The following is a 45,144-nucleotide window of genomic DNA, read 5'->3' on the forward strand; positions in this document are numbered from 1 at the left end:
TGCCTTGGTGCAATCGACGAGATCGCGCACCGAAACGCGTTCGTTCGGCTGATGCGCCTGCGCGGGGTCGCCGGGACCGAAATTGACGGTCGGCGTGTTGCCGAGTCCGGTCGGCAGGCCGATGTCGCTGTGCGCGCCAAAGCCACTCAGGACCGGCGAGAGATTGGCTTCTTTGACGGCCTCCTGGAAGACGCCGACAAAGGGATTGTCCGACGGGATTTCGGCGCAGTCGGCGTCGAGGATCCACTCGACGCGGGCGGGGTGCTTTCGCAGATATGGGTCTGCCTGACAGACATTGGCGATGTGCTCTTCGATTTCGCGTTTGACGTTGCCGCCCAGTTTGAACTCGTCATGCTCGCTTGGCAGATACTGGGCGTCGATGATGATCTCGCCGCGCCCTGCCATGGAGGAGGGATGTTCGCCGGCGCTCATCTGGGTGACGATGATCTGGTTGGGCAGGTCCATCAACGGATGGTTCTTTCTGGGATCGAACATCCAGCGCCGGTTGAGGATATCGATGCCGTCGAGGATTTGCCGGCAGAGCTGGACGGCATCGACCGGGCCGCTCGAATACCAGGCATTGGGCGTCAGTTCCGCATGCCCGCCTATGCCGTCAATGATGATCTTTCCCCACAGAATGCCGTGACAGAGCGGTGCGATCCTGTTCGCCGTCGGTTCGGTCATGATGCCGGCGTCGGCGTGAAAGCCGCGATCGACCATGGCCAGCGACCCCATGCCGCCGATTTCCTCATCGACCACGGTGGTGAAGACGACGTCTCCGGACAGGGGAATGTCGAGTCCCCTCAGGATCTCGACGGCCATCAGCATGCAGGCGACGCCGCCTTTCATGTCGACCGTACCACGGCCGTGTAGAAATCCGTCCTTGAGGACGGGCTGGAACGGCTCGGTCGTCCAGTGACCGGCGGCGCCGGGCGGGACGACATCGATATGGCCGGTCAGCATGATGGAGCGACCGCCGCCCGTGCCCTTCAAGACGCCGCCGAGATTGGGCCGGCCTTCGAACGTCCTGCCTTTGTTGGCGCCGGCCCGCCCCTTGTATTTTTCGTAGAGTGCTGGGCCATCCGGGTCCCATAGATCGGTCGAGAAGCCTAGCGCCTCGATCCGCTTTTGCAGATAGAGCTGGCAATCACGCTCGCCGGGGCCGGCCTCCTTTGGATCGGATTTCACGATCGAGGGGAAGGCGACGAGATCGCTCAGCGTGTGGACGATACGGTCAGCGCTTGCCTCGACGCGCGCGGCAATGATCTCTTCCATGGACGGCATCATGATCTCCAACGTTGGGAAAGTCGGTCGGCGAGAAGGACAAAAACCAGAAGGGCGCCGACAATCCCCACCTGCCAAACCGTGTTGATGTTCAATTGCAGAAGGCCGGTCTTCAGTGTGACCAGCAGCAGGACGGCCGCGAACACGCCGCCGACGCCGCCGCGCCCTCCGGTGATGGCGATGCCGCCGAGCATGGCGGCAGTCAGCGATTCAAGTTCGAGGTTCTGGCCGATATTGGGCCTGCCGCTGCCGAGCCAGGCGATCGAGACGAGTCCCGCGGCGCCGGCGAGCGAGCCACTCAAGGCGTAGAGGACCAAGCGAACGCGATCGACCGGAATACCGACCAGCCTGGCCGAGCGTTCGTTGAAGCCCATGGCGTAGATCCAGCGCCCCCACGCTGTCGAGAGCAGCACCAAACCGGCTAGCGCAAAGCAGGGGATGGCAAGGGTGAGAAAGGGCAGGGGAATGCCCATGACGACGCCGCGCCCCCACACAAGCAGCCAGGAGGGCACGCCGGCTTGGGCCGCGCCGCCGGTAATGGCAAGTGCAGCGCCGGAATAGACGAAGAAGGTGCCGAGCGTCGCGATGAAGGGGAGAAGCGCGAGCCCGTTCACCAGCCATCCGTTCAAGGCACCGAGCATCGCGCCGGCCAGGATGCAGACGGCGGGCAGCAGGACCGGCGGCAATCCCAGCTTGAGGCAAAGCATCGCGACGATGGCGGACAGCGAGACCGCACCGCCGACCGAGAGGTCGATGCCGGCGCCACCGGCCATGATGACCAACCCTTGTCCAAGGCCGACCAGGGCAAGGATCGTCGAGAACTGAAGAATGGTGGTGACGGTGCCGGGATTGAAGACAGAAGGCTTGAGCGCCAGCAGGCCGACAATCACGATCAGCCAAAGCATACAGAGCAGAGCCAGGGTAAGGGCCGGGCCCTGCAGGTTGCGGAGCGTTTTCATGCGCGGGCTCGTTGAAATCTGCCGAGCGGCAATCGGTTGCAAACAGCTTCGAAGCCAAGCACGCCGATGATGAGAACGCCGGTGACGACAGGCTGCCAAAGGGAAGGGACACCGATCAGCAGCAGGCCGTTCTGCAGGATCCTCAGAAGCAGCACGCCGAGCACGGTGCCGATCAGGCTGCATCTGCCGCCCAATATGCTGGTCCCGCCAAGAATGACCGCGGCAATGGCATCGAGCGCCAGCGTGCTGCCGATCGTCATCTCCACATTGCGGTAGGTGGCGACATAGAACGTGGTGGCAATGCCAGTCAGCACACCGCTGATGACGAAGGTCGTGAAGCGGATCTTGATCACTGGGATGCCAGAAAGCCGCGCTTTTTCCTCCGAATTGCCGATCGCCAGCAGATGAAGCCCATAAGGGGTTCGCCGCAGCGCCAGCCAGACGGCCAGATAGGCAGCGGCAATCACCAGGGCAGGGACGGGGACGCCGAGCACGCTGGTTGCAAGAAGATCTGTAAGGCTCGAGGGCAGGCCCGAAAGCCATTGCCCTCCGAGAAGTACGAAGACGGCGGTGCGGTAGACACCGAGCAGGCCGAGTGTACCGACAATTGGCGGAACGCGGCCGAGGACAACGACGGCGGCGGTCACGCATCCCAGCAGCGCACCGACCAAAGGGCCTGCAATGAGCGCCAGCAGCGGATTGCCGCCGGCGCCGAGCACGCGCCCGATGGCGATGGCCGCCAGACCCATGACGATGCCGATCGACACATCGATGCCGCCCATGGCGAGCAGCAGGGTCATGCCAAGGCCGATCAGCAGCAGTTCGACGCTGTTGCGCAAGACCGTGGCTGCATTGCCTGATGTCGCGTAGTGCGGCGATGCGACAGAAAAGATGACGATCGCCAGCAAACAGGCGACAAGCAGAGACCACTCCCGCCCGTTCATGGAGAAGACACCGTTTCCAAACTGCCGCACCACGTTCATTTCGGAGCTCAGAAGTTGAACTTGTCGACATTGTCCTTGGTGAAGACAGCCGGTGGCCCGAGAAGCAAAATGCCCTTGGCGGCATCATAGGTGACGGGCTTTTCCAGGCCGGCGACCTTGTTTTCCGCTTCGAAGCTCTTGCCGTCGATCAGCTGTTTGCCGGCCCAGACCGTGAGATAGCCGAGTTGCTCGGGATCCCAGAGCACGGTGAAGCCGAAGGCTCCGCTCTTCAGGTAGGACCGTGCCGTGTTCGGGCTGCAATAGCCGGCACCGATGACCGAGCCGATCTTGCCTGCGGTTTCGATGGCCTGGGCTACGCCCGGGCATGTCGAGGAGGCGACGGCGATGATGGCCTTGATGTCCGGGTTGGCCGCCATCAGATCGCCTGATATTTGCGCGGCGCGTTCGGCGGTGCCGCCGGCGAATTGCGGCGCGAGCAGCTTCAGCTTCGGATATTTGGCGGTGGCTTGCTTCTGCATGAAGCCGATCCAGGCGTTGAGATTGGACGCCGTTGCCTCGCCGGAGACGATGCCGATGGTTGCGTCCTCGCCGACGCGCTTGACGAGTTCGTCGACAATGGTTGTGCCGAGGCCTTCGTCGGTCGCCTGCGCCACATAGACGGCGCGGCCGCTGTCGGGCGCGTCGCTGTCACTGGTGAACAGCTTGATGCCTTTCGTCTTGGCGCTCTCGACCACGGGTGCGATGCTGGAGGCATCGAGGACGCTGACCGAGATCGCCTCGACGCCCTGATCGATCAGGTTCTGGACGATTTGCAACTGGTCGACCGGATTGGTGTCGACGGGACCGGAATAGATGAAATCGACGCCCAGGTCCTTGGCGGCGCGATTACCGCCGGCTTCCATGGCGTTGAAGTAAGGGATGCCGATCAATTGCGGAACGAAGGCGACCTTGTGTTTGTCCGCGGCATGCGCCGCGGTTGCAATGGCGAGTGACAGTGCGGAAGCGGCGAGCACTTTCTTGAGCTGTGAAAGCATTGTGTTTGAACCTCTCTGGAAATGACGTGCGTTTCAGTTTGTTTTTTCATGCGCCCGCACGTCGGGATGAGCGCCTGTTATGAGCGAAACGACTTCCTCGTGATCGGTATCGGCGGCCAGCCGTTCGGCCACCTTGCGGCCGCGCCGGAACACCACGATGCGGTCGGCGACCTCGAAGACCTCGGAAATGTTGTGGCTGATGAGCACAACGGCACAGCCGCGCGCGGCAAGCCGCCGTGTCAGCGCCAGGACCTTGCGCGTTTCGGCAACGGCAAGGGCCGCAGTCGGCTCATCCATGATAACCAGCCTGGCATTCAGATTGAGCGCCCGGCAGATTGCGACGGCCTGGCGTTGGCCGCCTGACAGACTGCCAACAGGCGCTTCTGGATCGGAAATATGAGCATCGAGCTCCTTCAGCAGGCCGTCGACGCGCTGGCGCATTTCTTTGCGCTTCAGGAACGGAATGCCCAAAATGGAGCGTTTCAATTCACGGCCGAGAAAGACGTTTTCTGCGATCGACAGGTTCTCCGAAAGCGCCAGTTCCTGAAAGATCGTCGCGATCCCCGATGCCGCGGCATCCTTGGGCGAGTGAAAGGCGACCGGATTGCCCTCGATCACAAGCTCCCCACCACTGGGCGGATGAGCGCCTGCCAGGATCTTGATGAAGGTCGATTTGCCGGCGCCATTATCGCCGAGAAGCGCCAGCACCTCGCCGGAGCGGATCTCCAGATCGACATTTGCCAGCGCGGTGAGAGCGCCGAAGCGCTTGGCGATGTTTCTGGCGACAAGAAAGGTCTCTGTCATGACGGGTTCCCCGACGATTGCGGATCGGCTAGGCGTTGCTGACCCAGCGCAGCACGTTGGTCCAAAGCCGCGCGTAGCCAGGCCATTCGACAAAACTGTTCGGCAGCCAGTGAGGACCGATGTCCGACGTCCAGACCAGCGTACGCCCTTCGCCATGGCGCCCGGTGACCAGCAGGGGATGACCGCCCTGGTCCTGCGGCAGCCGCGCCAGGACCTCGACATCGTCGCGATCACGGGCGATGACCTCGTTGGCACCGAGCAGCAGCGGCCATTCGCCCTCGATGCCGGCAAAAAGCGGGTGGTCTCTGGAACCAGTGATCTCAGGACGAAAGCCCTCCGGAATTTCGAGCCGGTCATCATTGGGAAGGCAGGTCACCGGCAGCGCCTCCTCGACCGCCGTGCGATGCCAGCGCGCCTTGCCGTCAATGCCCTGGAAGCTGAAATAGCCGCCGATCATGATCAGGCCGCCGCCGGCCAGCGTCCAGTCGCGCAGCAGCTTGAGCCGATTGGGAACCGTTTTGCCGTGGAGCCAGACATCGGGGTGGAGCAGGAGCGAATTCGCGCCAATGTCGGACAGGATGATCGCCCTGTATTGCGACAGCCCTTCCATGGTGAAAGGCAGCTTCTCGACGGCCTCGTGGGCGGGCATGTAGTCGAGATCGAATTCGCTGCCCTTCAAGGCGTCCACCAGGGGTGTTGCGCCCAGGTGAAAGGTGACGCTGCCGAACTGGTCGAACCCCTTGTAGTGGGTCGCCGAACTCACCCAGCTTTCGCCGACAAGAAGGACTTTTGTTTTCGCCATGATCATACTCTCCTGATTTCGTCGGTTGATGCGGTTTTCCGCGCCAGGTCGAAACGTCGATAAGCCATTTGTTTCAACTGGCCATCACGGCATTGTTCGCCAGGGCCGCAGCCTTCAGCGTGGCAAAGTCTGCGATGTAACCCTGCGCGCCTTCGACCGTTGTCGTCAGGCTCGCCCCGATTGCCGCATAGCGCGCGGCGTCGCCCAGCGACGCGCCATGCAGCCAAAGGGCAAGGAAGATGCCGGCAAAGCTGTCGCCGGCGCCCGTCGCGTCGACGCGATTGACCGGCAGCGCCGGCACCTCGATCTGCGGACCGCCATTCGCCGGAAAAACGACGGCGCCGAACTCGCCGAGGGTGAGCACGACCGTTCCCCGTTGTTTGATGCGTGACAGCATCAGCCGCACCTCTTCGATCGTCGTCGCCATGCGGCTGCGAAAGCCGAAGATCTCCCGTATCATCACATCGTTGATGAAGGTCAGATCGATCTGTTTGACCATCTGCGAGAAGGTTTCCGGCGTGCGGGCGCTTTTGGGAAGACCGGCCGAATGCAGGCTCACCTTCCAGCCCGCCTGATGAAAGCGCGCGATGGACGCGGTCATCGTCTCGTAGTGAAAGCCTTCGATATGAAGGCAGGCCGAACGTTGCTCGGGCTGGATATCCAGATTGGCTGTCAGGTCGACCTCGCCAAGCTCGAACGGTTCGCTGATGATCGTCCGGCTGCCGTTGCGCTCGATGATCACGATCGCCTGGGAGAGGCGGTTGTTGGGCGTGTTGCGGATCGGCAAGGCGTGGACACCCAATTTCGAAAGCGCGCCGAGCGCCCAATCGCTCTCTGGATCCTGGCCGACCGCTGTCGCCAGCTCAACGTCCAGCGCGTAGGGAGCTCCGATGCCGGCGGCGGCAACCGCGAGATTGGCCGCGGGGCCACCCAACGCCTTGTCGATGTGGCTGGCGGTGATCCGGTCGTCGCGATGCGGCAGCACGTCGACGCGGCACAGGAAGTCGACACTCACCCTACCGGCGACCAGAAGTCTTGGCAGATGGTCGAGATTCTTTGGCCTGCGTGGTGCGCGGCCCGGCAGTGAGCGCGCAAAGGAGCTCGGCCGATACATCAGCGCGGCAACCGCCTTCTCGATGCGGTCGCGCGTGCCTTCCCTCAGGCTGGCCGTTCCATTGATGAAGTTCGACACCGTGCCGATGGAGACACCGGCGGTTCGTGCGACATCCGCTATGGTCGGGCGCTTGCGTTGCAATGGCGGAGTTCCAATTGAAGCGTTTCAAAACGGTAGCAGCGAAAATGCGATGCCTCAACGGAATTATCTTCTAAAAATCAAAGAGAGGATTCTTCTAGATTGGAAGATTAATCCAGAAATAGAACGGATACTGGGCTCCTCTTTCCAAGATTGAACAATTTTCAAATTTTTTGGCAAAAGATTGTGCAAGCGAATTTCCTGCACTTCATTCGATGGCCCGGCTTGATCGGCCGGGCGTGGCATGCCCCCGGCCCGTCAGATCAGCAACAGGCCCTTCATGCTGGCATATCCCTTCCGCCCGATGATGATGTGGTCGTGCACCGCGATGCCAAGCCGCTTGCCCGCCTCGATGATCTCCTTCGTCATTTCGATATCGGCTCGTGAGGGTGTGGGGTCGCCTGACGGGTGATTGTGGACCATACCTTGCAGCATCCTAAGCCGTTGATTTTTATAATGGAATCCGAAATAAAACGAGGGCTGGTGCTGGAGACTGGGAGCGGTTGATCATGCCCGAACGTGACCATCACGCCTGATCACCCCTGTGCTCGCCGAGTCCCTTGGATGCACGGCACTGCACCTTATTCTTTTCATCCCATGCATCAAGCTCGTCGAGCGGGTAGAGCACGGCCTTCCCAATTTTGACGAAGGACGGGCCAAGACGCATCGCGCGCCAGTTTCGAAGCGTCCCAACCGAAATGCCGCCCCGGTAGCGTTCAGCTACCTCGTCGGGCGTAAGGAATATGCTGTCTGCCACTACCGCCTCCTTCGGCAGCACGGCCAAGGCCGTGTCGCCGTGTCTTGAGTTGATCATCGCGGCAGTCTGTCGAGGCTCGCTTCGGGTCTTTGTTTCGCGCGCCCGGTGCCTCCCGCTTCCGCACGTACATACATGCTGCGCAATTCAACCCGGCGGAAGACGCCAGAAGCGGGTGTCGTAGAAACGGATACCAAAGAGGCCACATAGGCGGGGTTGACTGCGCTGCCTTTCTCGAGAGTGCCAGGTGTCGGATAACCAATCGTCTAATGTCGAGCGACGTCCGTCGGGACCGAGATACTGACTGCGTCGTTCACGGTCATGCCGTTCTGAACAGACTGCTCACCGTGTAGTCAGGCTCCCGTCAGCCGGCGGGTTCAACTGTTAGAACGACGTATCGGTATCCGCGCTTTCGCGAAGCCGCGATCTGAGGCAATGAAACGCTGCACCATGGGCGCGATCAGCTTTGCTGGATCGGTCGCCGGTTGTCTGGTCTCGCGGACCGAGAGCGCCGCCTAGGCGACCAGATCCCGGTGAAGCAGCGCCGGTATCTCGAGAGTCAGCCGGGAGACCGGATGCGAACATCCCCTTGCGCTCTTCATCCGGCGCGATGTTGACCCTGTTCGATCTGATGCGCGGCTCGCATGCGTCGGAATTTCACATCGATCGTCGCGGTGCGGCCGGACGGCTGTATCAAAGCATCGGGGACAAGAGGGCTTTGTACACTATCCCGCCAGATGCTCGACATCACGATCGTCGTGAAAGGAAAGCGCGAATTGTTGAGGCATCGGACTACAGCACGGCGCGGCGGTCAGTAAACGCCGCCCCTCCAAAAAATCTCGCTTAGCAAGGAGTGGCGGTTCGATTCCGATCAAACCGCCTTTCAAGCGTTTAAGCTGGGTCCCGCGCCGGTTAGATTGCCCGGACTTGTCTAAGTTGGTTCTCAATGACGGCTTTGTCGATGACCGACCAAACCTCTTGGATACGGCCCCCTCGGAATTCGTAGAAGACGTTCTCCGCGAAGGCCACCTTTTGACCATTCACAGGCAGCCCAAGAAATTCCCCTTTCGGCGTCACATCGAACCACAGCCTCGCTGCGACGTGTGAAAGTTGGACAACGAGGATATCAATGTCAAAAAAGAGATCCGGTATTTGCTCGAAATTGTCTTCGAGCATTCGTCGGTATCCATTCAGGCCAAGCGTAGCGCTGTTGTGACGAACATCATCTTGGACGAAGCGCCCAAGACTATCCCAGTCTTGCATGTTGAGGCAGGCGATGTAGTCACGGTAAATATTTGAAAGCTCTGTGGTCATGGCGGTCCTCGCATGGGCGTCGCGCGACGTTTTAAATGGCGCGCCCTTCGGGTATTGAAAATACTCTGCCGCAAGGAGCGAGCAGCGAGCCCGGTGGTGAGGTCACCAGTCTCAGCGACGATGCTCCTGGACGCCCGCGATGAAGGCACGCAGTTCCGAGAGCATTAGTTCCGGCTCCTCCATCGCTGCGAAGTGACCACCCTTAGGCATGTCAGTCCAGCGCACGATATTGTACGTCTTCTCGGCGTAGGATCGCGGCGGAGGTATGAACACAGGGTCGGGGAATGCGGCTACGCCTGTGGGCACTTCCACCCGCGTGCCCGCCGGCACCTTGTCCGCGCCGTCCTCGCGTTGGCCTTGGTAGATCCACGTTGCGGTCACGACCGCAGCGGGTGCCACGTAGAGCATAATATTGGTCAGCAATTCTTCTTCTGAGAAGCGCGCCCATAGATCGGGGCTACCATCATCTCGCTTGGGTAGGTCGGACCAGACGCCGAATTTTTCGAGAATCCACGCAGCAGCACCTACTGGGCTGTCAGCCAACGCGACGCCTAGAGTTTGGGGGCGTGTCCCTTGCTCATGGCTGTAGCCTCTCTCGCGATCGGCATTCTCAGCGAAGCGAGCCTGCCAGTCCTTCTCCGCAGATGTCGTCGGACTTACGTCGGCGGCCGCGATTGGGACCATGTTGAGGTGGATGCCGAGCAACGCTTGCGGACGGGCGTAAGCCATTCGAGTCGCAATGCCTGCGCCCCAATCCCCTCCCTGCACAAAGTAGCGGGTCTCTCCGATTAGCTCAGCCATGAGTTGGAGCATTATTTCTGCGATCCGGATCGGACCCAGCACGCCAGTAATTGGGGTGGAGAAGGCGAAGCCCGGCAGCGACGGCACGATTACGTCATGTCCATCTTCCACAAGCGCATCGACCATCTGCTCAAACTCGATGAAGGAGCCGGGCCAACCGTGTAAGAGAAGGAGTGGTGGTTTGGTGCCATCCCCAAGTATATGAATGAAATGAAGGGGTTGACCGTCTATCTCGGTGGTGAAGTTAGGGAGCCGGTTCAACCGACGCTCCACGTTGCGCCAGTCAAAATGGTCGAGCCAGAACCTAACAAGCCGCCGGAGATCCGCCTTGCCTACGCCGGATTTCCAGCCGCCGGCGTCGGGCAGTTGATCCCAATCATAAGCTTCAACCTTGCGCCTGATCTCGGTAAGCCGATCGTCAGGAATATGGATTGTAAAAGGTGTCGCCATTTCAGTCTCCTTTCTGCTTAGACTGTTCCAATTCCATTCATGAATACATCTACCAAACGAGCGATATGCGGTTGCGGTAAGCTCTCATGCTCAGTTGCAAGCGAAACTGCGGTCGCGACGCACACTATATCGTCGAAGCTGATATCAGATCGAACCAGACCGGAATTCTGCGCGTTCTGTAAAAGTCGCGCGCCTTCTTCGCTTGTCGCGAGACATCCAGCCGTCCCAAGTTGTAGAACTGTCCCGAGCACTGTCGCAAAGCCACGATATACATTCGAGTATCGGACGAGCTCTTCAAGATACGCACGCAGGCTGCTTACGGGATCAAGATCAGCATCTCTGGCACGGCTTTGCTGAGCAAAAGCCAAGAATCTGGCGCTATATGCTGCGGCTAAGAGTTCTTCGCGCGTCGGAAAGCGTCGATACAGCGTTCCGATCCCCACCCCAGCACGCCTTGCGACATCGTCTAACGAAACGCCGGCACCCTTCTCGAGAAATACTTCCTCTGCTGCGGCGAGGATTCGCTCCCGGTTTCGCTGCGCATCGGCTCGCAATGGACTCTCGTCAGCCAAAAAAATTTCCTCGTCACGGCTTGTTAAGTGGAGGATATCTCCATATACGAAATGGAGCAATCCTCCACTTAGTAAAAAAGCGAGCGCGTGACATGGCAAAGCGGTTTGATGACAAGGTTGTGGTGATCACGGGCGGAACGGACGGCATCGGGCTGACAACGGCTAGGTCGTTCGCAGCGCAGGGTGCCCGTGTATATATCACGGGACGTCGACAAGAGCGGTTGGACGAGGCGGTCAAGGAAATCGGTAGCGGTGCGGTTGGTGTTCAAGGCGATGTCAGCGATCTTGCCGACCTCGATAGGCTGTATGCACAAATTGCGCGCGACCATGGTCGCGTGGACGTGGTCTTCGCTAATGCTGGCGTGTCTGAATCCGCCCCAATAGGCAGCATTGAGGAAGACCATTTCGACCGCGTATTTTCGATTAATGTGAAAGGCACCGTTTTCACAGTGCAGAAGGCTTTGCCATTAATGTCTGCTGGTGGTGCCGTTGTGCTGACTGGTTCGGGCGCTGGTAGCAAGGGCTTTGCCAATCTATCCATATACAGCGCTACAAAGGCGGCGATCCGCTCACTGGCACGGACGTGGACGACGGATCTGAAAAGCCGGGGTATCCGTGTGAATGTTGTTTCACCGGGCATGGTCCTGACCCCGGCGATGCAGACCTATCTGCAGAACAATGCTGGCGCTGAGGAATGGATGCAGCAGGCTATTCCGTTCGGCAGGCTCGCCCGGACCGAAGAAATTGCCAACGCGGTGCTGTTTCTCGCATCTGAAGAAGGCAGCTTCGTCGGTGGCGAAGAGCTGCTGGTCGATGGTGGATTCGTAGCAGTCTGAAAGCGCCGAACGAGTTCCATTCTCGCGGCTCCTGAAGAACCAGTGACAAAATCGGCCATCCGGCGATCCACGAGATGCCTCTGCTGTATAGAGGTTATGCTTACAGGCCTCGATCCGCTTTTGCGCAGATTAACGAGCGCCGCCGTGAATGCCGGGTTCTCGGGGAGGAGTTGACGGTGCCGGATATCACCTATGACTTGCGCTATCTGCGTTATGCAGTTCTTGTTTCCGAGACCGGCAGTTTTCGGCGCACCGCAGAAATGTTGTCGGTGTCACAGTCTACTGTTAGTCGGCGCATTCAGCTGTTGGAAAGGCGTATCGGTGTGGCGCTGTTTGAGCGGCATAGGTCCGGTGCTCGCGTAACCCTTGCTGGGGAACGTTTTCTCAAGGAAGCCGTGATAGGCGCGAGACATCTTCACCAAGCTGTAGATTCGGTAGTTCAGGCCAAGCGCGGCTCTACAGGGGTTCTTCGCGTCGGGCTAACAGCCTACTTAGCCAACGGCTTTCTGGCCGAGTTGCTTGCAGCTTATCATCACCGCTATCCGGCTATCGATGTGTTTTTCGAAGAGGCAGCCTCGCAAATAAGCGCCCGCGCGTTGCTCAGCAGCAGGCTCGACGCGGCCTTCGTGCCGGGAGATCCACGACTGCCCGGGTGCCGAGCGGAAAGGCTGTGGGGCGAGAAGATCTATGTCGCGGTTCCCGAGCCCCATGTAGTTGCTCTTTCCGATGCAGCCTCGTGGGACGATGTAAAGCGCGAAACATTCCTCGTCACGGCAGACGCAGCAGGACCCGAGATCGAAGATTATTTAATGCGGCATCTGTCTGATCGCGGAATTCGTCCGAGGGTGTCAGTTCAACGCGTCGGCTGCGACAACCTCCTGAACATGGTCGCGCAGGGCTTTGGCATAACTGTGACCACGAATTCGACAGCTCTCATCGGTTACCCGGGTGTTCGCTTTGTTCCCATCATCAGTGACGAAGATACGATTTCCTACAGCGTCGTCTGGTCTGAGACCAACCACAATCCAGCCCTCAAATTACTGATCGAGATGAGTCTCGACCACGCGCGTAGAAGCGGCACGCGTTGAGTAGTCCGCAAAGCCGGACTGCAGAAATGCCTGAAGTCGGGTTTCCGGCTTTACGCAAAGACGGCTTCATTGACCAAGGTGGAGGTGATCTGCTCGATCCAGTATGTAATATGGTGGTCAGCTTGGCCCCAGCAGAAAACATCATCGCCGCCTGGCGAGAAAGCGCCTAAAACGCGGCGTTTCGCTCCTGACACTTTTTGGCACTGCGATCCGTTACCAGATAGTGCCAAAGCCCGGTGCAAGGTCCAAACCAATGCCCCTGTTGCCGCCAAACGCGTTCGCGAGGAATCCTATACATGTCGAGAACGGGCCGCCTGCTCGAACTGATCGGCATCCTGCGCGCACGCAGGATGCCGGTTTCTGCCCTCGATCTGGCACGTGAACTCGGGATCTCGCAGCGAAGCATCTATCGAGATATCGAAACCTTACGATCGCTGGGAGCACCTATAGAAGGGCAGGCGGGCGTCGGTTATGAGTTGCGAGCGGGCTTCTTCCTACCCGAGTTCGCCTTTTCGCCGGACGAGCTTGACGCGCTGATCCTCGGTCTGGGCTGGGTCCAGCAGCGGGCCGATCAGGCCTTGGCACAATCCAGTGAAAGTGCGTTGGCCAAGATATTATCGGCCAAGAATAGCGGCTCGAAGAACAGCGATACGCCGACTCTCGTCGCGCCGGCTTCCGTGTCGGAGCGCGTGGATCCGCCGCAGACCGCTTTACTGCGAGACGCTATCCGCCGGCAACGCAAGGTCGCGATCAGTTACGAAGACGCCCAGGGCGCGCTATCGGACCGCACCATTTGGCCGATCGCCATCGTATATTTCGACGATGTCCGCATCGTCGCAGCCTGGTGCGAAGACCGATCGGCCTTCCGTCACTTCCGTGTCGACCGGGTGCGCGTACGGGCGATCTTGGAGGACCGCTATCCAGGCCGACGTCAATCGATCATCACGCGATGGCGGCAGCAGGACCGCGATTGGCGCGCGATCCTGACAGTTTCTGACACATCGACGGGCTAGTGATGTGCAGTCGCTCTCGTAGCGGGCGTTCCGAGAGGAGTATGAGATGGTTTCGTTTTCACCCGACGTGTTCAATGCCTTCCTGGCCGAACATGATGATACAGCGGTCGTGATGTTGAACCTAATCAAGCTCAAGCCCGACGAGGGACGAGCAAGGTATCTTGAATACCTAGAGATGGCGAAGCCGATACTTGCCCGTTTCGGCGCGAAAATCCTGTTCGGCGGCGATGGCCTGCCGGTGCTCACGACGGGGCAAGAACAAGGTTGGGATGCTGTCGTGCTCGTTCAATACCCGCGCCGGTCCGCGTTCAAGGATATGGTTGGTGACCCGGCATATCAGGAGGCGTTCAAGGTCGGAGTTGCAGCCATCGCCGATATCGTGCTGCAACCTCTGAAGCATTCTGACCAACTGATGTGAAGCGACGTTTCGGAGTGTTGCGCTGATCGAGTGTGCACGGTGGCCCTTCGAACATGGCCTTCGGACTGCATCCCGACGCACACCAATTCATCGCCAGGCAGTGGCGGTAGCACGATCGTTGCTGACACTTTCTGGCAGGGCGAAGAATTATAAACTGACGGACGTGATCTCTCCTAGCTCCATGAGGAAAGATAGATGGTCTTCTTCCGTTCGAACGCGATGGCAGCGCGTCGGCGCGGCAGCGCAATCCTGCCTTACGCGGTTATCTTAACAAGTTTGCTGGCTTTACCGGTCCCGGCTTCTGCGCAAGCAGCGTCGGCGCCGGCTCCGGCGAAAAAAGAAGGGTTAGTTATGACCAATCAAGAAGCCTGGACGCTGTACCAGAAATATATCAGCGCATGGAATACGACCTCGATCGAGGAACGCTTGAAAATCGCCAACGAGGTTTTGAGCGAGACCATTGAATACCAAACTGCCAGACATGACCTGTCCACCGGTCGATCGCTGGTCATCGAAGACATGGCCACGTTCCATGAGAGATTCCCGGGTGGGCATTTTGAAATCGGCGATGTATCCGCGCACCACAATGTCGCTCTATTGACCTGGGTTATCATCCAGGCCGATGGCAAGGAGTTTGCTCGCGGAGGCGACCAAATCACAGTCGATCGCAACGGACAGATCTCCAAAATCATTACCTTTGCGCCGTCTGAAAAAAATCCAAAATAATGTCTATGAAACTGGATTTGGCAGTCGCTCTGTTGACGGTTGAACAGAAGCAGGACTTGCCTGCCGGCTGCTGCTGCGGGCAGGGGAACCCTGCCCCTCGGGAGCAATCGCCGTAACTGGCGATATTCTTGACCCTTCGACGCCTCTCGGAGGCTGTTCGAAGTGTTTCAGCAGCGAAGATGCGTTTTTGTTCAGCGCCGTCTGGCCTAAGACCAATCAGAATCCAGCGCTCAAATTCTTGATCGACATGAGTCTTGAGCGGCGCTTGAAGACGAAGGCAAAGATCCCAGCGACCGCTCTGAAGTTGTAAAATCTAAGGACTCGATGGTCGTCACGAGGATTGCCGTCGCGCCTTCGCAAAGCCGCGATCGGTAGCGATGAAGCGCTGAACCATCGGCGCGATCAGCTTCGCCGGATCAGTAACCGACTGCCCAGTTTCGCGAGCCAGGACCTCGGCGTAGGCGACGAGATCTCGGTGCAGCAGCGCCGGCAATTCGATAGTCAGTTTGATCGGCTTGTCGTCAACGATCGCACCGAGCTTGAGCTTGGTCATGTCACCCTCCGTATGGCTCAAGTATGAGGTCGCGGGTGACGATCACGCGCACCGGGAAGCCGGGCCGGATCGTGAGCGTCGGGGCGATATTGAGCTGGCGCCGGACGATCTGTTGGCCGGCGTCGTTGATCGTGTCCTGGCCGCCGTTGCGAATTGCCTGGATCAACCGGTCATCGTCGTTGGTGGCGAGTTCGGCGCCGACACTGAGCAGGGTCGAGAGTCCGGCCGCCTTAGCAAGATCCCACCAGTGATAATCGACACCATCCTGCAGACCGGCATAACCCTCCGCGTCGGCGCCCGGCTGGCGCTCAAGAACGATCGACCGTCCGTTCGGGAAAATCAGGCGATTCCACACCAGCAGGACGCGGCTTTGCCCGAACTGGACGTTGTTGTCGTACTGCCCGATGACACGCGTGCCCTGCGGGACGAGCAAGATCCGCCCGGTGGGGCTGTCGTAGATGTTCTCGGTCACCTGCGCAGTGATCTGCCCGGGGAGATCAGAGCGGATGCCGGTGATCAGCGCGGCGGAGATTACGGCGCCCGCCTGCAGCACGTTCGGCGAGGCCGGTGCGGCGACGCGATCGGCGGCGACTGTTCGGCGATCTGCGGCAGCATTCAAAAAGGCGTTCTGCCGATCCTGCGCCGTGGGCGTCGCCGGCGGCGGGGCTAGCCCGAGACTGGCAAGATCGGGCGTCGGTTGCGCCGTCGTCGTCGTCGCCTGAGACGGTGATGCGGACGCCGTTCGGGTTTCGGTGGCGGCGAACAGCCGCGCCGTGCGTGCCGATTCAAGCTCCTGAATGCGCCGCTGCTCTTCTGGACTGAGACCAGGATTGGGTGTGGCGACACCCGGCGTCGGTACGGGTTGGCCGCGATTCTGGGCGGCGAGGATGGGGCGGCCCAGGTCCCCCGGAAGAGGGGGGCCCAACTGAGGCACGCCGCTATAGTCGCGTGGCAAACCGGCGATGCCATCGGCTGTCGAGCGGTTGTCAGTCGAGTAGAGCTCCTCGTTCGGCCGACCGCCATCGCGGGTCTGCAGCGCATAGATGAGCGCACCTCCGATCCCGACGCTCGCTACCAGGCCAAGACCGGCCAGCACCTTTCGCGACAGTCGGGTGACCTGCGGCGGTTCGGCGCGCAGCCGCATCGGCGCGGGACCGCCGGGCTCGATCGTCAACGGTCGAGCCTCCTCGTCCGGCCCTTCCTCTTTCCGGGGATCCGTCTCGCTCACGACGCCGGCCTCCCATCGGTACGCACGATGCGGACGCGCTTCTGGTGGTCGCCGGAGCCGTACCGCAACTCGGCGGCGGCGAAGAGCCGATCGACGATCATGTGGTGGCCGCGAACCCGGTAGTTCACGAGTTCCGAGGTAGTGCCCTCGGAACCGACCACGAACAGCGGCGGCATCTCTCCCTGGCCGATGCCGCGTGGAAATTCGATAAAGACCTGCCGGCCGTCGTCGAAGGCGCGCAGTGGCCGCCACGCCGCGCGGTCGCCATCGATCGAGTAGCGGAAGTTGACGTTGGCAAGATCGACGCCGGATGCGACCGGCTGCGCAGCTTCAGCCTGTTGGTTCTGGCGGCGCAGCGCGATGAGCTGGTCCTGCGGATACTGCCACGAGACAGAGGCCATATAGGTCCGCTCGGTCGAGCGCAGCTCCATGTGATAGGTGCGCAGGTTGGTGTTGATGAGGAGGTTGGTCATTAGGTCCGGCCGGGTCGGCTTCACCAGGATATGGACCTGAAGCGTCGGCCCAGCGCCGCTCTGCGTGTCGCCGATGATCCAGCGGACTGTGTCACCAGCGGCGACAGGGCCCGATCCGACCAATTGCTCGCCCGGCTGCAACGCGATGTCCGTGATCTGCCCGACGGCGGTGTAGACTTGATAGAGCGCGCCCTGCGTGAAGGGGTAGACCTGCATCGAGTTAATGAAGCCGTTGCGCACGGGCTGTATGCGCGCAGCGGCGTTGGCCTGGTTCACGCGCGCCGTGGGGTCGGTCGGCTCCGGCGTTGATCGAGACGGCTCGACTCGCTGCATCTGCCCGGGCAGCGGAAGCGGCCGTGGGATCTCGACGACGGTGACCGGCGCCGGCGGATCGACGGTCTGCACCGCTGGCGCAGCAGCGTCGTAGGAGATTTCGGGCGGCGGCGTGCTGGTGGCGCAGCCGGCAAGCGCGGAAGTCGCCAGCAGCAGAAACGGCAATGCGCCTCGGCGCAAAGCCGGGAGTGCGGAAATGTGTGAAGCCGGCTTTCCGGCTTTACGGAAATACGGCTTCATTGCCCAAGCTCCCGTGACCAGTTGATGGCGTTGACATAGATGCCGAGCGGGTTCGCCCTGAGCCGATCGGCGTTGCGCGGGACCTGCACGACGATCGTCAGGATCGCGGTCCAGCGCTCGGTGGTGGCCAGCTGGCCGTTCTCGTAACGGCGCTCGATCCACGCGACGCGGAAGCTTTCCGGAGACGCGCGGATGACGCTCGAGACTTCGACGGCGATTTGCTGTCGGCCGACCTTGGTGAACGGGTCGTTGGCCCGCGCGTAGTCGTTGAGCGCCGCTGCGCCGCGGTCGGTCGTGAAGTCATAGGCGCGCAGCCAGTTCTGCCGCACGATAATGGCGTCGGCCGGGATTGAGCGGACTTGCTCGATGAAGCGCGCCAGGTGGAAGGCGATCTGGGGGTCGGTCGGACGATAGTCGGCGACGGCAGGCGCGACGGCCTGCGCCTGGCCGAGTCGGTCGACCTGAACCACCCAGGGCACGATCGTGCCGCGCGCCGATTGCCACACCAGCGCGGCTGCGAAGCCGGCGGAAAGGATCAGCGAGCCGAAGGCCATCAGCCGCCAATTCTTCGCCTGGACGCGCGAGGAGCCGATCCGCTCGTCCCAAACCTGTGCGGCGCGCTGATAGGGCGTCTCGGGTTCGGGGGCTTTGCCGTAGTGGGTGGAGGGTCGTTTGAACATCAGCGGTCGCCTTCGGAGAGATTGACGGAAGAGCCGCCGCCATGGGCATCACCGGAGCGCACGGCGTGGGCGGTCGCCTGGACGGCGTGGGTCATGCGTTGGGAGCGGCGCATGCGTTGCGCCCATGCGGGCGGTCCGCCGGCGGTTGCCGGTGCGGCTGAACCGCTGCCGTCGCCGGCTGGGTCGCCACCGACCGATCCCATGGTCGAGGAGCCGCCAGTGGCTTCGAACGCTGCCTTGCCGCCGGCATTGAAGCTCGAACGCATGCTTTCGGCGGCGCGTGAGGCGGCGCGGCGCAGCGGTGAGACAGCCACGTTGCCCCCGGCTTGGGCGACGGCGCCGAGTCCCGACGCAACCCCGCTGGCTCCCGACTGGCCTGCCGTGCCGAGGCTGTAAGCGGTGGATGCGCCACCCGCCATGGCGGCGCCGCCCCGGGCCGCGGCTGCCGCGCCTCCGGCGAGTGCCGCGCCACCGGAGGCAACGGCGCCGACCGCGCCAGCCCCGGCGGCGATCATGCCGCCGGCCGCGAGACCTGTACCCACTGCCGCGCCGGCGCTGAGCTGCGGTCCGCCGGAGACGATGCCGCTCGCAATACCGGGGCCGAAGATGCCAAGGCCGAGAAGCGACAGCGCGGCTAGGACGATCGCCATGGCCTCGTCGATCGAGGGTGTTGCGCCGCCGAAGCCGGCGGTGAATTCGGAGAACAGCGTCGAGCCGATGCCGATGATGACGGCCAGCACCAACACCTTGATGCCGGAGGAGATGACATTCCCGAGCACGCGTTCGGCCATGAAGGCGGACTTGCCGAACAGGCCGAACGGGATCAGCACAAAGCCGGCGAGCGTCGTCAGCTTGAATTCGATCAGCGTGACGAAAAGCTGGATGGCGAGGATGAAGAAGGCGAGCAACACCAGCGCCCAGGCCAAAAACATGCAGGCGATCTGGATGAAGTTCTCGAAGAACGACCAATAGCCCATCAGCCCCGAGATCGATTCCAGGAGCGGACGTCCGGCATCGAGGCCAGTTTGGGCCACCTTGCCTGGCCGCAGCAGATCGGCGGTCGTGAAGCCCGTGCCGCTGGCCTTCAGGCCCAAGCCTGCGAAGCTCTCGAAGACGATGCGCGCGAGGTTGTTCCAGTTGCCGATGATGTAAGCGAACACGCCGACGAACAGCGTCTTCTTCACGAGCCGGGCGAAGATGTCGTCGTCGCCGCCCCAGGACCAGAACAGCGCGGCCAGCGTCACGTCGATCACGATCAGGGTGGTGGCGATGAATGCGACTTCACCGCTGAGCAGCCCGAACCCGGAATCGATGTAGCGGGTGAAGACTTCCAGGAAGTGGTCGATGACGCCGGTGTTGCCCATGATGCTACCGCGCCTCGGTCGGCCGCGACACCGGTGCTGGCTGGGCAGGCACATCCGCGTCGGCTGGCGGGTGTGGAGCTGGCGCGGCCTCCGGCAGCCGCTCCGCGGGTCGAGCGCCCGGCGCGAGGAAGCGGTTGCGATTTTCCGCCCAGGCCCGCAGGCAGGCAGGATCACGGGGGCCTGCTTCTCCGAGGGCCTGGCAGCGAAACAACTCGTCGCGCAAGGGATCCGACGCCGCCGTGCGGGAGCGTGACGAAGTCCGGCTCTCCGCTGGCTCCTCATTCCGGCTCATCTCGATCGCCGTCGCTGTGACGGCGACGGCGACGAATACAACCGCGCCAAGTCGGGCGAGCATCGTGCCGTCCATGACCGCGCCCTCAGTTTCCGCTGGCGGGGAACATGCGGGCGTTGCCTGCCTGGTAGCCGGAACCCGGCGTGAGGAAGCGGCGGCGTTGCTCACGGCCCTGCTCGGCGGTCGCGGCCTGCTCAGCGGATTGAAGCGCCTGGGCTCGACCATTGGCGGCGACGACAGCGGTCAGGTCGGCGAGCTGTTGGGCCTGGAGGGCAAGTAGCTGGTTGCCGGCCTGCGTTGCCTGTAGCGCGCCGGTCGCTGACTGGCTTGCCCCGACCAGCGCCGACATCTGGCTGCGGTTGGTGTCGATGTTGCCGACGACCCCGGCTTGAACGCGCATGGCGTCTTGCAGCCCGCCAACCGTGTTTTGCCAGCGCGAGCGGGCATCGGTAACAAGCTGTCTATCGGAGGCAGACAGTGAGATGTTTGCGTATTTCTGCTGGAACATCTGGTCGATCTGCTCAACATCGTACGCGACGCCCTGCGCCTGTTGCAGCAGTTGTTGCGTTCGCTGCACGGATTGCTGAAGCTGCTGGAGCGATGAAAAGGGTAGGCTCGTCAGATTGCGGGCCTGATTGATCAGCATCTGCGCTTCGTTCTGAAGCGAGGTGATCTGGTTGGTGATCTGCTGGAGCGCGCGCGCTGCCTGAAGCACGTTCTGGGCATAGTTGGTCGGGTCGAAAACGATGATGGCGTGAGCCGGCGTCGCGAGCATGGGGGCGAGCGCGACGGGCGCGGCCAGCAGCATGGCTGAGAGGCGCATGACGCGCGAACGTTTTGCAAAGAGTTTCATGAGCGTACCTCCGGATCTGTCTGGGGGATGACGTTGGTGAGATCGGCGATGAGATCGGCCGCCCATGCGAGCCGGTTTTCAGCGAGCCATTCCGCGAGGAATCCGTCCGTGCCGCTGCGGGCATGGACCTCGGCGATCAGCGCTTGGTGCTGCTTCGATGAGGCGGCGCAGAGCGTCAGGGCGACGTCGGATAGGCCGAGCTCGAACAGGCGATTGCCGCGCCGCGACTGGCAGTAGTAGTCGCGCTTAGGCATGGCCCGGGCTAGTATCTCGATCTGGCGATCGTTCAGGCCGAAACGGCGATAGATGGCTGTGATCTGCGGCTCGATCGCGCGCTCATTCGGGAGCAGGATGCGGGTCTGGCAGCTCTCGATGATGGCCGGTGCAATCGCCGAGCCGTCGATGTCGGAGAGCGACTGGGTGGCGAAGATGACGCTGGCGTTCTTCTTGCGCAGCGTTTTCAGCCATTCGCGGAGCTGGCCCGCGAACCCTTCGTCATCGAGCGCGAGCCAGCCTTCGTCGACGATCAGCAGCGTGGGCCGACCGTCGAGACGGTCCTCAATGCGATGAAACAGATAGGCGAGCACGGCGGCCGCGGCGCCGGTTCCGATGAGGCCCTCGGTCTCGAACGCCTGGACCGACGCCCGCCCAAGATGTTCGGCTTCGGCGTCGAGCAGGCGTCCGTAAGGACCGCCGACGCAGTAGGGCCGAAGCGCCTGTTTGAGATCGTTGGATTGCAGCAGGACCGACAGGCCCGTCAGCGTGCGTTCGCAAATCGGCGCGGAGGCGAGTGACGTGAGCGCCGACCAGAGATGCTCCTTGACCTCGGGCGTAATGGCCACGCTCTCGCGCCCGAGCATGGCGCTGAGCCAGTCAGCTGCCCAGGCGCGTTCCGCGACGTCGTCGATGCGCGCAAGCGGTTGAAGAGACACGCTATCGTCGGCGCCTTCCGTGAGCCCGCCGCCGAGGTCGTGCCAGTCGCCGCCCATGGCGAGCGCCGCGGCCCGGATCGACCCGCCAAAATCGAAAGCAAAGACCTGAGACCTCTCGTAGCGGCGGAATTGCAGCGCCATCAGCGCCAGCAGCACCGACTTGCCGGCGCCGGTCGGTCCGACGATCAGCGTGTGACCGACGTCGCCGACGTGGATGGAAAGCCGGAACGGCGTCGAGCCTTCGGTCTTGCCGAACAGCAGTGGGGGTGCTGCGAAGTGCTCGTCCCGTTCCGGTCCCGCCCATACTGCTGACAGCGGGATCATGTGGGCGAGATTGAGCGTGTTGATCGGGGGTTGGCGGACATTGGCGTAGGCGTGTCCGGGCAGGCTGCCGAGCCAGGCCTCCACGGCGTTGATCGTCTCGGGCATGGCGGTGAAATCGCGGCCCTGGATGACCTTTTCGACGAGGCGCAGCTTCTCGGCCGCGATGCGCGGATCCTCGTCCCAGACGGTGATCGTCGCGGTGACATAGGCCTGGCCCGCATAGTCCGCGCCGAGCTCCTGCAGCGCCATGTCGGCGTCGGCGGCCTTGTTCGCGGCGTCGGTGTCGACCAGCGCCGAAGCCTCGTTGGTCATGACCTCCTTCAGGATGGCCGCGATCGATTTGCGCTTGGCGAACCATTGCCGCCGGATCTTGGTCAGGAGCTTGGTGGCGTCGGTCTTGTCGAGGAGAACGGCGCGGGTCGACCACCGGTAAGGGAAGGCCAAGCGATTCAGCTCGTCGAGGACTCCGGGCGTGGTCGCGGTCGGAAAGCCAACAATGGTGAGGATGCGCAGATGGGTGTCGCCAAGGCGCGGCTCGAGCCCGCCGGTGAGCGGCTGATCGGCGAGCAGTGCATCGAGATAGATCGGCGTCTCAGGCACACGGACGCGGTGGCGCTTCGTCGAAACGGTCGAGTGAAGGAATGTCAGCGTCTCGGCGTCATCGAGCCAGGCGCATTCCGGCATGAAGGCGTCGATGAGCTGGAGGATGCGGTCGGTGCGATCGACAAAGCCGCGCAGGATCTCGTGCGCATCGACGCCGGCGTGATCGCGGCCCTCATAGAGCCAGGTTTCTGCGCGCGCGGCATCCTCGGCCGGCGGCAGATAGAGGAAGGTCAGGAAGTAGCTCGACTCGAAGTGGCTACCTGCTTCCTCGAAGTCCGCTTTCCGCTCGGCGTCGACCAGCGCGGACGCGCTGTCGGCGAACATGCTGTCGGGATAGGTGGCGGCGCCGTGCCGCTGCGCCTCGACGAAGATCGCCCAGCCCGAGCCGAGCCGCCGGAAGGCGTTGTTGAGCCGTCCGGCGACCGCGATCAGCTCGGCCGGCACGGCGCTGTCGAGATCGGGGCCGCGAAACCGCGCGGTGCGCTGCAGACTGCCGTCCTTGTTGAGGACCACACCTTCGCCCACCAGCGCGACCCAGGGGAGGAAGTCGGCAAGCCGGGTGTTGCGGCTGCGATATTCGACGAGGTTCATCATCGGCGTCGCTCCTCAGACCGAGAGGTGGCCGGGAATGCGCAGATGCCTGCGCACGACGTCGACGAACTGCGGATCGCGCTTGGCGGCCCAGACGGCCGCGAAGTGGCCGATCGCCCAGAGACCGAGGCCGACTAACCAGAGGCGCAGGCCGAGGCCAAGCGCCGCCGCGAGCGTCCCGTTCAGGATGGCGACCGAGCGCGGCGCGCCGCCGAGCAGAATGTGCTCGGTCAGCGCCCGGTGGACCGGGACCGAAAAGCCCGGCACTTCGCCTGCCGTCTCCGCCGACGCTGCCATCAGACCAGCGCTCCGCCGCCGAATGAGAAGAACGACAGGAAGAAGCTGGACGCGGCGAAGGCGATCGACAGGCCGAAGACGATCTGGATCAGGCGCCGGAAGCCGCCGGAGGTGTCGCCAAAGGCCAGCGTGAGGCCAGTCACGATGATGATGATCACCGCGACGATCTTGGCGACAGGGCCCTCGATGGATTCGAGGATCGATTGCAGTGGCGCTTCCCACGGCATCGACGAACCGGACGCGTAGGCGGCGGGTGCGAGCGCCAAGGTGAGGAAGGTGACAGAGGCCGCCGTCGCGATATGACGGCGAATACGCATGGCATGCTGGATCATGACGGATCTCCTGTGAGGTGCTGGCTGGCGGGGATGACGCGGTAGTCGCCGTCGGGGCCGAGCCCTTCGACGCGAGCGAGTTCGGCGAGGCGGCGCGAGGCGCCGCGGCCGGAAAGCACGGCGACCAGATCGATCGTCTCTGCGATCAGGGCGCGCGGAACGGTGACGACAGCTTCCTGGATGAGCTGCTCGAGGCGGCGGAGCGCGCCGATGGCGGTGCCCGCATGAATGGTGCCTATGCCGCCGGGGTGGCCGGTGCCCCAGGCCTTGAGCAGATCGAGCGCTTCAGCGCCGCGCACCTCGCCGATGGGGATGCGATCAGGGCGCAGGCGCAATGAGGATCGGACGAGATCGGAGAGCGAGACGACGCCGTCCTTCGTGCGCATGGCGACGAGGTTCGGGGCGGCGCATTGAAGCTCGCGCGTGTCCTCGATCAGCACGACGCGGTCTGAGGTTTTCGACACCTCGGCGAGCAGCGCGTTGGTGAGCGTTGTCTTGCCGGTCGAGGTGCCGCCGGCGACCAGGATATTGCGGCGCTCGGCGACGGCGACCCGCAGCGCAACAGCCTGATCCGCCGCCATGATGCCGGCCGCGACGTAGTCGTCGAGCGTGAAGACGGCGACGGCGGGCTTGCGGATGGCGAAGGCGGGCGCGGCCACGACTGGCGGCAGAAGGCCCTCGAAGCGCTCCCCCGTTTCCGGCAACTCAGCTGAGACGCGCGGGCTGCCTGGATGAACCTCGGCGCCGACATGGTGCGCGACGAGCCGAACGATGCGCTCGCCATCGGCCGGCGACAGCCGTTCACCCGTGTCGGAGAGTCCCTCGGAAAGCCGGTCGATCCAGAGCCGCCCGTCGGGGTTGAGCATCACCTCGACGATCGCGGGATCTTCCAGAAATTGGGCGATCGCCGGCCCGAGGGCCGTGCGCAGCATGCGTGCGCCGCGAAGGATTGCCTCCGATTTCTGGTGAGTGGCCGCCACGTCGTCCCCGTTCTCTTGCGGGCCCGCGAAAAGCGGCCCTGGATCGGGGATGAGTAGAAGAGGCAGAAATTATGGTCTGACAACAACCATTATGTCGTTGTCGCACTGTAGCGTACAAAGACAGGGAAACGGCGGGACGACGAAATAATTGTCCCCTCATTAAGCTTGGGCAGGCAGCCAACACGAACGGAACCGAGCGTCATGCCCGCCTACGATGATTTATCGGCTTGCAGGAGCATTGTCCTGTTCATGCTTGAGGCGACATTGTTCCATAACGTGTTGCTTTTCTGTCGCCCATACTGCGAGACCGCGTAACGGACCAATGAGAGATCTGCCCAGCTCGGTCAGATCGTACTCCACCTTTGGAGGTATAGTTGCGTAGGCCGTGCGGCTGACAAGACCGTTTGCTTCCAGGGATCTTAAGGTCAATGTGAGCATGCGATGCGAGATGCCGCCGATATTGCGCATCAAAGCGTTGAAGCGCATCGGTTCCTTGGCAAGGGAAGCCACGATCATCACTGTCCATTTGTTACCAACGATGTCCAGTATCTTGGCGAGCGATTGGCAGTCGGCCTTCGCGGAATGATCTGTCACTGTCTTTCTGTCTCAGAATTGCGTGCCCGAGGTGCTTGCCTTGAGCCGCTCTTGGTATCCGCCAGGAACATAAATGTGCGTTCTTGAGAGATTCAGCAAGAACGATATTATCGTAACGAACATTTTTATCGTTACGGGAATCCTAAAATGAAAACGAGCGATGTGAGGCCCGTGCTGGTTACCGGAGGAACCGGCGGGCAAGGGGGCAGCGTGGTTAAGAAGTGCATAGAAAGGGGTATTGCCGTCCGGGCCTTGGTTCGTGATCCTGGTAGTGCATCAGCCCAGGCGCTGGAGGCAGCAGGGGCAGATGTTGTCCGGGGAGATTTCTCAGATGAGGCATCACTGGATGAGGCCATGATCGGTGTGCGCGGCGTTTTTTCAATGCAGCAGGATGGAGCGCCGCCATCGCAGTTTGAGAACCTTATTGGGTCCGCGGTAAGCCAGGGGGTCGAACAGTATATTCATTCAACCGTATCCGGCGTGCGTGAAAGAGAAGCGGACGCTCTCGAAGACGAGTACGACATCAAGCATAACTATTGGCGAGCAAAGATAGCACAAGAGCGCGCCCTTCGCGCGGCTACTTTCCGCTATCGAACCTACCTGCGCCCCTCCTTGATCATTGACAATTTTTCATTGCGGGCAAGTTTCCTTTATCCTCGGCTAGCAAAATCCGGCGATCTACTGGTTGCCATGCCGCCCGAGACGCGGGTTTCATTTGTGTCGTACGACACGGTCGGCCGGGTTGCGGCGGAGGCATTCGCTGACCCAGAGCGCTTCGACCAAGCAGAGATTGAGCTCGCCGACGCATTTGTGTCTTACCGGGACATCGCAAATATCCTCGAAGAGGCATCGGGAAAGACCGTGACGTTAACGTCAGTAAACGCGGATGAGGCGATTGCGATGGGGCTTCCAGCAAGGGTAGTGGATTCTCATACTTGGCTGGCGAATGTAGGCTATCCCGCCCGCCCTGAAATGCTTGCCCGATACAATATCGACCCGCTCCCAATCCGGGATTGGGTGAGCCGTGAGGTCGCTCATATCGTGATCGGCAACACACGATAGTGCGATCTTTCATTCACTCAAGAACGGGTCATATGTTTTTGCGAGTTATGGTTTAGGCACTATCTCCTCGGAAATTTCCTGTCTGAGCTTCGGTCCATTTGCGAGTCGACGCCCCAGAGCCGCGACGAAGGCGTCGTACCGCTCGCCGGCTTTGGCACGAGCTGCCTGGGCGGCGGGTTCGGGCAACGCCGGTGTCGTGGTCAGCCAGAAGCGAACGAAGATGGCCAACGTCTCGACGGAGATGCCAACGTCACGCTCCACGCGGGTCATGCGCCGGTCGATCTGGTCGAGGCGCTTAGTGATCGCAGCCTCCTGGCGTTCCGCGGCGTCGGGCGACAGGAAGGATGCGATGCCAGCCTCGGCAACCAATGACAGCGAGTGGCCACGTCGGGCCGCGTGCGCTGCGAGGGCTTTCATGACGTCGGGCTCGAGATAAACGGAGAGCCGTTGCTTCTTCGAAGATTTCGTCATGGCGGCCCTCCTAAAGCTCGATGCCGTCGCCGGGGTCGAGGGAAGCCTGGCGCGCGACCAGCCGCATGTTCTGGTTCATGCGGCTGAGGCGGGCGACCTCATCATCAGCATCGTCCGCCGGGTCGATCTCAAACTCGTTCTCGATCGGCGCCACCTTGGTGATCGGCTGCACTCGGCTCAGTTCGGGTTGGCGGCGACGCTCCGAATCGGTCGTGTCCTCATCGTCCGGATTAGCTCCAGTCGCGGAGATCTGGATCTCCGGTGAGGGCGGCAATGCCAGTTTGCTCCAATCGTCGGTCGAGACCCTGTCCGGCTTGGTTATCGTGGGCGGCGGCAGCACTCGTTCCTGAAAACGGCGGTCCTCGTAATAGCGCGCCTTCTTGGCACGGATCGGCGGGGTGCCCGCGACCATGACGATTTCGTCGGAGGGCGGAAGCTGCATGATTTCGCCGGGCGTGAGCAACTGTCTGGCAGTCTCCGACCGCGACACCATCATGTGGCCGAGCCAGGGCGAAAGCCGGTGGCCGGCGTAGTTCTTCATCGCCCGCATCTCGGTCGCGGTGCCGAGCGCATCCGACACGCGCTTGGCCGTCCGCTCATCGTTGGTCGCAAAGCTGACGCGGACATGGCAGTTGTCCAGGATCGAATTATTGGGCCCGTAGGCCTTCTCGATCTGATTGAGCGACTGGGCGATCAGGAAGCTCTTGAGCCCGTAGCCGGCCATGAACGCGAGCGCGCTTTCGAAGAAGTCGAGCCGGCCGAGCGCCGGAAACTCGTCGAGCATGAGGAGCAGCCGATGCCGGCCGCCCTTCGCCTGCAGGTCCTCGGTGAGACGCCGGCCGATCTGATTAAGGATCAGGCGGATCAGCGGCTTGGTGCGGTTGATGTCCGACGGCGGCACCACGAGGTAAAGCGTGGACGGCCGCTTGCCGCCAACGATATCGGCGATCCGCCAGTCGCAGCGCCGCGTCACCTCGGCAACGACGGGATCGCGGTAAAGACCAAGGAATGACATCGCGGTCGAGAGCACGCCGCTGCGCTCGTTTTCCGACTTGTTGAGCAACTCGCGGGCGGCGCTGGCGATAACGGGATGCGGGCCCGCTTCGCCGAGATGCGCGGTCTTCATCATTGCCGCCAGCGTCGACTCGATCGGGCGTTTCGGGTCGGACAGGAAGGCGGCGACGCCGGCGAGGGTCTTGTCGGCCTCGGCATAGAGGACATGGAGGATCGCGCCAACCAGCAGCGCGTGACTGGTTTTTTCCCAGTGATTGCGCTTTTCGAGCGAACCTTCCGGATCGACCAGGATGTCGGCGATGTTCTGAACGTCCCGGACCTCCCATTCTCCACGGCGCACCTCGAGCAGCGGATTATAGCCGGCCGATTTTGCATTGGTCGGATCGAACAGCAGCACACGCCCGTGCCGCGATCGAAATCCCGCTGTCAGCGTCCAGTTCTCGCCCTTGATGTCGTGGACAATCGCCGAGCCCGGCCAAGTGAGCAGCGAGGGCACGACGAGCCCCACGCCCTTGCCCGAGCGGGTCGGGGCGAAGCACAGCACATGCTCTGGACCGTCATGGCGCAGATAGTCGTGATCGAGCTTGCCAAGCACGACGCCATCGGGACCGAGTAGGCCGGCGGCCTTCACTTCGTCATCTCGCGCCCATCGTGCCGAACCATAGGTCACGACGTTCTTGGCCTCACGCGCCCGCCAGACGGACATGCCGATCGCCACCGCGATCGAGATGAAGCCGCCCGACGCCGCGATATAGGCGCCTTCGACGAAAATCGGCGGCGCATAGGCATCGTAGAGGTACCACCACCAGAAGAAGGCCGGCGGATAATAGAACGGCCAGCCGGCAAGCTCGAACCATGGCGCGCCGAGCTGGGGCTGGAAGCCGAGGCGATAGGCTGTCCACTCTGTCGCCGCCCAGGTCGTGAACAGAACGATCATGAAGACGGTGAGGATCTGGCCCCAGAGGATTTTGGTCGCCGACATGACAGGGTCCTTTCTTGAATACTGGCTACAGGCCGAGTCCGCGTTTGCGGCCGAAGCTCCAGTCGACGCCGCCGTCGCCACGGGCGACGCCGGAGACTTGTTGGCCGAGGTGCTTTTCGAGGGACGGCGACCAGGGCACGAGCTGGAAACCGAGGCCGTCGTCGATCATGGCGAAGCGGCCCGACGCGAGCGCGATGCGCTGCCGATAAGCGCCGGCGACATATTCCCCGGACCCCGCCTTGGCGAACGGGCGTCCGGTCTCGGCCGCTAGCTTCGCGCCAAGCGCGTCGAGCTCGCGCCGGCGCAGTGTGTCGATGAGGTTGCGCGAGAAGATGACGCTGCGGCCGTGGCGTTCGGCTAGGCGCTGCTCGATCAGATGTTCGGCGCGGCGGTCCATCGCGTCCCGCACCTCGACGCCGAAGCCGCCACCGCCAAGCGCCACCGGCTCGCGGGCGATCGCCTGCCGGTCGAGCCAGGTCGCGCCGGTCGCGGTGATCTGGGCAGAGATGTCGAGATCCGAGCGGACGGCAAGCGCGACGCGCCGCTGCCCTCGCGCATCGTCGAACCTGCGCAATTCGACGATCGAACCCGGCGCGCTGTCGCCGGCGGCCTCGAGGTCGGGCAGCTTGATGTGGTGGGTGCGGCCGTCGACGCCGTCGACCACGGCATAGGCCGTGCCCTTGAGCTCATCGTCGAGGCCTCGCGTCACCAGACGGCCGACGACGGGGTCGTTCAGGCTTTCGCCGGCGAGGACATAGCTGGCCGCGCCGCGCTCGATGCCGCGTTCCGTCAGCGCGCGGTGCATCCGCTTGATGATATCGCCACGCTCGCCAAGCTCGCGCAGCGTCGCCTCGGCCTTCTCCGAAATCGTCCATTGACCCGGACCGATTTCGTCGGCGAGGCCGAGCCCTTCGAGTTTGCGAAGCCGCCCAACCTTCAGAGCGTGGAATTCATCGGGCTGTCGGTCGGGATGCGGGGCGAGGTCTACGATGCCCGTCCTGTAGGCGTCGCGCGAGAGCTGGCGGTCGAGATTGGTCCAGCGCTCGGACTCGACCTGGCGCTCGATGGTGCGGCGGATTTCCTGATCGGTGCGCGGTCCCAGTTCCTGGGTGATGAGATCGCGCGCTCGGTCGCGCATGCCCTCCTTGATGTAGTCGCGCGAGATGACGAGGTTCTCGCCGTCGTCGCGCACGCCGCGCACGATCAGATGGACATGGGGATGCTCGGTGTTCCAGTGATCGACGGCGACCCAGTCGAGGCGGGTTCCCAGATCCTTCTCCATCTGGCCGACCAACTCGCGGGTGGATCCTTTGAGGTCGGACATCTCCACCGCGTCGTCGGGCGAGACGATGAAGCGGAAATGGTGGCGGTCGTCGTCGCACCGCTCCGCGAACGCCTTGGGATCGGCGTCATCCCCGCCGGGGCCAAACAGCCGGGCCTTCTCTCCGTCCCGGGTCACGCCTTCGCGGCGCAGATAATTGAGGTGGGTGCCGAGGGGCGCGTTGCGTCCGCCCTGGCGCACGACCCGCGCTTTGACGACGGCGCCCCGCGAGCGGGCGGTCAGCAGTCGATTGGCCTGCACCGCCGCGCGCTGGCCGCGGCCGAAGCGCGAGCGGTTGCCGGGCCCGATCCTTCCTTGCCGCGATACCGCGCCGCCGGCCTTCTGCGCGGCGGCGAGTGCCTGCGCGATGAAGGGTCTGGCCTGCTGGGCGCGCGTCGAACGAATGCGGCCTGGCCGGATGCGGAAATCGTCCTCGGCGCTCATGGGCGTGGCCCCGCACATCGCGCAAAGCCGAGGAAATTATTGGGAAAGCGCCGCGCGCGCAGGCTGCGACGAGAAGGCGCACATCGCGTAAACGCGCCATAACCCCTTGAAAAACCACAACCGCACAAGGCCGCACATCGCGGCTCTTTATCCTGCCATCGTTCGGTTGTGTTGCCTGCTCTTCCACCCTCTGACGCCAAATCCACGCCAGAGCCCGACAGTGCCGCAGGGAGTGCGAAGCCGATCATCGCGGCCCCGCACTATCGGTTCGCGCCACGAATAGGCCGTCCGATCGCGGTGCAGGCAGGACCATATCGCGCGCGGACTCCTGCGCAGAGGGTGCAGCCGGACCGCCGTCCCGCTGCCGTTGAGCTGCACCAGCGCTGCTATCGACCTGCGCGATGAAGAGCGGCGCTCGCGTCCAGGCGAGCGGATCGGCGGTCGCCACCGTGACGGGATCAGCAACATCGCCGCCGCCGATGTTCGGTGCGATAGCGGCGACATAGGCGCGCGTTTCGGCCGGCAGTGGGCGCCCGGTCGTGCGATATTCTTCGTAGCGGCCGGGACCGGCATTGTAGGCCGCCAGAAAGCCCGGCGAGCCGTAGCGATCATGCATCTCGCGCAGATACGCCGCGCCCGCCATGATGTTGTCGCGCGGGTCGTAGGGATCGTTGCCGAGACCATGACGAGTACGCAGAGCCGCCCATGTGGTCGGCATGATCTGCATCAGGCCCATCGCGCCGGCCGAAGAGATCGCGCGTACATCGGCAGCGCTTTCAACGCGCATGACCGCCCGAATCCAGTGCTCGGGAACGCCGAAACGTTGCGCGGCCTCGGTGATGAAGGCGGAATAGGGATCGACGCCAGAGGGCCGCTCGGCCGACACAGTCTGCGCATTCGCGTCGGCGCAAAGCGGCGCGGCGACAAGCAGGCCGGAAAGGATGAGGAAGGCTGTGCGCCGGACGGTCCTGAACCGTCCGACGACAGCGCGATGGCGGCGGGCCGGCATCCCTCAGTCCCGCTCGCTGCGCCGGGGCGGGCGGTTCCAGTGCAGACCCCAGGCGGACTTGTCGTCGGCCGACTGGAACAGATTGGCGCGGATCGGCTGGCTGAACGTCGGATCGTCGAGCTGCAGCGAGACGTAGTCGCCGGCCTTCTCGCCGGTGCGCTTCCAGCCAGCGCCGATCTCGGCGCCAGGTTCGTTGTTCATGCCGTCGAAGACGTGCACGCGGAAATCCGGCGCATTCTCGGCGTCGGACGACTCGGCCGGAATAATGATGATGTCCTGGCGCAGCAGGAGCGTCTGCAAATGGCCGATGAAGCCGTTATCGTCGCTTGTGAATTGACCGATCAGGGACATGATTCCTCCTTGGAATCGCGGTGATATTGGGAATGGGCACGCCGTCACCGCGTCGGCGCGCGCCAGACGAAGCGGCCATCGCCGTCCTCGTCGGTGTAGAGGGGGATGGCCCGGCCGATCACGGCGGAGGCGGGAAGCGGGCCGAAGTAGCGGCCGTCGAGGCTGTCGCGAACTTCCCAGTTCATCAGGAACAGCTCACCCTCCGCGACGACGCGGCAGCCCTGCCAAACGGGCAGCGGATTGCCGCGACGATCGCGATCGAGCGCATCACCCATCGGCACGGCGTCCACCGTGATCGCGAGGCCGGTCCTGCAAACCCGCTGGCCAGGAAGCGCCACGACGCGCTTCATCAGCGGCACGCCGCGCGGCAGATAGCCGCCCTCGGCGAGGAAGCTCGCGAGCGGCTCGGGCGCGCGTACGGCGACCAGATCGGCGACGTCCGGAGACGGGTCTGGCGCGACGGCGTAGAGGCCGATCGGCGTGCTGGCCGACGCATTCCAGATCAGCTTCGGCGCGAAGGATACGAGCGACAGGATGCCGAGCAACGACACCGCGGCCGTCGTGGTGATGGCGTAGCCGAGCCGGGTCATGCGCCGATCCTCCGTGTCAGGAGGAAGGCGCGATGGCGCTGCATCGTGTAGGCGCGCGGCGTCTCGCCGGCGGCCAGGCGGTTGTGAACGTGCCGCCAGTGATCGGGCGCGACCTCGACGGGATCGATGCCGATCGCCTCGATCGCGTCGATGAGCTGGAGCATGCGCTCCACCTTCGGCCAGCCGTCAACGCGCAGCAGGATGTCGCCGCCAGGCATCACGGTCGAGATCGTCTGGCAGGGTTCGCCAGGACCGACCGCGCGCAGGATGTCGAGGCGGGAAAGCACGGTGCCGTGCTCGTTCCCGGCCCAGCGCACCAGCGCGAAAGCCGCACCGGGAGGAAAGAAGAGGATGCGGCGGCGACGGTCGAGGACCTGTTCGCGCACCTCGCGACCGAAGCGGATCCAGTGCTCGATCTGCTTCTCGATCCAGACGAGTTCGACCTGGGTGAGGTCTTCCGGCGGCGCGTGAAGGGCGCGGTCGGCGCGCGCGGATACGGCGGCAAGGCCGGTCATGGGGCGTCTCCTTGGGATGGTGGGAATTCGCGCTCGAACAGCGCGCGGAGCATGTCGGCGACGGTCTGGCCGCGCTGGAAGGCCGCGATCTTGATCCGCCCGCGCATGTCGGCGGTGACGTCGATCGTCAGCCTGGCGGTGAAGTCGGCGGCGGCGTCCGCACGCGCGGACGGACGGTCTGGCGCTTTGACCCAGCTTTCCGGATCGGCCGGGCGGGATGCGAAGCTGCGTTTCGGGGGCCGCTCGCTCATGCCCCGATTTCCGTCACTTCGGCGGCGAGCGCGGCGATCTCCCGCGCGGCGGGCGATGTCTCGTCCTGCTCGGCCGCGAGCCGCCCGGTCTGCACGACATCAGCGAAAGCGATGCGTTGACCGATGGTGGTGCGCAGCGGCGGCGGATCGTGCTCCGCGAGCGTTTCGGCGGTTTCGCGGGCGAGGATCGTGCGGGCCGCACAGCGGTTCAGCACGAACCGCGCCTTGAGGCCCGGGCGGTAGATCCGCGCTTCGCCGAGCAACGTCAGCATCTCGGCCGACGCCCAGCCGTCGAGCGGCGACGGCTGCACCGGGATCAGAACAAGATCGGCAGCCAGCAGCGCCGAACGCATCAGACCGGCGACACGCGGCGGTCCGTCGATGACGACATGATCGACGTCGCGCGCCAGCTCCGGCGCTTCGCGGTGGAGTGTGTCGCGCGCTAGGCCGACAACGCCGAACAGCCGCTCCAATCCCTCCCGGCTGCGTTGCTGCGACCAGTCGAGAGCCGAGCCTTGGGGATCGGCGTCGATCAGGGTGACCCGCTTGCCGCTGCGGGCCCATTCGCCGGCGAGGTGCAGCGCCAGCGTCGTCTTGCCGACGCCGCCCTTCTGGTTGAGGAGCGCGACGATCATGACGGTCTCCCCGCGATCGGGGACTCGTCCACACCGCGCGAAAAAGCGGGTTCCGTTAGAAAGATTCCGAAGGAATCTAGGTTAGATAAGTTACGGGGCGCGCAAGCTGCTGATTCAGCGCGAGGAATTGCCGATTCCGGTCCCCGATAGCACGAGAGGCCGGTCCCCGATGGCACGATAGTGCCGGTCCCTGATAGCACGAGACTATTCACAGCTTATCCCCAGGGCGAGTTGTCGAGCGGCGACGGCGGCGCGGGATGCCGAGCGCGTTGGGATCGGTGGGTGCGAAGGACAGGATTTCTGGACCGCCGAGGCATTGCTCGATGGTCAGCCGGTAGCCCGGCAGAGGCTGGCGGCGGACGATGTCGCGCAGGTCGTAGGCGAAGTGCTTGAGCGGCGAGAGGCTGCCGGACTTGGCGTGGAGGTGCGGGAAATCGAAACTCCAGCCAAACTCCTGCTTGCCGCCGTGCTTGCGCACCAGGCGGTAAAGCCAGCGCTCCAGACCGCCCGTGAGACCGAAATAGTTTCGGTCAATTGTGAGCACGAGCGCGTCGTCCAGCACGGCGCCATAGAACCAGTCTGGGAGGATCAGCTCGAGGCCGAGCGGACGGCCGCGGTGATCGGCGCGCTCCTTCCACTCGTTGATCCAGGAGAAGCGGTGCATCCGCCTCTCAGTCGGTTGGCGGATGGATGTCGCGACCGTGGTCGACTGGAGCCGGTCGAGCGCGGCCTTCAGGCGGTCGTAGTCGCGCAGCGACACACCGCGGCCGATGAAGTTCAGAATCTCATAGGGTGTGGTCGCCATCAGGCGCGAGGGACGTAAACCGACATCGCGCGCTTCGACGATCTGCGAGGCGGCCCAGATCAGGACGTCAGCGTCCCAGATCGTGGCCATGCCATGTTCGGGGACGGCTTCGACGCGGATCTTTACCGAACCCGCCTTGAAGTCGATTGGCGCCAGGCGCTTCGACTTGGCGAGCGAGAAGAATGGATAGGCCATGAGATCCTGCGCATCGCGGGGCGCAAGATCGCCGGGCATCGCCCGGAACAGATCGAGCTGCGCGCGCTCCTCGCGATGGTGGGGGTGGAACGACATTGCCGGTCGTCTCAGCGCGGAAAGCGGCCGCCGGCGGCGGCAGGCGAGGCGGTCTGGCGTTTTGCCGGCAGCACGGTGCCGCCGCGCGGGTCAGAGGTCGAGGTAACGAGACCGCGATCCGCCCAGGCCTGGAGGTCATCGACGGAATAGACGACACGGCCGCCGAGTTTGCGGTAGGTCGGACCCGTGCCGTAGGTGCGGTGCTTTTCGAGGGTGCGTTCGGAAAGGCCGAGGAAGCGCGCTGCCTCCTGCGTTCGCAGGTAGCGTGGCGGGATATTGGCGGCTTTTTCGGCCATGATCGAACCTCCGTGGTCTCGCGGGAGGCCGCTGCGAACGAGCGGCGGGTTGCGAGCACGGTGGCGCGAAGACGGCGCCTCGGACGATGTCGAAGTAAGACTCTAAAATCGACACGCGAGCGGGTATTAGCGATCCCGGCGTGGGCGGCGCAGCAATGTCCGGTAGCCGCCGCGAACGAACTTCATGCCGTCGCGGGCGAGGCGGATGGTGATCTCCCGGATCGGGTCGCCGACCCAGGACGCTGCGTCGATCTTGTGCTGGGGGAAGAGATGCTCGGCGACGACGCGGTAGATGGCGCCGCTCTCACGCGCATCGACAGCGCGTAGCATCTGCCGGGCGCGCTGACGTCTCTGCAGCGTCATGCGTGGATCGGGCGGCACACGCTTGCCGAACACTGCATGCCAGAGGCGTTCGACGGCGGTCAGCCGGTCGGGCGTCAGTTCATCGAACATGACGAACGCGCCGAGGGGACGGGCATCATCGACGTTGAACAGGGCCACGTCGTGGGACTCGCCCCGGAGCGCGAGCCGGATCAGACCAGGATCATGCTCGATGATGGGGTGGGCGCGGAGATCCTCAGCGCGGAGGAGGAGATCTCCCGCCGGGCTCGGTCCGGCGGTGAACGGGAGCGTCGCCGGATCGGTTTGCGGGGTCCAGAAGATCGGCTGGATGAGTGCGGAATTGCGAGGGTCCGCGACGAAATCGCAACCCCCATTGTTCGGCAAACTCCCGAGCGACATCTTCAGTCAGTCGCCCGACGGCCACTAGTTCCTGATATGATTGTCTGTAATCGGGATTACGACGCAAGAACTCCCAGGCAAGATCGCCGGGCGTCAACTTGTCGATATAGTCGTAGGCGGCTTCAGACTGCCAACTTTCGTCCTCGGACATTCTCCACCCCTCTGCGTAACGTTTTACAACGCGAGTTATGCAGCGGATACGATTCCCGGTTGAATGGAGCGCGGGAAGAACGAAGTGGCCGCAACGTGATGCGGTTTGTGCATCACCTCAGTGCAGTCGGCCCTGGAGCAGCTGGCAGAAGCCGGTGGTGGTCATCCATTTCGCGCGGTCGAGATGGCTGGTGTAGATGCGCAGTGCGCGCTCTGGTTCCGCTTTGGCATCAAGGCCGAAGAGGACTTCGACGACTTCGCGCCAGTCGGCGCTTGCCGCGTCGGCATCGAGCAGCCGGGCATAGAGCTTCAGATGCGCCTCGTCATAGGCGGTCAATGCCGCCCCGGCCGGCGGCTGATCAAGAAAATCGTCTTTGGTCACAACATCCCCCGAGCGCGAGATGTATCCAAACTGGAGGAGATTGTTAACCGTGATTTGATCGGAATGATGACGCAAGGCCTTGACGCGGGAGGATGTGGCCACGCCGCGACCCGTCGAACGTCAGGCTTCCTTCTTTGCATCAACGAGCAGCACTCCCTTGCCCTGATCGGAGTTCAGGAAGACGATGCCAGCGCGTTCGAAAGCCCTTCTCACCTCGTCGCGCGTACTCTCAAAGACCTCGAGCCCACTGAGGGATTCGAGGCGCTTGAGCGCGGTCAATGAGACCCGGGCCTTGTCAGCGAGCGTCTCCTGTGTCCAACCCAGCAACGCGCGTGCGGCCCGAAACTGTCGGGCGGTGATCATGCATGATCACCTCCCACACGGACCTACGCGTACGCCAAAACTACGGCTATAATAGTCGTTCTTGTGACGATCTTCCAGCCAGAATTGCCTCTGTAGGCTCTCTCTGCCTGACAACGGCTCCAACTGATTCGGTCGCCGTAAGCCGAAGGCCCCGGCCTGTTCGGCCGGGGCCTTGCGCGAACCTCAGTCGCCGCGTCGTCCATTGGGACGGGACCAGATCAGCGAGAAGGTCTCTTCCTCGTCGTCGAAGAGGTTGGCGTAGATGGGGGCGTTGAAGCTCGGATCGTCCAACTTGAGGCCCAGATAGTCGCGGCCTTCGTTGGAGCGCTTGGACCAAGCGGCGCCGATCTCCGCGCGGCCGACCAGAACCCGGTGGCTGGGGGCGTTCTCGCCGGTGGCGCGCTGGTCGGGGACGATGCGCACGTTCTTGGCCTGGACGCTGAGGGTGACGATTTCGCCGGTGAACTCGTTCGAGCCGGTCTTCTTGAAGGTGCCGATGGTCGCCATTGTAAGTCTCCGATTTCCGTTCCCGAGCCCGCACCATTGCGGCCTCGATGGCGATCGGTTGGCCGGAGGCGATCGACGGCGCACCCCGGAGGGGCCTGACAGCCAAGGAGGACTTTCTTGTCTCGCGAGGAATGACGGCGCAGCTGGCAGGGGAAGAAAGTTTGACGCGGCTGTTGCGTCATAGGCGATCGAGGCGTTAGCCGGCCTTCGGCTAGATCAGGCCATTGAAGAGGCCGTTTGGAGCGGTCTAGGCACGGTCAGAAAACGGAGAAGATGGCGGCCGTCCCGCACCGGCAGACCGGCGTCGCATCAACGCTCGCCGGCTTCGTCTCCTCCCGGCAGGGCAACGTTGCTGCATCCTGACCCTTCACCACTACTGGGGAGATCGCCGCCCCGGATCTTCGTTGTGCCGCCGAGATTTGGTCCTGCCACGGCAGCCCGCTAACGAGGGCTGCTTCCCGGGCCTTAGCGTCAATCCGCGCCCCACGCTTCGATCCCAACGGTCTCAGACGACGTGGGCGGCCGTCGCCCACCGCTGATCTGGCCGTCGCAACGGCATGACACAGGTCAGGTTCGCGCCAGGTCCCGGCCGGACGGGTCCGTGGCCGCCGCCATTCCCGCGATCCGCACGAAGGCGGTGATGCCGATCGCGACCGCGCCGATGACGGAGAAGATGATCTGCCAGGTGTCGGACGGCATGGTGTGTTTCACGATGCCATGCGTCGCGTGGTAGCCGGCGAGCGCCGCGGGCGCGACGAAGGCGAGTGCGATCGCGAGGCGTATCCAGAGCGGACGGATGATGGCGAGCAGGAACTGCCCAAGCCCCAGCGTTAGCGCGGCGCCGACGAGGCCGACGATGATCGCGCCGAGCCATCCTGCGCCGGTCTGATAGGCCCATGTCCCGGCGCTGACGCCCGCGAAGAACGGCAACGCAAACACAGCCAGGGTGAACAACAGCCAGCATAGCCCGCCGATCGCGGCGATGCTGGCGAGGATACCGATGAAGATCATGGTGGTGTTCTCCGCGAGATAAAGGTCTGACGGTTGCGCCTCCACCACCACCACGGCGCGTTGCTAGTATAGCCGAAGAGGAGGCCGGACGGGAGCGGAAATCCCGAGGGATTTCCGCTTGCGGCCGTGACGCCTTGCCCGCGATCAGCGGGCGAAGGGATCGACCTCGTGAACGATGGCGGCGGATTCGCCGTCATATTCGCCGGCGGGCATGACGCCCAAGGTGCCGTCGCCGGCCTGGAAGATGACGATCGAGACCATGAGGGTGGTGGCGAGGCTGAAGGCGAATGCGTGAGCTTGCTTGAGGGACATCTGACCGGCTCCTGTCTTGGAGGCGGGAGACCATCTCCCGCGCGACAGGCGCCCGATGTGTCCGGCCGATGGCCGCAATCACCGCAAAGGCGGAGCTGGAGCGGCGGCATGCTCGCATAGCCGACCCTTCACGGGTTGATGGCGTCAGGCCAGCGGCTGGACCAAGGATCAGCGCATTGGAAGCGGGGGATGGTGTCTCGTTTTGACCGGGTGCTAGGACTGTCCCTCAACAGTTGCACTGCGTTGGATTCGAGCCTCGTGCTGGTCGTCCGCGTCGGAAGGCAGGAGGACACGAGCGAGCGATGGCAGCAGCCGGATTTTACATACCCGACGGTAACGAGGCGCTCCGGGACGATATCCCTGCCGTGGTCGAACTGATCGAACGAACAGCCCGCTGGGTCCATCCGGAGACGTTCCGCCGCCTGCCGGTATGGGCGCCGCATACGGCTCGCGGTCGTCCGCTCTACGACTCTGCCTGGGCGCGCCGGTACACGAATACCAAAAAGGCAACGAAGATCACCGCTGAGAAATTCGAGGGCAATGTCGCCGCACTCAACGCGCTTGTGGCCGCGCTCGGCGTCGCGGCTCCAAAACCGAAGAATTGGACTGTCTGCCACATATGGGGATACGACGATCCGTCGTTCGCGCAGCAAAGCAGCGTGGTACAAGACCCGCGCTACTTCTCCTGCGTCGCGAATATGGTGTGGCTGCCGACGCCGCTGAAAGGCTTCACGGACACGCTGCCAGAGATCAAGGCCATGTTGCGGGTCTGCGCCTTCCATCTCTATGGCTGGGCTTGCGAGCACCCATCGGTTGCCGAGCAATTCGAGAAGGTCAAGAATGGCTGGATCCCCGAAGGCTATCCAAAGACGTGGCCACGTCCGGAGCAGCGAGAGATTCTGCCGCCTGGGACAGCACCGTTCAGCGAACAAATCGAGCGCGAGATTGCGAAGCGCAAGAGCAAGATGAAGGCCGACCTCGCGAATGCTGCGTTCTTGCACTATCCCAAAGAGGAGGTGCTTTCCGTCCTGAGGTTCTGGGGCATCGACCTGGACTGACGGCGCTCACGCGCCGCCTCCCTTCGGGCGGAAATCGTACAGTGGAATGCCAAGCTTCCTCGCCTTGTCGGCCAAATTGTCCTGGATGCCGGTGCCCGGGAAGACAATGACCCCGATCGGCAGCACGTCGAGCATTTGATCGTTGCGCTTGAACGGTGCGGCCTTGGCGTGTTTCGTCCAGTCGGGGGCGAAGCCGACCTGCGGCACCTTGCGGGTGTCGGCCCATTTGGCCGCGATCTTCTCGGCGCCCTTGGGCGACTTCCCGTGCAGCAGCACCATGTCGGGGTGCTTGGCGTGGACCTGATCGAGCTTGGCCCAGATCAGGTGGTGATCGTTGAAGTCCAGTCCGCCGGTGAAGGCGATCTTTGGGCCTGCGGGCAGCAGCACCTGATTGTCGGCCCGCTTCTTGGCGGCGAGGAAGTCCCGGCTGTCGATCATCGCCGAGGTCAGGTTGCGATGATTGACCATCGATCCGCTGCGCGGTCGCCAGTTCGATCCGGTGTGGCGCTCATAGTGTTCGGCGGCCTGGTCGCGCATCAGCTCGAAAGCGTTGCGGCGTTCGATCATGGTCTGGCCCTCGGCCGTCAGGCGTTCCAGCTCGACGGCCTTCACCTCGCTGCCGTCCTGTTCGCGCTGGCCGCGACGCTGCGCCTGTTCATTGTCGTCCAGCTCGCGCTCGATCCGATCGGTGGCCCGGTGGAAGACGTTGACTGTCGACCAGAGGAGATCGTCGAGGTCGGGCTCGAGGCGGGTGTCTTCCAGGGTGGCGATCAGGGCGTCGAAGATATCGGCGATGGCGCCGGCGACGTGGTCGCCCTCCGGAAGCGGTCGGGGATCAGGTTCATCCGTGAAGGGACGGTAGCCGTAAAGCTGGAGTTCGCTCAGGACATGGTCCGTGGATGAAGAGGCGTGGTGAGGTTCGTGGTCGTCGTGCTCGCTCATCGGGATGCTCCGTCGGTTCGACCGCGACCCTCGCGGCCTTCATGGCGACGAAAGCCGGCGGGCGGTCCGGACCTGCACCCGCAGCGAAGCGGAGGGCCGGAGCGCAGCGGAGGATGGCGGAGGCGGGCTATTTTGTTTCGCGATGGAAAGGCCCGCAGGGCCGCCGGAAAATAGTCCGCCGCAGACATTGCGGGTCCGGGCCGTTTGCTGGCCGATCGCCCTCTCGAAGGCCGAGGCGCGGTTCTCTCCGACATGGGATCATCCGAGCGATGCCGACGACGGCGCTCCCGCCGCCCGCATGCTCCTGTCGGCCTATGCCGCAAGCGCCATGAAGCGTGCGACGTCCTGTGCCGCGACCTGCACCCGAGCCGCTGCCCGGAGGCTGTCGAGTCCAGTCAAGCGGAGATCCTCGTTGAAGTCGCTCAAGGCTGGCGACACCACGACCGCCTCGATCCCGGCCGCGTTCGCGCGTTCGATCAACGTCGCCACTGCACCGTCGCCTGCCGGATCGTTGTCGCGGGCGATGTAGAGTCGACGCAGCGTGTCGGGGAACAGGATGGCCGAGAGATGTGCTGCCGAGAGGGCCGCCGCCATCGGCATGGTGGGCAGCGCCATCCTCAGCGACAGCATCGTCTCGATACCTTCACCTGCCGCCATCACCTCGCCCGCCACGCCGAAGCGAACGGCATGACCCAGGAGATCGCCCATCGCCCGTCTCGGCGTGTCGATCGGGGCCTTGTCCGATCCGTCAGGGGCGAGCCATGTGCGATGCGCGCCGGTTTGACGCCCATCGAGATCGGTGACCGATGCGATCATCGCCGGCCAGGTCTCGGTCGGGGAATACTCGTCGGGCCGGTAATAGCAGCGGGGATGGAAGCGCAGGCTTCCGGTTCCGTGCAAATCCGTAATGCCGCGTGTGCGTAGATACGTCTTTACGAGCGTGCCTGAAATCGGCTGCGCCATGGCAAAGAGCCGCCGTGCCGCTTCCGGTGATCCTGATGGCGCCGGTGATTTACTCTCGCCAGCATGCGGACGATCCGGTTCGGGATGCGGCATCGATAGGAAGGTGCGCGCCTCGTGGGCGACGTCCTTGAAGTCGACCAGGCCGCAGCTCTCGCGGATGACATCGAGCAGGTCGCCATGCTCGCCGGTGGCGGCGTCGGTCCATTTGCCGGCGGCGCCCTTGCCGGTTTCGCCGCCCTTCAGCCGCACGAACATCGAGCGGCCCGGCGTGTTGCGCACGTCGCCGACCAGCCAATAGCGACCCTCGCGGTGACCAGCGGAGAGGTAATGGCGGCACACCGCCTCGGCCTGCCGGCCAAGACGGATCGCTAACTCTGAAGCGTCGTGCCGTGCCATCACGCCGGCTCCCGCCCGCCGATGCGTTCGACGGGATAGCGCTCGAGCACCTTGGCCAGGATCGCGGCGCCGGTCGCATCGGTCGGCACGAACATCCGCAGCTTCCACGAGATGATCTCTTGAAACAGGCCATAGGCCCGCAGGCGATCGCGCATGGCGTCTGTGAAGCCCGACAGCTCGATGCGGTTGGCGCCCATGATCCGGACGCGATGAAGCTGAAGACCCTCGGCAAGGTCGAGGATGGTCTTGCCATCCATCAGCGCCATGAAGGCGTCGTCCGGTGTCAGGGTCGATGTGCCGGTGGCGAGCGCGCCAGCGACCCATGCGGGAGAGACCCGACGGCCGACGATGCGCTCGCCGTCGTCAGTCTGAAGCCGATAGACCCGCGTCGACTCGTTCGGCAGCCGCTTCCAGATCGGCAACAACAGCCCGCTGACGATGTGGATGGTGCTGTCGGCAAACTCCTGCACCTCGGCCAGCTCGGCGCTCCATGCCGCGGTGAAGCCGGTTCGGTCCGCGTCGATCCAATGGGTCTCGTCCATCATCCTGATGGGAAGATTGTGCGCCTCCATCGGCCGGATCAGCCGGACGCGCCGTTCGATCTCGCCATCGTCCAGCATGATGCTGGTGGTCGGGATCTGCACGGCGGCGCGGCCCGAGCGCTCGTTGATCAGCAGTCTGGCGCGCGGGTCGTCGAGATGATCGAGCGCGTCGGCCAGCGTCACCGGCCGGTTGCGCTGGCGCTGGATGATTGTCAGCAGCTGGGCTTCGGCGCCGGTTCCGGGATGGACATGGATGGTCCGGCGATCGGTGACGATGAAGCTCTCGGCCTGCAGGGTCTCCAGCCCGACGTCGTAGCTGCCGGAGGCGATGGCGCCTTCGACCTTGGCGTTCAGCAGCCGCTCGAACGCCGTGAACAGGACGCCCTGGAGTTCGATGGTTAGCGCCAGCAGCCGGTTGAGGAAGGTGGTGATCGGCGGCAGCTCGTCCTTGATGCCGGTGGAATCGGTTAGCGACAGGCCGGTGGCGTCCTCGAACATCTGGAGCGAGCAGCCGTCGACCTTGCCCCGCACCAACAGCAGATAGAGCTGCCTTAGTGCGTCGCGGGCATAGTGGCTTTCGAGGTTGTCCTCGGGCCGGAACAGCCCCTGGCCGCCAGTCTGGCGCTGGCCGCGCGTGATCGCGCCCAGGGTGTCGAGGCGGCGGGCGATGGTCGACAGGAACCGCTTTTCCGCCTTCACGTCGGTCGAGATCGGCCGGAACAGCGGCGGCTGGGCTTGGTTGGTCCGGTTGGTGCGACCCAGGCCTTGAATGGCGGCGTCGGCCTTCCACCCCGGCTCCAGCAGATAGTGGACGCGCAGCCGCTGGTTCCGCGCCGACAGATCGGCGTGATAGCTACGCCCGGTGCCGCCGGCGTCCGAGAAGATCAGGATACGCTTCTGATCGTCCATGAAGGCCTGCGTCTCGGCGAGATTGGCCGATCCGGCGCGGTTCTCGACAGCAAGGCGATCGATACCGCCAAGGCTGGTCTTGCGGACGATGCGGCGCGAGCGTCCGGTCACCTCCGCCACGACATCGGCGCCGAAGCGCTGGACGATCTGGTCGAGCGCGCCAGCGACCGGCGGCAGCGAGGCGAGCCTTTCGATCAAACGATCACGACGGGCGACGGCGTCACGGCTCTCGACGGGTTGACCGTCGCGAAACACGGGCCGCGACGACAGATTACCCTCGCTGTCGGTGAAGGGCTCGTAGAGCTGCACCGGGAAGGAATGGGCGAGATAATCCAGAACATATTCCCTGGGCGTGATGTCCACCCGGACGTCGTTCCATTCCTCGGTCGGGATCTCCGCGAGGCGACGCTCCATCAGGGCTTCGCCGGTCGACACGATCTGGATCACGGCGGCGTGTCCGTCCGCCAGATCCTGCTCGATTGACCGGATCAAGGTCGGCGTCTTCATCGACGTCAACAGATGACCGAAGAAGCGCTGCTTGGCGGATTCGAAGGCTGAGCGAGCGGCGGACTTGGCCTGCCGGTTCAGCGTCCCGCTGTCGCCGGTGATGTTGGCGGCCTGCATCGCCGCGTCGAGATTGTTATGGATGACGGCGAACGCCCCGGCATAGGCGTCATAGATGCGCGTCTGCTCGAGCGTAAGCTGATGCTCGAGCAGCTCGTATTCGACACCGTCATAGGAGAGCGACCGCGCCGTGTAGAGCCCGAGCGAGCGCAGGTCGCGGGCCAGAACTTCCATCGCCGCCACGCCGCCGTCCTCGATCGCTTCGACGAATTCGGCGCGGGTCGAGAACGGAAAGTCCTCGCCGCCCCAGAGGCCGAGGCGCTGGGCATAGGCGAGATTGTGGACCGTGGTTGCGCCGGTCGCCGAGACATAGACGATGCGCGCATTCGGCAAGGCGTGCTGGAGGCGCAGGCCCGCGCGACCCTGCTGTGAGGCGGCGACGTCGGCGAGATCCACGTTGACGAGTGCGGGGTTGAGCTTGGGGGGGGGCGCGGAGTGGCTGGCTCTTTTTCGCCTGAGAACGAGACGACGTCCTGGGGGGTGTGGA

The 45,144-nt window shown here is 63.4% G+C and carries 52 protein-coding genes and 2 pseudogenes (1 of these 54 only partly in view); 8 read left to right on the forward strand and 46 right to left on the reverse strand.

The window, feature by feature from the left end:
- The 13 genes and pseudogenes from NKH52_RS09210 to NKH52_RS09270 all read right to left on the reverse strand — a co-directional run.
- Nucleotides 1-1,287: the 5' portion of a M20 family metallopeptidase gene (locus tag NKH52_RS09210; protein ID WP_352966833.1), read on the reverse strand. 33 nt of this gene lie to the left of the window's left edge; 1,287 of the gene's 1,320 nt are visible here — the first part of the coding sequence; the start codon lies at nt 1,285-1,287; its stop codon lies off the left edge, out of view.
- Nucleotides 1,284-2,243, reverse strand: a complete 960-nt coding sequence (locus NKH52_RS09215; protein ID WP_352729687.1) for an ABC transporter permease — start codon at nt 2,241-2,243, stop codon at nt 1,284-1,286. Before NKH52_RS09215 ends, NKH52_RS09210 begins: the two co-directional genes overlap by 4 nt.
- Nucleotides 2,240-3,226 carry an ABC transporter permease gene (locus NKH52_RS09220; RefSeq protein ID WP_352966836.1) on the reverse strand — a complete coding sequence of 329 codons (987 nt, stop codon included), beginning with the start codon at nt 3,224-3,226 and terminating at the stop codon, nt 2,240-2,242. Before NKH52_RS09220 ends, NKH52_RS09215 begins: the two co-directional genes overlap by 4 nt.
- Before the next feature lie 8 nt (nt 3,227-3,234).
- Nucleotides 3,235-4,221: an autoinducer 2 ABC transporter substrate-binding protein gene (locus NKH52_RS09225; RefSeq protein WP_352729691.1), complete on the reverse strand. Its 987-nt coding sequence runs from the start codon at nt 4,219-4,221 to the stop codon at nt 3,235-3,237.
- A 33-nt stretch (nt 4,222-4,254) separates the two neighbouring features.
- On the reverse strand, nt 4,255-5,025 hold the full coding sequence (locus tag NKH52_RS09230) for an ATP-binding cassette domain-containing protein (RefSeq protein WP_352729693.1): 771 nt from the start codon (nt 5,023-5,025) through the stop codon (nt 4,255-4,257).
- Between the two features lie 28 nt (nt 5,026-5,053).
- Nucleotides 5,054-5,827 (reverse strand): glutamine amidotransferase, encoded by a 774-nt coding sequence (locus tag NKH52_RS09235; RefSeq protein ID WP_023810450.1) that lies wholly within the window; start codon nt 5,825-5,827, stop codon nt 5,054-5,056.
- A 73-nt stretch (nt 5,828-5,900) separates the two neighbouring features.
- Complete coding sequence (locus NKH52_RS09240) at nt 5,901-7,082, reverse strand: carbohydrate kinase family protein (protein WP_352729695.1); 1,182 nt, start codon at nt 7,080-7,082, stop codon at nt 5,901-5,903.
- 255 nt (nt 7,083-7,337) lie between these two features.
- A pseudogene (locus tag NKH52_RS09245) lies at nt 7,338-7,502 on the reverse strand (JAB domain-containing protein); the annotation flags it as partial.
- A 103-nt stretch (nt 7,503-7,605) separates the two neighbouring features.
- Nucleotides 7,606-7,836 carry a helix-turn-helix transcriptional regulator gene (locus NKH52_RS09250; RefSeq protein WP_352729812.1) on the reverse strand — a complete coding sequence of 77 codons (231 nt, stop codon included), beginning with the start codon at nt 7,834-7,836 and terminating at the stop codon, nt 7,606-7,608.
- A 374-nt stretch (nt 7,837-8,210) separates the two neighbouring features.
- Nucleotides 8,211-8,435, reverse strand: a pseudogene (locus NKH52_RS09255) (DUF2274 domain-containing protein).
- A gap of 310 nt (nt 8,436-8,745) precedes the next feature.
- Nucleotides 8,746-9,147 (reverse strand): ester cyclase, encoded by a 402-nt coding sequence (locus NKH52_RS09260; RefSeq protein WP_352729697.1) that lies wholly within the window; start codon nt 9,145-9,147, stop codon nt 8,746-8,748.
- 111 nt (nt 9,148-9,258) lie between these two features.
- The gene (locus NKH52_RS09265) at nt 9,259-10,398 is read right to left on the reverse strand and encodes an epoxide hydrolase family protein (protein ID WP_352729699.1); all 1,140 of its coding nucleotides are present in this window, start codon (nt 10,396-10,398) and stop codon (nt 9,259-9,261) included.
- Between the two features lie 17 nt (nt 10,399-10,415).
- Nucleotides 10,416-10,970 carry a TetR/AcrR family transcriptional regulator gene (locus tag NKH52_RS09270; protein ID WP_352729701.1) on the reverse strand — a complete coding sequence of 185 codons (555 nt, stop codon included), beginning with the start codon at nt 10,968-10,970 and terminating at the stop codon, nt 10,416-10,418.
- Nucleotides 10,971-11,062: 92 nt separating this feature from the next.
- Between NKH52_RS09270 and NKH52_RS09275 the strand changes: the two genes are divergently transcribed.
- From NKH52_RS09275 to NKH52_RS09300, 6 genes are all read left to right on the forward strand, one after another.
- On the forward strand, nt 11,063-11,806 hold the full coding sequence (locus NKH52_RS09275; RefSeq protein ID WP_352729703.1) for an SDR family NAD(P)-dependent oxidoreductase: 744 nt from the start codon (nt 11,063-11,065) through the stop codon (nt 11,804-11,806).
- Between the two features lie 176 nt (nt 11,807-11,982).
- Entirely contained in the window at nt 11,983-12,894 is a 912-nt protein-coding gene (locus NKH52_RS09280) for a LysR family transcriptional regulator (RefSeq protein WP_352729705.1), read from the forward strand.
- A 26-nt stretch (nt 12,895-12,920) separates the two neighbouring features.
- Nucleotides 12,921-13,064 carry a hypothetical protein gene (locus NKH52_RS09285; protein WP_352729707.1) on the forward strand — a complete coding sequence of 48 codons (144 nt, stop codon included), beginning with the start codon at nt 12,921-12,923 and terminating at the stop codon, nt 13,062-13,064.
- A gap of 126 nt (nt 13,065-13,190) precedes the next feature.
- The gene (locus tag NKH52_RS09290) at nt 13,191-13,907 is read left to right on the forward strand and encodes a helix-turn-helix transcriptional regulator (protein WP_352729709.1); all 717 of its coding nucleotides are present in this window, start codon (nt 13,191-13,193) and stop codon (nt 13,905-13,907) included.
- 46 nt (nt 13,908-13,953) lie between these two features.
- A complete protein-coding gene (locus NKH52_RS09295) occupies nt 13,954-14,325 on the forward strand; it encodes a DUF1330 domain-containing protein (protein WP_352729711.1) in 372 nt (123 codons plus the stop codon).
- A 195-nt stretch (nt 14,326-14,520) separates the two neighbouring features.
- Nucleotides 14,521-15,051: a nuclear transport factor 2 family protein gene (locus NKH52_RS09300; RefSeq protein ID WP_352729713.1), complete on the forward strand. Its 531-nt coding sequence runs from the start codon at nt 14,521-14,523 to the stop codon at nt 15,049-15,051.
- A 331-nt stretch (nt 15,052-15,382) separates the two neighbouring features.
- On the opposite strand, the gene NKH52_RS09305 is transcribed toward NKH52_RS09300, so the two are convergent.
- The 12 genes from NKH52_RS09305 to NKH52_RS09360 form a co-directional block, all read right to left on the reverse strand.
- Nucleotides 15,383-15,604 carry a DUF2274 domain-containing protein gene (locus NKH52_RS09305; RefSeq protein ID WP_352729715.1) on the reverse strand — a complete coding sequence of 74 codons (222 nt, stop codon included), beginning with the start codon at nt 15,602-15,604 and terminating at the stop codon, nt 15,383-15,385.
- A gap of 1 nt (nt 15,605) precedes the next feature.
- Nucleotides 15,606-16,832, reverse strand: a complete 1,227-nt coding sequence (locus tag NKH52_RS09310) for a TraB/TrbI/VirB10 family type IV secretion system protein (protein WP_352729717.1) — start codon at nt 16,830-16,832, stop codon at nt 15,606-15,608.
- Nucleotides 16,829-17,878, reverse strand: a complete 1,050-nt coding sequence (gene trbG, locus NKH52_RS09315) for a P-type conjugative transfer protein TrbG (RefSeq protein WP_352729719.1) — start codon at nt 17,876-17,878, stop codon at nt 16,829-16,831. The genes NKH52_RS09310 and trbG overlap by 4 nt, the downstream gene beginning before the upstream one ends.
- Nucleotides 17,875-18,558 (reverse strand): conjugal transfer protein TrbF, encoded by a 684-nt coding sequence (trbF, locus tag NKH52_RS09320; protein WP_352729721.1) that lies wholly within the window; start codon nt 18,556-18,558, stop codon nt 17,875-17,877. The genes trbG and trbF overlap by 4 nt, the downstream gene beginning before the upstream one ends.
- Entirely contained in the window at nt 18,558-19,922 is a 1,365-nt protein-coding gene (gene trbL, locus NKH52_RS09325) for a P-type conjugative transfer protein TrbL (RefSeq protein ID WP_352729723.1), read from the reverse strand. The genes trbF and trbL overlap by 1 nt, the downstream gene beginning before the upstream one ends.
- Nucleotides 19,923-19,926: 4 nt before the next feature.
- Nucleotides 19,927-20,289, reverse strand: coding sequence for a putative entry exclusion protein TrbK-alt (gene trbK-alt, locus NKH52_RS09330; protein WP_352729725.1), 363 nt, complete (start codon nt 20,287-20,289; stop codon nt 19,927-19,929).
- 10 nt (nt 20,290-20,299) lie between these two features.
- Nucleotides 20,300-21,067 (reverse strand): P-type conjugative transfer protein TrbJ, encoded by a 768-nt coding sequence (gene trbJ / locus NKH52_RS09335; RefSeq protein ID WP_352729727.1) that lies wholly within the window; start codon nt 21,065-21,067, stop codon nt 20,300-20,302.
- The gene (gene trbE, locus NKH52_RS09340) at nt 21,064-23,520 is read right to left on the reverse strand and encodes a conjugal transfer protein TrbE (protein ID WP_352729729.1); all 2,457 of its coding nucleotides are present in this window, start codon (nt 23,518-23,520) and stop codon (nt 21,064-21,066) included. The genes trbJ and trbE overlap by 4 nt, the downstream gene beginning before the upstream one ends.
- A 12-nt stretch (nt 23,521-23,532) precedes the next feature.
- The gene (locus NKH52_RS09345; protein WP_352729731.1) at nt 23,533-23,814 is read right to left on the reverse strand and encodes a VirB3 family type IV secretion system protein; all 282 of its coding nucleotides are present in this window, start codon (nt 23,812-23,814) and stop codon (nt 23,533-23,535) included.
- Nucleotides 23,814-24,146 carry a TrbC/VirB2 family type IV secretion system protein gene (locus NKH52_RS09350; protein ID WP_352729733.1) on the reverse strand — a complete coding sequence of 111 codons (333 nt, stop codon included), beginning with the start codon at nt 24,144-24,146 and terminating at the stop codon, nt 23,814-23,816. The genes NKH52_RS09345 and NKH52_RS09350 overlap by 1 nt, the downstream gene beginning before the upstream one ends.
- Nucleotides 24,143-25,126 carry a P-type conjugative transfer ATPase TrbB gene (gene trbB, locus NKH52_RS09355; protein WP_352729735.1) on the reverse strand — a complete coding sequence of 328 codons (984 nt, stop codon included), beginning with the start codon at nt 25,124-25,126 and terminating at the stop codon, nt 24,143-24,145. The genes NKH52_RS09350 and trbB overlap by 4 nt, the downstream gene beginning before the upstream one ends.
- 219 nt (nt 25,127-25,345) lie before the next feature.
- Nucleotides 25,346-25,720 (reverse strand): winged helix-turn-helix transcriptional regulator, encoded by a 375-nt coding sequence (locus tag NKH52_RS09360; protein ID WP_352729737.1) that lies wholly within the window; start codon nt 25,718-25,720, stop codon nt 25,346-25,348.
- Between the two features lie 147 nt (nt 25,721-25,867).
- Between NKH52_RS09360 and NKH52_RS09365 the strand changes: the two genes are divergently transcribed.
- Nucleotides 25,868-26,782 carry an NmrA family NAD(P)-binding protein gene (locus NKH52_RS09365; protein WP_352729739.1) on the forward strand — a complete coding sequence of 305 codons (915 nt, stop codon included), beginning with the start codon at nt 25,868-25,870 and terminating at the stop codon, nt 26,780-26,782.
- Between the two features lie 45 nt (nt 26,783-26,827).
- Here the strand turns inward: NKH52_RS09365 and NKH52_RS09370 are convergent, their stop codons facing one another.
- The 18 genes from NKH52_RS09370 to NKH52_RS09455 all read right to left on the reverse strand — a co-directional run bounded on the left by NKH52_RS09370 (nt 26,828) and on the right by NKH52_RS09455 (nt 39,223).
- Nucleotides 26,828-27,253 (reverse strand): CopG family transcriptional regulator, encoded by a 426-nt coding sequence (locus NKH52_RS09370; RefSeq protein WP_352729741.1) that lies wholly within the window; start codon nt 27,251-27,253, stop codon nt 26,828-26,830.
- Nucleotides 27,254-27,263: 10 nt separating this feature from the next.
- A complete protein-coding gene (locus NKH52_RS09375) occupies nt 27,264-29,249 on the reverse strand; it encodes a conjugal transfer protein TraG (protein WP_352729743.1) in 1,986 nt (661 codons plus the stop codon).
- Nucleotides 29,250-29,274: 25 nt separating this feature from the next.
- Nucleotides 29,275-31,014 (reverse strand): relaxase/mobilization nuclease domain-containing protein, encoded by a 1,740-nt coding sequence (locus NKH52_RS09380; RefSeq protein WP_352729744.1) that lies wholly within the window; start codon nt 31,012-31,014, stop codon nt 29,275-29,277.
- A 244-nt stretch (nt 31,015-31,258) separates the two neighbouring features.
- Complete coding sequence (locus tag NKH52_RS09385; protein WP_352729746.1) at nt 31,259-32,023, reverse strand: lytic transglycosylase domain-containing protein; 765 nt, start codon at nt 32,021-32,023, stop codon at nt 31,259-31,261.
- Nucleotides 32,024-32,026: 3 nt separating this feature from the next.
- Entirely contained in the window at nt 32,027-32,374 is a 348-nt protein-coding gene (locus tag NKH52_RS09390) for a DUF736 domain-containing protein (RefSeq protein ID WP_352729748.1), read from the reverse strand.
- 44 nt (nt 32,375-32,418) lie between these two features.
- Nucleotides 32,419-32,964, reverse strand: a complete 546-nt coding sequence (locus tag NKH52_RS09395) for a S26 family signal peptidase (protein ID WP_352729750.1) — start codon at nt 32,962-32,964, stop codon at nt 32,419-32,421.
- The gene (locus NKH52_RS09400) at nt 32,961-33,479 is read right to left on the reverse strand and encodes a DUF2840 domain-containing protein (protein ID WP_352729752.1); all 519 of its coding nucleotides are present in this window, start codon (nt 33,477-33,479) and stop codon (nt 32,961-32,963) included. Before NKH52_RS09400 ends, NKH52_RS09395 begins: the two co-directional genes overlap by 4 nt.
- Nucleotides 33,476-33,730 carry a hypothetical protein gene (locus tag NKH52_RS09405; protein WP_352729754.1) on the reverse strand — a complete coding sequence of 85 codons (255 nt, stop codon included), beginning with the start codon at nt 33,728-33,730 and terminating at the stop codon, nt 33,476-33,478. The genes NKH52_RS09400 and NKH52_RS09405 overlap by 4 nt, the downstream gene beginning before the upstream one ends.
- The gene (gene parA / locus NKH52_RS09410) at nt 33,727-34,365 is read right to left on the reverse strand and encodes a ParA family partition ATPase (protein ID WP_352729756.1); all 639 of its coding nucleotides are present in this window, start codon (nt 34,363-34,365) and stop codon (nt 33,727-33,729) included. The genes NKH52_RS09405 and parA overlap by 4 nt, the downstream gene beginning before the upstream one ends.
- A gap of 208 nt (nt 34,366-34,573) precedes the next feature.
- Entirely contained in the window at nt 34,574-35,461 is an 888-nt protein-coding gene (locus NKH52_RS09415) for a replication initiator protein A (protein WP_352729758.1), read from the reverse strand.
- Between the two features lie 11 nt (nt 35,462-35,472).
- Nucleotides 35,473-35,757, reverse strand: a complete 285-nt coding sequence (locus NKH52_RS09420; protein ID WP_352729760.1) for a helix-turn-helix transcriptional regulator — start codon at nt 35,755-35,757, stop codon at nt 35,473-35,475.
- Nucleotides 35,758-35,883: 126 nt separating this feature from the next.
- Nucleotides 35,884-36,429: a DUF2285 domain-containing protein gene (locus NKH52_RS09425; protein WP_352729814.1), complete on the reverse strand. Its 546-nt coding sequence runs from the start codon at nt 36,427-36,429 to the stop codon at nt 35,884-35,886.
- A complete protein-coding gene (locus NKH52_RS09430; protein WP_352729761.1) occupies nt 36,335-36,649 on the reverse strand; it encodes a transcriptional regulator domain-containing protein in 315 nt (104 codons plus the stop codon). Before NKH52_RS09430 ends, NKH52_RS09425 begins: the two co-directional genes overlap by 95 nt.
- Nucleotides 36,650-36,766: 117 nt before the next feature.
- A complete protein-coding gene (locus NKH52_RS09435; protein ID WP_352729763.1) occupies nt 36,767-37,132 on the reverse strand; it encodes a DUF2285 domain-containing protein in 366 nt (121 codons plus the stop codon).
- 18 nt (nt 37,133-37,150) lie between these two features.
- Nucleotides 37,151-37,393 (reverse strand): helix-turn-helix domain-containing protein, encoded by a 243-nt coding sequence (locus NKH52_RS09440; protein ID WP_030540442.1) that lies wholly within the window; start codon nt 37,391-37,393, stop codon nt 37,151-37,153.
- Nucleotides 37,394-37,576: 183 nt separating this feature from the next.
- Nucleotides 37,577-37,900 (reverse strand): DUF736 domain-containing protein, encoded by a 324-nt coding sequence (locus NKH52_RS09445; protein WP_352729764.1) that lies wholly within the window; start codon nt 37,898-37,900, stop codon nt 37,577-37,579.
- A gap of 567 nt (nt 37,901-38,467) precedes the next feature.
- Nucleotides 38,468-38,911 carry a hypothetical protein gene (locus tag NKH52_RS09450; RefSeq protein ID WP_352729816.1) on the reverse strand — a complete coding sequence of 148 codons (444 nt, stop codon included), beginning with the start codon at nt 38,909-38,911 and terminating at the stop codon, nt 38,468-38,470.
- Nucleotides 38,912-39,055: 144 nt separating this feature from the next.
- Nucleotides 39,056-39,223 (reverse strand): hypothetical protein, encoded by a 168-nt coding sequence (locus NKH52_RS09455; RefSeq protein WP_352729766.1) that lies wholly within the window; start codon nt 39,221-39,223, stop codon nt 39,056-39,058.
- Nucleotides 39,224-39,525: 302 nt separating this feature from the next.
- Here NKH52_RS09455 and NKH52_RS09460 point away from each other — a divergent pair, with 302 nt between their 5' ends.
- A complete protein-coding gene (locus NKH52_RS09460) occupies nt 39,526-40,281 on the forward strand; it encodes a hypothetical protein (RefSeq protein ID WP_352729768.1) in 756 nt (251 codons plus the stop codon).
- A gap of 6 nt (nt 40,282-40,287) precedes the next feature.
- Here the strand turns inward: NKH52_RS09460 and NKH52_RS09465 are convergent, their stop codons facing one another.
- From NKH52_RS09465 to NKH52_RS09475, 3 genes are all read right to left on the reverse strand, one after another.
- Nucleotides 40,288-41,223, reverse strand: a complete 936-nt coding sequence (locus tag NKH52_RS09465; protein WP_352729770.1) for a DUF2493 domain-containing protein — start codon at nt 41,221-41,223, stop codon at nt 40,288-40,290.
- Between the two features lie 312 nt (nt 41,224-41,535).
- Complete coding sequence (locus NKH52_RS09470) at nt 41,536-42,582, reverse strand: DUF7146 domain-containing protein (protein ID WP_352729772.1); 1,047 nt, start codon at nt 42,580-42,582, stop codon at nt 41,536-41,538.
- A partial coding sequence (locus NKH52_RS09475) for a strawberry notch C-terminal domain-containing protein (protein ID WP_352966854.1) occupies nt 42,582-45,144 on the reverse strand: 2,563 nt, incomplete at its 5' end. The genes NKH52_RS09470 and NKH52_RS09475, both read right to left, overlap by 1 nt.

Origin of the sequence: Mesorhizobium sp. M1066 (assembly GCF_040318635.1) — a bacterium.
In the GTDB taxonomy this organism is placed as follows: Bacteria; Pseudomonadota; Alphaproteobacteria; order Rhizobiales; family Rhizobiaceae; genus Mesorhizobium.

Excerpts from the sequence above, each read along its gene's own strand:
- NKH52_RS09470 (WP_352729772.1), bottom strand. The coding sequence starts at position 42,582 with ATGGCACGGCACGACGCTTCAGAGTTAGCGATCCGTCTTGGCCGGCAG.
- NKH52_RS09300 (WP_352729713.1), top strand. The coding sequence starts at position 14,521 with ATGGTCTTCTTCCGTTCGAACGCGATGGCAGCGCGTCGGCGCGGCAGC.
- NKH52_RS09265 (WP_352729699.1), bottom strand. The coding sequence starts at position 10,398 with ATGGCGACACCTTTTACAATCCATATTCCTGACGATCGGCTTACCGAG.
- NKH52_RS09225 (WP_352729691.1), bottom strand. The coding sequence starts at position 4,221 with ATGCTTTCACAGCTCAAGAAAGTGCTCGCCGCTTCCGCACTGTCACTC.
- NKH52_RS09275 (WP_352729703.1), top strand. The coding sequence starts at position 11,063 with ATGGCAAAGCGGTTTGATGACAAGGTTGTGGTGATCACGGGCGGAACG.
- NKH52_RS09230 (WP_352729693.1), bottom strand. The coding sequence starts at position 5,025 with ATGACAGAGACCTTTCTTGTCGCCAGAAACATCGCCAAGCGCTTCGGC.
- trbG (WP_352729719.1), bottom strand. The coding sequence starts at position 17,878 with ATGAAGCCGTATTTCCGTAAAGCCGGAAAGCCGGCTTCACACATTTCC.
- trbE (WP_352729729.1), bottom strand. The coding sequence starts at position 23,520 with ATGATGAACCTCGTCGAATATCGCAGCCGCAACACCCGGCTTGCCGAC.
- NKH52_RS09380 (WP_352729744.1), bottom strand. The coding sequence starts at position 31,014 with ATGAGCGCCGAGGACGATTTCCGCATCCGGCCAGGCCGCATTCGTTCG.
- NKH52_RS09235 (WP_023810450.1), bottom strand. The coding sequence starts at position 5,827 with ATGGCGAAAACAAAAGTCCTTCTTGTCGGCGAAAGCTGGGTGAGTTCG.
- NKH52_RS09450 (WP_352729816.1), bottom strand. The coding sequence starts at position 38,911 with ATGATCTTCATCGGTATCCTCGCCAGCATCGCCGCGATCGGCGGGCTA.
- trbJ (WP_352729727.1), bottom strand. The coding sequence starts at position 21,067 with ATGAAACTCTTTGCAAAACGTTCGCGCGTCATGCGCCTCTCAGCCATG.
- NKH52_RS09385 (WP_352729746.1), bottom strand. The coding sequence starts at position 32,023 with ATGCCGGCCCGCCGCCATCGCGCTGTCGTCGGACGGTTCAGGACCGTC.
- NKH52_RS09440 (WP_030540442.1), bottom strand. The coding sequence starts at position 37,393 with ATGATCACCGCCCGACAGTTTCGGGCCGCACGCGCGTTGCTGGGTTGG.
- NKH52_RS09365 (WP_352729739.1), top strand. The coding sequence starts at position 25,868 with ATGAAAACGAGCGATGTGAGGCCCGTGCTGGTTACCGGAGGAACCGGC.
- NKH52_RS09220 (WP_352966836.1), bottom strand. The coding sequence starts at position 3,226 with ATGAACGTGGTGCGGCAGTTTGGAAACGGTGTCTTCTCCATGAACGGG.
- NKH52_RS09400 (WP_352729752.1), bottom strand. The coding sequence starts at position 33,479 with ATGACCGGCCTTGCCGCCGTATCCGCGCGCGCCGACCGCGCCCTTCAC.
- NKH52_RS09405 (WP_352729754.1), bottom strand. The coding sequence starts at position 33,730 with ATGAGCGAGCGGCCCCCGAAACGCAGCTTCGCATCCCGCCCGGCCGAT.
- NKH52_RS09260 (WP_352729697.1), bottom strand. The coding sequence starts at position 9,147 with ATGACCACAGAGCTTTCAAATATTTACCGTGACTACATCGCCTGCCTC.
- NKH52_RS09395 (WP_352729750.1), bottom strand. The coding sequence starts at position 32,964 with ATGACCCGGCTCGGCTACGCCATCACCACGACGGCCGCGGTGTCGTTG.
- NKH52_RS09305 (WP_352729715.1), bottom strand. The coding sequence starts at position 15,604 with ATGACCAAGCTCAAGCTCGGTGCGATCGTTGACGACAAGCCGATCAAA.
- NKH52_RS09465 (WP_352729770.1), bottom strand. The coding sequence starts at position 41,223 with ATGAGCGAGCACGACGACCACGAACCTCACCACGCCTCTTCATCCACG.
- NKH52_RS09215 (WP_352729687.1), bottom strand. The coding sequence starts at position 2,243 with ATGAAAACGCTCCGCAACCTGCAGGGCCCGGCCCTTACCCTGGCTCTG.
- NKH52_RS09290 (WP_352729709.1), top strand. The coding sequence starts at position 13,191 with ATGTCGAGAACGGGCCGCCTGCTCGAACTGATCGGCATCCTGCGCGCA.
- trbK-alt (WP_352729725.1), bottom strand. The coding sequence starts at position 20,289 with ATGGACGGCACGATGCTCGCCCGACTTGGCGCGGTTGTATTCGTCGCC.
- trbL (WP_352729723.1), bottom strand. The coding sequence starts at position 19,922 with ATGGGCAACACCGGCGTCATCGACCACTTCCTGGAAGTCTTCACCCGC.
- NKH52_RS09430 (WP_352729761.1), bottom strand. The coding sequence starts at position 36,649 with ATGTCCGAGGACGAAAGTTGGCAGTCTGAAGCCGCCTACGACTATATC.
- NKH52_RS09420 (WP_352729760.1), bottom strand. The coding sequence starts at position 35,757 with ATGGCCGAAAAAGCCGCCAATATCCCGCCACGCTACCTGCGAACGCAG.
- NKH52_RS09345 (WP_352729731.1), bottom strand. The coding sequence starts at position 23,814 with ATGGCAGCGTCGGCGGAGACGGCAGGCGAAGTGCCGGGCTTTTCGGTC.
- NKH52_RS09285 (WP_352729707.1), top strand. The coding sequence starts at position 12,921 with ATGCCTGAAGTCGGGTTTCCGGCTTTACGCAAAGACGGCTTCATTGAC.
- trbF (WP_352729721.1), bottom strand. The coding sequence starts at position 18,558 with ATGTTCAAACGACCCTCCACCCACTACGGCAAAGCCCCCGAACCCGAG.
- NKH52_RS09295 (WP_352729711.1), top strand. The coding sequence starts at position 13,954 with ATGGTTTCGTTTTCACCCGACGTGTTCAATGCCTTCCTGGCCGAACAT.
- parA (WP_352729756.1), bottom strand. The coding sequence starts at position 34,365 with ATGATCGTCGCGCTCCTCAACCAGAAGGGCGGCGTCGGCAAGACGACG.
- NKH52_RS09415 (WP_352729758.1), bottom strand. The coding sequence starts at position 35,461 with ATGTCGTTCCACCCCCACCATCGCGAGGAGCGCGCGCAGCTCGATCTG.
- NKH52_RS09390 (WP_352729748.1), bottom strand. The coding sequence starts at position 32,374 with ATGTCCCTGATCGGTCAATTCACAAGCGACGATAACGGCTTCATCGGC.
- NKH52_RS09350 (WP_352729733.1), bottom strand. The coding sequence starts at position 24,146 with ATGATCCAGCATGCCATGCGTATTCGCCGTCATATCGCGACGGCGGCC.
- NKH52_RS09445 (WP_352729764.1), bottom strand. The coding sequence starts at position 37,900 with ATGGCGACCATCGGCACCTTCAAGAAGACCGGCTCGAACGAGTTCACC.
- NKH52_RS09370 (WP_352729741.1), bottom strand. The coding sequence starts at position 27,253 with ATGACGAAATCTTCGAAGAAGCAACGGCTCTCCGTTTATCTCGAGCCC.
- NKH52_RS09460 (WP_352729768.1), top strand. The coding sequence starts at position 39,526 with ATGGCAGCAGCCGGATTTTACATACCCGACGGTAACGAGGCGCTCCGG.
- NKH52_RS09455 (WP_352729766.1), bottom strand. The coding sequence starts at position 39,223 with ATGTCCCTCAAGCAAGCTCACGCATTCGCCTTCAGCCTCGCCACCACC.
- NKH52_RS09375 (WP_352729743.1), bottom strand. The coding sequence starts at position 29,249 with ATGTCGGCGACCAAAATCCTCTGGGGCCAGATCCTCACCGTCTTCATG.